The 55,615-nt window shown below is 70.2% G+C and carries 49 protein-coding genes, 2 tRNA genes and 1 pseudogene; 28 read left to right on the top strand and 24 right to left on the bottom strand.

Features of this window, described 5'->3' with window-relative positions; genetic code table 11:
• The first annotated feature begins 167 nt into the window (after nucleotides 1-167).
• Both cofG and ACLV7J_RS14380 read left to right on the top strand, forming a co-directional pair.
• Nucleotides 168-1,148: a 7,8-didemethyl-8-hydroxy-5-deazariboflavin synthase subunit CofG gene (cofG, locus tag ACLV7J_RS14385; protein ID WP_411869750.1), complete on the top strand. Its 981-nt coding sequence runs from the start codon at nucleotides 168-170 to the stop codon at nucleotides 1,146-1,148.
• Between the two features lie 57 nt (nucleotides 1,149-1,205).
• Nucleotides 1,206-2,792, top strand: a complete 1,587-nt coding sequence (locus tag ACLV7J_RS14380) for a photosystem II high light acclimation radical SAM protein (RefSeq protein WP_411869749.1) — start codon at nucleotides 1,206-1,208, stop codon at nucleotides 2,790-2,792.
• Between the two features lie 31 nt (nucleotides 2,793-2,823).
• Here ACLV7J_RS14380 and ACLV7J_RS14375 read toward each other — a convergent pair whose 3' ends face one another.
• Genes ACLV7J_RS14375 through ACLV7J_RS14365 form a run of 3 tightly spaced genes read right to left on the bottom strand, consistent with a single transcriptional unit; the run spans nucleotide 2,824 to nucleotide 5,260 of the window.
• Complete coding sequence (locus ACLV7J_RS14375) at nucleotides 2,824-3,636, bottom strand: type II CAAX prenyl endopeptidase Rce1 family protein (protein WP_411869748.1); 813 nt, start codon at nucleotides 3,634-3,636, stop codon at nucleotides 2,824-2,826.
• Nucleotides 3,636-3,983 carry an ATP-dependent Clp protease adapter ClpS gene (clpS, locus tag ACLV7J_RS14370; protein ID WP_411869747.1) on the bottom strand — a complete coding sequence of 116 codons (348 nt, stop codon included), beginning with the start codon at nucleotides 3,981-3,983 and terminating at the stop codon, nucleotides 3,636-3,638. The genes ACLV7J_RS14375 and clpS overlap by 1 nt, the downstream gene beginning before the upstream one ends.
• A gap of 26 nt (nucleotides 3,984-4,009) precedes the next feature.
• Nucleotides 4,010-5,260 carry an LL-diaminopimelate aminotransferase gene (locus ACLV7J_RS14365; protein WP_411869746.1) on the bottom strand — a complete coding sequence of 417 codons (1,251 nt, stop codon included), beginning with the start codon at nucleotides 5,258-5,260 and terminating at the stop codon, nucleotides 4,010-4,012.
• A gap of 50 nt (nucleotides 5,261-5,310) precedes the next feature.
• On the opposite strand from ACLV7J_RS14365, the gene ACLV7J_RS14360 reads away from it, so the two are divergent.
• From ACLV7J_RS14360 to ACLV7J_RS14350, 3 genes are all read left to right on the top strand, one after another.
• Nucleotides 5,311-8,046 carry a TIGR03960 family B12-binding radical SAM protein gene (locus tag ACLV7J_RS14360; RefSeq protein ID WP_411869745.1) on the top strand — a complete coding sequence of 912 codons (2,736 nt, stop codon included), beginning with the start codon at nucleotides 5,311-5,313 and terminating at the stop codon, nucleotides 8,044-8,046.
• A gap of 462 nt (nucleotides 8,047-8,508) precedes the next feature.
• Nucleotides 8,509-10,617 (top strand): Rne/Rng family ribonuclease, encoded by a 2,109-nt coding sequence (locus ACLV7J_RS14355; RefSeq protein ID WP_411869744.1) that lies wholly within the window; start codon nucleotides 8,509-8,511, stop codon nucleotides 10,615-10,617.
• 2 nt (nucleotides 10,618-10,619) lie between these two features.
• Nucleotides 10,620-11,192, top strand: a complete 573-nt coding sequence (locus tag ACLV7J_RS14350; protein WP_411869743.1) for a ribonuclease HII — start codon at nucleotides 10,620-10,622, stop codon at nucleotides 11,190-11,192.
• Nucleotides 11,193-11,221: 29 nt separating this feature from the next.
• Here the strand turns inward: ACLV7J_RS14350 and ACLV7J_RS14345 are convergent, their stop codons facing one another.
• Nucleotides 11,222-11,743, bottom strand: coding sequence for a DUF1997 domain-containing protein (locus tag ACLV7J_RS14345; RefSeq protein ID WP_411869742.1), 522 nt, complete (start codon nucleotides 11,741-11,743; stop codon nucleotides 11,222-11,224).
• A gap of 56 nt (nucleotides 11,744-11,799) precedes the next feature.
• Here ACLV7J_RS14345 and pheA point away from each other — a divergent pair, with 56 nt between their 5' ends.
• Nucleotides 11,800-12,654, top strand: a complete 855-nt coding sequence (pheA, locus tag ACLV7J_RS14340) for a prephenate dehydratase (protein WP_411869741.1) — start codon at nucleotides 11,800-11,802, stop codon at nucleotides 12,652-12,654.
• A 39-nt stretch (nucleotides 12,655-12,693) separates the two neighbouring features.
• On the opposite strand, the gene ACLV7J_RS14335 is transcribed toward pheA, so the two are convergent.
• The 9 genes from ACLV7J_RS14335 to ACLV7J_RS14295 all read right to left on the bottom strand — a co-directional run bounded on the left by ACLV7J_RS14335 (nucleotide 12,694) and on the right by ACLV7J_RS14295 (nucleotide 21,746).
• On the bottom strand, nucleotides 12,694-13,656 hold the full coding sequence (locus ACLV7J_RS14335) for a methyltransferase domain-containing protein (RefSeq protein WP_411869754.1): 963 nt from the start codon (nucleotides 13,654-13,656) through the stop codon (nucleotides 12,694-12,696).
• 27 nt (nucleotides 13,657-13,683) lie between these two features.
• Nucleotides 13,684-14,424, bottom strand: coding sequence for an LON peptidase substrate-binding domain-containing protein (locus ACLV7J_RS14330; protein WP_411869753.1), 741 nt, complete (start codon nucleotides 14,422-14,424; stop codon nucleotides 13,684-13,686).
• A 182-nt stretch (nucleotides 14,425-14,606) separates the two neighbouring features.
• Nucleotides 14,607-14,927, bottom strand: coding sequence for a 30S ribosomal protein S10 (rpsJ, locus tag ACLV7J_RS14325; protein WP_185466691.1), 321 nt, complete (start codon nucleotides 14,925-14,927; stop codon nucleotides 14,607-14,609).
• A gap of 131 nt (nucleotides 14,928-15,058) precedes the next feature.
• Nucleotides 15,059-16,288 carry an elongation factor Tu gene (gene tuf, locus ACLV7J_RS14320; RefSeq protein WP_411869740.1) on the bottom strand — a complete coding sequence of 410 codons (1,230 nt, stop codon included), beginning with the start codon at nucleotides 16,286-16,288 and terminating at the stop codon, nucleotides 15,059-15,061.
• Between the two features lie 39 nt (nucleotides 16,289-16,327).
• The gene (gene fusA, locus ACLV7J_RS14315) at nucleotides 16,328-18,403 is read right to left on the bottom strand and encodes an elongation factor G (RefSeq protein ID WP_411869739.1); all 2,076 of its coding nucleotides are present in this window, start codon (nucleotides 18,401-18,403) and stop codon (nucleotides 16,328-16,330) included.
• A gap of 111 nt (nucleotides 18,404-18,514) precedes the next feature.
• Nucleotides 18,515-18,985, bottom strand: a complete 471-nt coding sequence (gene rpsG, locus ACLV7J_RS14310) for a 30S ribosomal protein S7 (RefSeq protein ID WP_255126792.1) — start codon at nucleotides 18,983-18,985, stop codon at nucleotides 18,515-18,517.
• Nucleotides 18,986-19,027: 42 nt separating this feature from the next.
• Complete coding sequence (gene rpsL / locus ACLV7J_RS14305) at nucleotides 19,028-19,402, bottom strand: 30S ribosomal protein S12 (RefSeq protein ID WP_411869738.1); 375 nt, start codon at nucleotides 19,400-19,402, stop codon at nucleotides 19,028-19,030.
• 69 nt (nucleotides 19,403-19,471) lie between these two features.
• Complete coding sequence (locus ACLV7J_RS14300; RefSeq protein ID WP_411869737.1) at nucleotides 19,472-19,849, bottom strand: AIR synthase; 378 nt, start codon at nucleotides 19,847-19,849, stop codon at nucleotides 19,472-19,474.
• 37 nt (nucleotides 19,850-19,886) lie between these two features.
• Nucleotides 19,887-21,746, bottom strand: a complete 1,860-nt coding sequence (locus ACLV7J_RS14295; RefSeq protein ID WP_411869736.1) for a phosphodiester glycosidase family protein — start codon at nucleotides 21,744-21,746, stop codon at nucleotides 19,887-19,889.
• 199 nt (nucleotides 21,747-21,945) lie between these two features.
• Here ACLV7J_RS14295 and gltB point away from each other — a divergent pair, with 199 nt between their 5' ends.
• Nucleotides 21,946-26,553 (top strand): glutamate synthase large subunit, encoded by a 4,608-nt coding sequence (gene gltB, locus ACLV7J_RS14290; protein ID WP_411869735.1) that lies wholly within the window; start codon nucleotides 21,946-21,948, stop codon nucleotides 26,551-26,553.
• 12 nt (nucleotides 26,554-26,565) lie between these two features.
• Here gltB and lipA read toward each other — a convergent pair whose 3' ends face one another.
• Nucleotides 26,566-27,435, bottom strand: coding sequence for a lipoyl synthase (gene lipA / locus ACLV7J_RS14285; protein ID WP_411869734.1), 870 nt, complete (start codon nucleotides 27,433-27,435; stop codon nucleotides 26,566-26,568).
• A gap of 140 nt (nucleotides 27,436-27,575) precedes the next feature.
• Here lipA and ACLV7J_RS14280 point away from each other — a divergent pair.
• A tRNA-Pro gene (locus ACLV7J_RS14280) sits at nucleotides 27,576-27,649 on the top strand.
• A gap of 38 nt (nucleotides 27,650-27,687) precedes the next feature.
• On the opposite strand, the gene cobJ is transcribed toward ACLV7J_RS14280, so the two are convergent.
• Nucleotides 27,688-29,580 carry a precorrin-3B C(17)-methyltransferase gene (gene cobJ, locus ACLV7J_RS14275; protein ID WP_411869733.1) on the bottom strand — a complete coding sequence of 631 codons (1,893 nt, stop codon included), beginning with the start codon at nucleotides 29,578-29,580 and terminating at the stop codon, nucleotides 27,688-27,690.
• A complete protein-coding gene (locus ACLV7J_RS14270; RefSeq protein ID WP_411869732.1) occupies nucleotides 29,577-31,337 on the bottom strand; it encodes a hypothetical protein in 1,761 nt (586 codons plus the stop codon). Before ACLV7J_RS14270 ends, cobJ begins: the two co-directional genes overlap by 4 nt.
• A gap of 479 nt (nucleotides 31,338-31,816) precedes the next feature.
• Here ACLV7J_RS14270 and psaA point away from each other — a divergent pair, with 479 nt between their 5' ends.
• Together psaA and psaB are read left to right on the top strand one after the other, a co-directional pair.
• Nucleotides 31,817-34,120, top strand: a complete 2,304-nt coding sequence (gene psaA / locus ACLV7J_RS14265; protein WP_411869731.1) for a photosystem I core protein PsaA — start codon at nucleotides 31,817-31,819, stop codon at nucleotides 34,118-34,120.
• A 19-nt stretch (nucleotides 34,121-34,139) separates the two neighbouring features.
• Entirely contained in the window at nucleotides 34,140-36,353 is a 2,214-nt protein-coding gene (psaB, locus tag ACLV7J_RS14260) for a photosystem I core protein PsaB (RefSeq protein ID WP_411869730.1), read from the top strand.
• A 119-nt stretch (nucleotides 36,354-36,472) separates the two neighbouring features.
• Here psaB and ACLV7J_RS14255 read toward each other — a convergent pair whose 3' ends face one another.
• The 5 genes from ACLV7J_RS14255 to ACLV7J_RS14235 all read right to left on the bottom strand — a co-directional run bounded on the left by ACLV7J_RS14255 (nucleotide 36,473) and on the right by ACLV7J_RS14235 (nucleotide 40,061).
• Complete coding sequence (locus ACLV7J_RS14255; protein ID WP_411869729.1) at nucleotides 36,473-36,640, bottom strand: hypothetical protein; 168 nt, start codon at nucleotides 36,638-36,640, stop codon at nucleotides 36,473-36,475.
• 6 nt (nucleotides 36,641-36,646) lie between these two features.
• Complete coding sequence (locus ACLV7J_RS14250; protein ID WP_411869752.1) at nucleotides 36,647-37,219, bottom strand: L-threonylcarbamoyladenylate synthase; 573 nt, start codon at nucleotides 37,217-37,219, stop codon at nucleotides 36,647-36,649.
• 127 nt (nucleotides 37,220-37,346) lie between these two features.
• The gene (prmC, locus tag ACLV7J_RS14245; protein ID WP_411869728.1) at nucleotides 37,347-38,303 is read right to left on the bottom strand and encodes a peptide chain release factor N(5)-glutamine methyltransferase; all 957 of its coding nucleotides are present in this window, start codon (nucleotides 38,301-38,303) and stop codon (nucleotides 37,347-37,349) included.
• Nucleotides 38,304-38,334: 31 nt separating this feature from the next.
• The gene (locus ACLV7J_RS14240; RefSeq protein WP_411869727.1) at nucleotides 38,335-39,564 is read right to left on the bottom strand and encodes a DNA-processing protein DprA; all 1,230 of its coding nucleotides are present in this window, start codon (nucleotides 39,562-39,564) and stop codon (nucleotides 38,335-38,337) included.
• A gap of 29 nt (nucleotides 39,565-39,593) precedes the next feature.
• On the bottom strand, nucleotides 39,594-40,061 hold the full coding sequence (locus ACLV7J_RS14235) for an acyl-CoA thioesterase (protein ID WP_411869726.1): 468 nt from the start codon (nucleotides 40,059-40,061) through the stop codon (nucleotides 39,594-39,596).
• A gap of 70 nt (nucleotides 40,062-40,131) precedes the next feature.
• Between ACLV7J_RS14235 and ACLV7J_RS14230 the strand changes: the two genes are divergently transcribed.
• Entirely contained in the window at nucleotides 40,132-40,980 is an 849-nt protein-coding gene (locus ACLV7J_RS14230) for a universal stress protein (protein ID WP_411869725.1), read from the top strand.
• A 164-nt stretch (nucleotides 40,981-41,144) separates the two neighbouring features.
• On the opposite strand, the gene psbM is transcribed toward ACLV7J_RS14230, so the two are convergent.
• The gene (psbM, locus tag ACLV7J_RS14225; protein ID WP_094590918.1) at nucleotides 41,145-41,252 is read right to left on the bottom strand and encodes a photosystem II reaction center protein PsbM; all 108 of its coding nucleotides are present in this window, start codon (nucleotides 41,250-41,252) and stop codon (nucleotides 41,145-41,147) included.
• Nucleotides 41,253-41,301: 49 nt separating this feature from the next.
• On the bottom strand, nucleotides 41,302-41,790 hold the full coding sequence (locus tag ACLV7J_RS14220) for a 2Fe-2S iron-sulfur cluster-binding protein (protein ID WP_411869724.1): 489 nt from the start codon (nucleotides 41,788-41,790) through the stop codon (nucleotides 41,302-41,304).
• Between the two features lie 317 nt (nucleotides 41,791-42,107).
• On the opposite strand from ACLV7J_RS14220, the gene psbB reads away from it, so the two are divergent.
• The 13 genes from psbB to ACLV7J_RS14155 all read left to right on the top strand — a co-directional run bounded on the left by psbB (nucleotide 42,108) and on the right by ACLV7J_RS14155 (nucleotide 52,460).
• Nucleotides 42,108-43,667 carry a photosystem II chlorophyll-binding protein CP47 gene (psbB, locus tag ACLV7J_RS14215; RefSeq protein WP_411869723.1) on the top strand — a complete coding sequence of 520 codons (1,560 nt, stop codon included), beginning with the start codon at nucleotides 42,108-42,110 and terminating at the stop codon, nucleotides 43,665-43,667.
• A gap of 24 nt (nucleotides 43,668-43,691) precedes the next feature.
• Complete coding sequence (locus ACLV7J_RS14210; protein WP_006042122.1) at nucleotides 43,692-43,787, top strand: photosystem II reaction center protein T; 96 nt, start codon at nucleotides 43,692-43,694, stop codon at nucleotides 43,785-43,787.
• 192 nt (nucleotides 43,788-43,979) lie between these two features.
• Complete coding sequence (gene nrdR, locus ACLV7J_RS14205; protein WP_411869722.1) at nucleotides 43,980-44,477, top strand: transcriptional regulator NrdR; 498 nt, start codon at nucleotides 43,980-43,982, stop codon at nucleotides 44,475-44,477.
• Nucleotides 44,478-44,618: 141 nt separating this feature from the next.
• A complete protein-coding gene (locus ACLV7J_RS14200) occupies nucleotides 44,619-45,683 on the top strand; it encodes a 30S ribosomal protein S1 (protein WP_255126811.1) in 1,065 nt (354 codons plus the stop codon).
• A 14-nt stretch (nucleotides 45,684-45,697) separates the two neighbouring features.
• The gene (locus ACLV7J_RS14195; RefSeq protein ID WP_411869721.1) at nucleotides 45,698-46,489 is read left to right on the top strand and encodes an HAD family hydrolase; all 792 of its coding nucleotides are present in this window, start codon (nucleotides 45,698-45,700) and stop codon (nucleotides 46,487-46,489) included.
• Nucleotides 46,490-46,569: 80 nt separating this feature from the next.
• Complete coding sequence (gene metK / locus ACLV7J_RS14190) at nucleotides 46,570-47,832, top strand: methionine adenosyltransferase (protein ID WP_411869720.1); 1,263 nt, start codon at nucleotides 46,570-46,572, stop codon at nucleotides 47,830-47,832.
• An 11-nt stretch (nucleotides 47,833-47,843) separates the two neighbouring features.
• Nucleotides 47,844-49,175, top strand: coding sequence for an FGGY-family carbohydrate kinase (locus ACLV7J_RS14185; RefSeq protein ID WP_411869751.1), 1,332 nt, complete (start codon nucleotides 47,844-47,846; stop codon nucleotides 49,173-49,175).
• A 228-nt stretch (nucleotides 49,176-49,403) separates the two neighbouring features.
• A complete protein-coding gene (locus tag ACLV7J_RS14180) occupies nucleotides 49,404-49,685 on the top strand; it encodes a DUF2470 domain-containing protein (RefSeq protein ID WP_411869719.1) in 282 nt (93 codons plus the stop codon).
• 57 nt (nucleotides 49,686-49,742) lie between these two features.
• Nucleotides 49,743-50,525, top strand: a complete 783-nt coding sequence (locus ACLV7J_RS14175) for a ComF family protein (protein ID WP_411869718.1) — start codon at nucleotides 49,743-49,745, stop codon at nucleotides 50,523-50,525.
• Nucleotides 50,491-50,563: transfer RNA gene (locus tag ACLV7J_RS14170), tRNA-Phe, on the top strand. The genes ACLV7J_RS14175 and ACLV7J_RS14170 overlap by 35 nt, the downstream gene beginning before the upstream one ends.
• Nucleotides 50,564-50,712: 149 nt before the next feature.
• Entirely contained in the window at nucleotides 50,713-50,949 is a 237-nt protein-coding gene (locus ACLV7J_RS14165) for a hypothetical protein (RefSeq protein ID WP_411869717.1), read from the top strand.
• 36 nt (nucleotides 50,950-50,985) lie between these two features.
• Nucleotides 50,986-51,579: a chromophore lyase CpcT/CpeT gene (locus ACLV7J_RS14160; RefSeq protein ID WP_411869716.1), complete on the top strand. Its 594-nt coding sequence runs from the start codon at nucleotides 50,986-50,988 to the stop codon at nucleotides 51,577-51,579.
• A gap of 134 nt (nucleotides 51,580-51,713) precedes the next feature.
• Nucleotides 51,714-52,460: a phycobilisome rod-core linker polypeptide gene (locus ACLV7J_RS14155; protein WP_411869715.1), complete on the top strand. Its 747-nt coding sequence runs from the start codon at nucleotides 51,714-51,716 to the stop codon at nucleotides 52,458-52,460.
• An 18-nt stretch (nucleotides 52,461-52,478) separates the two neighbouring features.
• On the opposite strand, the gene ACLV7J_RS14150 is transcribed toward ACLV7J_RS14155, so the two are convergent.
• The gene (locus ACLV7J_RS14150) at nucleotides 52,479-52,877 is read right to left on the bottom strand and encodes a hypothetical protein (RefSeq protein WP_411869714.1); all 399 of its coding nucleotides are present in this window, start codon (nucleotides 52,875-52,877) and stop codon (nucleotides 52,479-52,481) included.
• Between the two features lie 353 nt (nucleotides 52,878-53,230).
• Between ACLV7J_RS14150 and ACLV7J_RS14145 the strand changes: the two genes are divergently transcribed.
• From ACLV7J_RS14145 to ACLV7J_RS14130, 4 genes and pseudogenes are all read left to right on the top strand, one after another.
• Complete coding sequence (locus ACLV7J_RS14145; RefSeq protein ID WP_411869713.1) at nucleotides 53,231-54,076, top strand: phycobilisome rod-core linker polypeptide; 846 nt, start codon at nucleotides 53,231-53,233, stop codon at nucleotides 54,074-54,076.
• Between the two features lie 36 nt (nucleotides 54,077-54,112).
• Nucleotides 54,113-54,358, top strand: a complete 246-nt coding sequence (locus ACLV7J_RS14140) for a phycobilisome linker polypeptide (RefSeq protein ID WP_411869712.1) — start codon at nucleotides 54,113-54,115, stop codon at nucleotides 54,356-54,358.
• A 533-nt stretch (nucleotides 54,359-54,891) separates the two neighbouring features.
• Complete coding sequence (locus ACLV7J_RS14135) at nucleotides 54,892-55,410, top strand: phycocyanin subunit beta (RefSeq protein WP_411869711.1); 519 nt, start codon at nucleotides 54,892-54,894, stop codon at nucleotides 55,408-55,410.
• Nucleotides 55,411-55,506: 96 nt separating this feature from the next.
• Nucleotides 55,507-55,615: pseudogene (locus tag ACLV7J_RS14130) on the top strand (phycocyanin subunit alpha); the annotation flags it as partial.

Below are 55,615 nucleotides of genomic sequence, written 5' to 3'. Positions count from 1 at the left end.
GCTGGAGAGTGGTGGTCATGAGAACGGGTGGGAATGCACCAGACCCGAAGGCCAGGGGCGGTAAGTAGGGCGGTGAACCGGCCCCGAGGGGCGTGGATCAACCACCTGCCGCACTGTAACGGAAGATTGCGCGTTCTGTGAAGGGGGATGTCCCTGGTCTGCGCTCCATGAGGCCAGCCGTCGCTGTGCCCCGGCCCTTCGGCCGCCGGGTCACCTGGAGTCCGAGCCTCACGCTGGTGCCCACCAACGGCTGCTTCAACGCCTGCGGCTACTGCAGTTTCCGGCGGATTCCCGGCCAGGAGCAGGTGCTCGATCCCGGGGGCGCCGAGGCCCGGATCGCCGCCCGGCCGCAGGCCCTGGAGGTGCTGCTGCTGAGTGGCGAGGCGCATCCGGCCTCTCAGGAACGGGCGGCCTGGTTCGCCCGCCTGCTGGCCCTGAGCCGCCTGGCGCTGGGCTGCGGCCGGCTGCCCCACACCAATGCGGGCCCGCTCTCGCTGCGGGAGATGGCGGCCCTGGGCCGGCTCAATCCCTCCCTGGGCCTGATGCTCGAGGGCTTCGGCCCCGCCTACGACGCCCTGCATGCCCACGCCCCCAGCAAGCGCCTGGCCGTGCGGCTCGGCCAGCTGGAGCAGGCGGGCCGCCTCGGCATCCCCTTCACCACCGGTCTGCTGCTGGGGGTGGGGGAGCGGCGCGCCGAGCGGCTGGAGGCCCTGGAGTGGCTGGCGGCCCTGCAGCGCCGTTGGGGCCACATTCAGGAGGTGATCCTGCAGCCCTGGCGGCCCGATGGCGCCCAGGCCACGCCGCTGAGCCCCCCGGAGCAGGCCGACCTGCTGGAGCTGATCCACGCTGCCCGCGCGATCCTGCCGCCGGAGGTGCACCTGCAGACGCCCCCCAACCTCTGGCCCCTGGCGGCCCTGCCCGCCGCCATCGCCGCCGGCATCGACGACCTGGGGGGCATCGACGTGGGCGATGTGATCAATCCGGCCTACCCCCAGCCCAGTCCGCAGGCGCTGGCGGCCGTGCTGGCCGAGGCCGGCTGGCAGCTCACGCCGCGGCTGTGTGTGCATCGGGGCTGGTGGCCCTGGCTGCCGCCCGCCCTGGCGCGGCGCCTCGCTCCGCTGGCGGCCCGGCTTTCCGCACCGGCCTGAGGGCGCCGCCGATCGGACCTGCTTGTTAGCGTCCCAGCCTGCGACAGGCGCTTCCGCGTGAGCCAACCCGCCCCGGCGGACCAGCGGGTGCTGCTGGTGCGTCTCCCCTGCAATCCCATCTTTCCGATCGGCCCCGTCTACCTGGCCGATCACATCCACAAGCAGTTCCCGGCGATTCCGCAGCGGATCCTCGATCTGGCGGCCCTGCCGGTGCTCGATGTGGAGCGGGTGCTGCTGCGCACCGTGGAGCAGTTCCGGCCCACGCTGCTGGTGTTCTCCTGGCGCGACATCCAGATCTACGCGCCGGTGGACGGGCGCGGCGGCAACCCGCTGCAGAACTCCTTTGAGGTGTTCTATGCAGCCAATCCGCTCAAGCGCCTGCGCGGCGCCCTCGGCGGCCTGGGGCTGATGGCGTCGTTCTACGGCGAGCTGTGGCGCAACCTGCGCCTGGTGCGGCGGGGTCTGCGGCGGGCGCGGCGCTTCCAGCCCCAGGCCACCGCGGTGCTGGGTGGCGGTGCGGTGAGCGTGTTCTACGAACAGCTCGGGCGCCAGCTGCCCAAGGGCACGGTGGTGTCGGTGGGGGAGGGGGAGCCGCTGCTGGAGAAGCTGATCCGCGGCGAGTCGTTGGCTGGCGAGCGCTGCTTTGTGGCGGGCGAGGAACCCCGGCCGGGGCTGATCCACGAGCAGCCGGCGGGCATGGAGAAGACCGCCTGCAACTACGCCTACATCGCCGAGATCTGGCCCCAGCTCGACTGGTATCTGGAGGGGGGCGACTTCTACGTGGGCGTGCAGACCAAGCGCGGCTGCCCCCACAACTGCTGCTACTGCGTTTACACCGTGGTGGAGGGCAAGGCGGTGCGGGTGAACCCGGTGGAGGAGGTGATCGCCGAGATGCGCCAGCTCTATGCCAAGGGCGTGCGCGGCTTCTGGTTCACCGATGCCCAGTTCATCCCCGCCCGCCGCTACATCGAGGACGCCAAGGAGCTGCTGCGGGCGATCCAGGCCGAGGGCTGGACCGACATCCGCTGGGCCGCCTACATCCGCGCCGACAACCTCGATGCCGAACTGGCCGAGCTGATGGTGGCCACCGGCATGGACTACTTCGAGATCGGCATCACCTCCGGCTCCCAGGAGCTCGTGCGCAAGATGCGCATGGGCTACAACCTGCGCACCGTGCTGGAGAACTGCCGCCTGCTGGCCCGGGCCGGCTTCCGCGAGCACGTGTCGGTGAACTACTCGTTCAATGTGATCGACGAGCGCCCCGAGACGATCCGTCAGACCATCGCCTACCACCGCGAGCTGGAGCGGATCTTCGGAGCCGACAAGGTGGAGCCGGCGATCTTCTTCATCGGCCTGCAGCCCCACACCCACCTGGAGCAGTACGGCTTCGACCAGGGCCTGATCCAGCCTGGCTACAACCCGATGAGCATGATGCCCTGGACCGCCCGGCAGCTGCTCTGGAACCCGGAGCCCATGGGCAGCACCTTCGGCCGGATCTGCCTGGAGGCGTTCGAGACCAACCCCGCCGACTTCGGCCGCACCGTGATGGACCTGCTGGAGCGCGACTACGGCATGGCGCCCCTGGAGCAGGCCCTGCATGCGCCGTTGGAGGGCCGCCGGGCCCTGGCCTCGGCGGTGCGCTGACACTGCGGTTCTGCCGCAAGCCGCGTCCGCGTCACCACCAGCGGCGCCGCACCCACAGCAGAGCTCCCAGTCCGAGCCAGCCCAGCAGACCGCCGATCGGGTTCGGGCTGGGGCTGCCGGCGCCCACCAGCCAGGCGGGTGCCCCCGACGCGATCTGCAGCGGCCCGGCCAGCAGGGCGAACCAGCCGCCCACCAGGCCGCCGTGCAGGCCCACGGCTCCCCACAGCGCACCGCCATCGGCGCGGCGCTGCAGCGCCAGAGCCAGCCCCAGCAGCACCAGGCCGCCGAGCAGCGCCAGGGCCTCCGGTGCCGGCAGCCGGCTCCAGGGGTGCACCAGCGCAAACACCGCGGCCTGCAGGCCGATGGCCCGCTGGCGTCCGGCCTGAAGGTCCAGTTCGCCCCAGAGCCAGCCGCGGAACAGCAGCTCTTCGGCGAAGCCCACCCCCAGCAGCAGCGCCAGGGCATTCAGGCCCTCGGCGGCGGTGAGGCTGCCCCCCCAGCGGGCCTGGCCGCTCAGCAGCAGCACGGCGCAGACGCCCGCCAGCAGCAGCACCGCCTTGAGCAGGCCCCGGACGAAGGCCCGCACACCGGCGATGGGCGTCACCGCCACGCCAAGGGTCTGCCAGGGGGCGGAGCTGCCCCAGGCCCGCCGCAGGCGCCAGGGCAGCGTGGCCAGCAGCAGCAGCAGCGCGATCACCGCCCCCGCCAGATCCAGCTGGTCGGGCCGCCAGGCGGGGAACAGCAGGCTGAGGGGGCGGGCGCTCAGCCAGCCCAGCCCGTACAGCACCGGCACGTAGAGGAGGGTGCCCCACCAGTGGAGCCTGGGGCCACCAGCTCCTTTCATCAGCTCTCAGGCTCGATCGTGCTGGTGAGGCCCTTGGCCTTGAGGCTCTCGCTGTAGAACTCCGCCGGTTCGATGTCGCACACGATCACCAGGCCCACGCCGGTGTTGTGGGTCTCGAGCATCACGGCGATGGCGTCCTGCTCGCTGAGGAGCGGCACCACCTGGCGCAGGGTCGCCACCACGTATTCCATGGTGTTGACCGGGTCGTTGTGCAGCAGCACCTTGTAGCGGGGCGAGTGCTTGCGCACCCGCTCCGGTGCCTTCTCCATCACGGCGGCGCCGCCGGGGGTGCCGGCGGGCGACTGGGAGGCGGCGGGCAGCGTGGTCATCATGGCCAGCTCAGACATGACGAGTGGAAACTGTAGGCAGCCGTTCAAGCGACAGCCGCAGGGGCGCTCAGGGCGCGTTGAATCCGCCCCATCGCCTCCAGCACGTTCTCGCGGCTGTTGAAGGCCGAGAGACGGAAGTAGCCCTCGCCGGCGGCACCGAAGCCGCTGCCGGGGGTGCCCACCACGTTCGCCTGGCTCAGCAGCAGGTCGAAGAAGCCCCAGGAATCCACGCCGGCGGGGGTCTTGATCCACACGTAGGGGGCCTGCTCGCCGCCATACACCGCCAGGCCGGCGGCGCTCAGCTCGCGGCGGATGATCGCGGCGTTCTCCATGTAGAAGGCGATCAGCGCCTTCACCTGGGCCTGGCCCTCGGGCGAATACACGGCCTCCGCACCGCGCTGCACGATGTAGCTCACGCCGTTGAACTTGGTGCACTGGCGGCGGTTCCACAGGCCCCACAGCTCCACCGCTTCCCCATTGGCGGCGGTGCCCTTCAGGCCCCGGGGCACCACGGTGAGGGCGCAGCGGGTGCCGGTGAAGCCGGCGTTCTTGGAGAAGGAGCGGAATTCGATCGCGCACTCCCGCGCCCCCTCGATCTCATAGATGGAGTGGGGCAGGCTCGGATCCTGGATGAAGGCCTCATAGGCGGCGTCGAACAGGATCAGGGCGCCGTTGGCGCGGGCGTAATCCACCCAGGCCTTGAGCTGCTCCTTGGTGGCGACGGCGCCGGTGGGGTTGTTGGGGAAGCACAGGTAGATCAGATCCACCTTTTCGGTCGGGATCTGGGCGGTGAAGCCGTTCTCGGCGTTGATCGGCAGGTAGGTGAGGCCGCCGTACTGGCCGGCGTCATCGGCGTCGCCGGTGCGGCCCGCCATCACGTTGCTGTCCACATACACCGGATACACCGGGTCGGTCACGGCGATGCGGTTGCCCTCGCCGAGGATGTCGAGGATGTTGGCGCTGTCGCACTTCGAGCCGTCGGACACGAAGATCTCCTCGGCGGAGATGTCGCAGCCGCGGGCCTGGAAGTCGTGCTGGGCGATCGCCTCCCGCAGCCACAGGTAGCCCTGCTCGGGGCCGTAGCCGTGGAAGCCCTCGCGGGTGCCCATCTCATCAATGGCGGCCTTCATGGCGGTGCGGCAGGCCTCCGGCAGCGGCTCGGTCACATCGCCGATGCCCAGGCGGATGATCGGAGCCGAGGGGTTGGCCTCGCTGAAGGCCTTCACGCGCCGGGCGATCTCGGGAAACAGGTAGCCCGCCTTGAGCTTGAGGTAGTTGCCGTTGACCTGGGCCATGGAAGACGGGCGCCGCGCGCGGGATGGGGTTGCGATCGCCGGATTGTCCTATGGCGCCGGCCGGGCCTGCATACGATCAAGCCAACGCCCGCCTGCGTGCCGCCGTGCCCGTTGCCCCCGCCGCTTTTGCACCGGCCGATGCCCCGGTGGACTTCGCGGCCCTGGTGGACCGCAGCATCGCCAAGCCGGGCCGCTACCTGGGCAATGAGCTGGGGGTGCAGCCGCGTGACTGGGATCAGGCCTGGGGTGCCGCCGGCGTGCGCTGGGCCCTCACCTACCCCGAGATCTACGAGGTGGGCTCCAGCAACACCGGCCACATCATTCTCTATTCAATCCTCAATGCCGTGCCGGGGCAGCTGTGCGACCGCAGCTACCTGCCCGGGCCCGATCTGGCGGCGCGGCTGCGGGAGCGCGGTGAGTCCCTGTTCGCCGTGGAGAGCCGCCGGCCCCTGCCGGCGTTCGACATCCTCGGCTTCTCCCTCAGCTACGAGCTCGGGGCCACCAACATCCTCTCGATGCTGGAGCTGGCCCAGATCCCCATCCGCGCGGCGGATCGGGGCGATCTCCCCCTGGCCCACCCGGCGGCCCCGCCCCTGATCTTTGCCGGCGGCCCCACCGCCACCAGCAACCCCGAGCCCTTCGCGGCCTTCTTCGACTTCGTGGTGCTGGGCGATGGTGAGGAGGTGCTGCCCGAGATCGGCCTGGTGGTGGCCGAGGCCAAGGCGGCGGGGCTCACCCGGCGCCAGCTGCTGATCGACCTGGCCCAGGTGCCGGGGGTGTACGTGCCGGCGCTCTATGGCCCCGGGGCCGATGGCGTCACCCAGGTGCCCCTTGTTCCCGGCATCCCGGAGCGGGTGCTGCGGCGCACCGCCACGCCCATGCCCCACTACGCCATGGGCCTGGTGCCCCACATCGAGACGGTGCACGACCGGCTCACCGTGGAGATCCGCCGCGGCTGCACCCGCGGCTGCCGCTTCTGCCAGCCGGGCATGCTCACCCGCCCGGCCCGCGACGTGGAGCCGGAGGCGGTGATCGAGGCGATCGAAACTGGCATGGAGCGCACCGGCTACTCCGATTTCTCGCTGCTCTCGCTGAGCTGCTCCGACTACCTGGCCCTGCCGGCGGTGGGGGTGGAGCTGCGCAACCGTCTGGCTGAGAAGAACGTGACCCTCACCCTGCCCAGCCAGCGGGTGGATCGCTTCGACGAGAACATCGCCCACATCCTCGGGGGCACCCGTAAGGCGGGCCTCACCTTCGCGCCGGAGGCCGGCACCCAGCGCCTGCGCGACATCGTCAACAAGGGCCTCACCGACGCCGAGCTGCTGCGGGGCATCCGCACGGCGATGCAGAGCGGTTACCGCAAGATCAAGCTCTATTTCATGATCGGCCTGCCGGGGGAAACCGATGCCGATGTGCTGGGCATCGCCGAAACCTGCCGCCAGCTCCAGCGCAACTGCACCGACCTGGGCCGCCTGGAGCTGAACCTCACCATCAGCAACTTCACGCCCAAGCCCCACACGCCCTTCCAGTGGCACAGCGTGAGCACGGCGGAATTCCAGCGGCGCCAGCAGTTGTTGCGCGACGCCCTGCGCCCCCTGCGCGGCCTCAAGACCAACTACACCGACGTGCGCCTCTCGGCCATGGAGGACTTCGTGGGCCGCGGCGATCGGCGCCTGGCGCCGGTGATCGAGGCGGCCTGGAGGGCCGGTGCCGGCCTCGATGCCTGGTTCGAGGCGGCCGACCGCACCTACAGCGCCTGGACCGAGGCCATTGAGGCCGCCGGCCTGGGCGGCCGCTACCGCGCCCTGGAGCTGGGGGCGTGGAGCGCCGCCGAGGGCATGGAGGCCGGCGATCTGGCGGCCTTCTGCGCCCAGCCCCTGCCCTGGGATCACATCGATTCCGGCATCGACAAGGGCTGGCTGGCCGACGACCTGCAGCGGGCCCTGGCCGCCGCGGTGGTGCCCGACTGCTCCTTCGAGGGCTGCAGCAGCTGCGGCGTGTGCGGCCCCGAGCTGGGCCACAACGTGGTGATCCCGCCGCCGCCGATCCCCGTGCAGCAGCCCCAGCGGGCACCGGCCAGCGAGCGGGTGCAGCGGCTGCGCTTCCGCTTCGCCAAGACCGGCTCCCTGGCGCTGCTCAGCCACCTGGATCTGGTGCGGCTGCTGGAGCGGGCCCTGCGCCGCAGCGGCGTGCCGGTGAGCTTCACCGGCGGCTTCCACCCCCTGCCACGGGTGCAGTTCGCCCTGGCCCTGCCCCTCGGGGCCGAGGCCGATGGCGAGTGGATGGATGTGGAGATGGCGGAATGGCAGGACCCCGCCTGGGTGCAGCAGCGGCTGCAGGCCCAGATGCCGGCGGAGTTCGCCCTGCTGGAGGTGAACGAGGTGCCGGTGGCCGGGCCGAGCCTGTCGCAGGAGCTGGCGGCGGCCCGCTGGAGCCTGGTGCTGCGCCCCCTGCCGGCCGCCGCACCGGTGAGCCCCGAGCGCTGGCAGGCCGCCGCCGCGGCCCTGCTGGCGGCCGAGAACTGGATCTGGGAGGACACCGACAAGAAGGGCCGCCCCCGCCAGCGGGACTGCCGGCCCTTCCTGCAGAGCCTGGAGCTGGAGCCCGCGCCGGCCCTGGGCGCCGGGGCGGTGACCCTGCGCTATGGCGCCGTGATCGATCCGGCGGGCCGCAGTCTGCGGCCGGAGCAGCTGCAGCACTGGTTCGCCCAACAGCTGGGGCTGGAGCTGGAGCTCGTGGGCCTGCGCCGCGAATCCCTACAGCTGCTGAGTGCCGCCCAGCCCTGACAGTGGCACGTGCTACGGTTTCACCACGACGGTAGATCCATCAGCCAGTTCACAGCTGATTGGGACATCGCCGCGGCAGCTTTCACGAACCACTCTTCCTGAAAGCCGCTGCCTGCGGCGCCGTTCAGACGGGTTCCATCCAATACCGGAACTTGCAACCTTTCGCCGACTAGGCCCGTTCGAACGGCCGCGGCTGCGAGGAGCCCACACCCCGTGTGGCCCTCCCGCCCCATCCTTTGATCCGGCGCCGCGGCGGTCCCTGTCCGACCCCCCTGGCACCGCCGTTGTGCGGCTGTCACCCCCGTGGTTGTCGCCCTGAGCCTTCCCGACCTCCCGTCCCCCAGTGCCCTTGCCGCAGCCGCCGATGGCGGTGGTAAGGCGTGGCGGCCGCTGAGGGGTCTTGGGCTGGGGTGCCTCCTTCCGTTCCAGGTCCGGCTCACCTGAGCCATCCCCCCGATATCCATGCCCCAGCAGATCGTCATCGCCGAGCAGCTGCGCATCGCCGCGGTTCTCCACGACGACCGTGTTGATGAACTGGTGGTGGCCCAGGGGCGTTACCAGATCGGTGACGTCTACCTCGGCACCGTTGAGAATGTGCTTCCCGGTATTGATGCCGCGTTTGTCAATATCGGCGAAGGGGAGAAGAACGGCTTCATCCACGTCACCGACCTGGGCCCCCTGCGCCTGAAGAAGGGCACCGTCGGCATCACCGAGCTGCTGGAGCCGCGCCAGAAGGTGCTGGTGCAGGTGATGAAGGAGCCCACCGGCACCAAGGGCCCCCGCCTCACCGGCAACCTCACCCTGCCCGGCCGCTTCCTGGTGCTCCAGCCCCACGGCCAGGGCGTCAACATCTCGCGCCGCATCGCCGCCGAGGGCGAGCGCAACCGGCTGCGGGCCCTGGGCGTGCTGATCAAGCCCCCCGGCGCCGGCCTGCTGATCCGCACCGAGGCCGACGGCGTCAGCGAGGAGCTGCTGATCGACGATCTCGAGGCCCTGCTGCGCCAGTGGGAGGCGATCCAGACCGCCGCCGAGAGCGCCAGCCCGCCGGTGCTGCTCAACCGCGACGAGGACTTCATCCATCGCGTGCTGCGCGACCTCTACAGCCCCGATGTCGTGCGGGTCGTCGTCGACACCCCCGAGGCGGTGGCCCGGGCCAATGCCTTCCTCGGCGCCGACCACGCCAACGTGCTGGTGGAGGCCCACGGCGAGCCCGCCGAGATCCTCGAGCACTTCAAGGTGAACGCGGCGATCCGCGATGCCCTCAAGCCCCGGGTGGATCTGCCCTCCGGCGGCTACGTGATCATCGAGCCCACCGAGGCGCTCACGGTGATCGACGTGAACTCGGGCTCCTTCACCCGCTCCGCCAACGCCCGCGAGACGGTGCTGTGGACCAACTGCGAGGCGGCCATCGAGATCGCCCGCCAGCTCAAGCTGCGCAACATCGGCGGCGTGGTGGTGATCGACTTCATCGATATGGAGTCGCGCCGTGACCAGCTGCAGCTGCTGGAGCACTTCACCGAGGCCGTGCGCCACGATTCCGCCCGGCCCCAGATCGCCCAGCTCACCGAACTGGGCCTGGTGGAGCTGACCCGCAAGCGCCAGGGCCAGAACATCTACGAACTGTTCGGCCGCGCCTGCCCCAGCTGCGGTGGCCTCGGCCACGTGGCCGTGCTTCCCGGCAAGGACTCGCTGCAGCCCCTCGCCAACCTCGGCGGTCTGGTGCGCTCCGCCGCCTCGGCCCGGGCCGAGGTGCTCAGCCCCTCCGGCGCCGAGGCCTCCGGCGGCCGTCGCCGCCGCGGCGGGCGCGGTGGCCGCAGCGGCGGCGAGCTGGTGGAAACGGCTCTGCCCCAGGAGTTCGTCACCGTGCCGGTGCTCACCACCACCTCCCTCGAAGCCGCCACGGTGCCCGCTCCCGGTGAGCCCGCCAGCCGCCGGCCTGAGCCCGAGCTGGTGGCGGTGCCCATGGATGCCGACCAGGAACTGGTCTACGGCTGGCTCGGCCTCAACCCCGCCCTGCTGCTTGAACCCCAGCCCAGCAGCGACAACCTTGTGGTGCGGGTGGTGCGCCCCGGCGATGACGCCGAGGCCGTGCTCGAGGAGGCGCGCCAGCAGCTGGCCGCCGTCGGTCCCCGCCGTCGCCGTCGCGGCCGCGGGGGCAGCGGCGAGGCCCCCGGCAACGGGCGCTCCGGCCATGGCGACGGCGCCGATGCGGAGGAGGGCGGCAGCAGCGCCAGCCAGGTCGCCGCGCCCGTGGCGGCGCCCACCCCGCTGCCCGTCACCGTGGAGATCACGCCCCTCGAGGAGTTCACCCCGATCCCGGTGCTCTCCGACGCCAGCATCGAAGTGCGCAGCACCCGCTCCCTCGATGCCCCGGCGCCGGCACCAACCCGGGGCGGCCGCAGCCGCAGCCGTTCGAGCGCGGCCGCTCCCGTGGCCGTGGCCAGCACCACGGCGGTGCTCCCCGTGATCCCCGTCATCGCCGTTCAGGCGGAGCCCGTGGCCGAAGCCGCCGCCGAGCCCGATTCCGGTGAGCCCCGCCGCCGCCGCCGCCGCTCCTCCGCCAGCGACTGAGGGTGGCCCAGGCCGGCGTCGATGAGGTGGGCCGGGGCTGCTGGTTCGGCCCCGTCTTCGCCGCGGCTGTGATCCTGCCGGCGGCGGCCCACGCCCCCCTCGCCAGCGCCGGCCTCACCGACAGCAAGGCCCTGACGGCCCGGCGCCGCGCCCAGCTGGTGCCGCGGATCACGGAGGCCGCCGAGCGCTGGGCCCTGGGCCAGGCCTCGGCGGCGGAGATCGATCGCTTCGGCATCCGCCAGGCCACCGAGTGGGCGATGATCCGCGCCCTGCAGCGGCTCGGGCCAGCGCCGGAGCTGGTGCTGGTGGACGGTGTGCTGCCCCTGCGGGCCTGGCCTGGCCCCCAGCGCACCGTTGTGCGCGGCGACAGCCTGCATCTGGAGATCGCCGCCGCCAGCGTGCTGGCCAAGCAGTGCCGCGACGCCCTGATCCAGCGGCTGGCGGAGCGCCATCCCGGCTATGGCCTGGAGCGCCACGCGGGCTACGGCACCGCCGTGCACCGCCAGGCCCTGCTGCAGCTGGGGCCCACGCCGCTGCACCGGCGCACCTTCCTGCGCAAGCTGCTGGGGCCGTAGCCCAGGCGGCTGGACCGGGCCCTGGGCCCTCAGGCCGCGGCCTGCGGCTCGCACCAGCGCTCGAAATCCCCCAGCAGCTGCTGTCCCACGCGGGTCTTGATGCCCAGCAGGATCCCCGCCAGCAGCGAGCGGCCCGTGGCCTCCAGCACGCCGGTGGGGATCAGCTTCAGCAGGCTGGGCTGGCTCACGCTCACCGCCAGGGCCGCCTCGCCCGCCAGGCCCGCGTCGCTGGCCTCCAGCCAGGAGTGGAGGGTGAGGCGGAAGTCGTCCACCAGGCCCAGGCCCTCCAGTTCGCAGTCCACCGCCTCCAGCTCGATGCGGTTGGGATGGGAGCGGGCCACCAGCTCCACCACCGGCTGGATCTGCAGCTGGAACACCTGCAGCTTCGTGACCGTGTAGCGGTAGCGCCCCGGGCTGAGGGGTTCCAGCTGACGGGCATCCAGCAGGGCCGCCATCACCCGCTCCTCGTCCGCCAGGTAGGCGGCGAGGCGCTCCTGCTCCTGCTCCACCGGCAGGTGCAGGGCTTGGCTGGCACTGAAGGCCAGGGGCATTCCAGGGCGGCCGGCGCGGCATGATCCTATCCAGCCACGCCCAGAGCCCAGCTCCCATGCGCATTGCCTTCCTTGGCCCCGCCGGCACCTATGGGGAGCAGGCGGCTGGGCGGCTGGCTGCCCTGGAGGGTCAGCCCGAGGCGGAGCTCGTGCCCCAGGTGGGGATCCGCGCCGTGGTGCAGGCCCTGGCCGAGGGCCGCTGCGAGGCGGCCGTGGTGCCGGTGGAAAACTCGGTGGAGGGCGGCGTGACCGCCTGCCTCGATGCCCTGTGGGAGCACCCGGAGCTGCGGGTGGCCCGGGCCCTGGTGCTGCCGATCCGCCACGCCCTGCTGGGCAGTGGCCCCATCAGCGGCATCAGCGAGGTGCTCTCCCACCCCCAGGCCCTGGCCCAGTGCAGCCAGTGGCTGGGGGAGCAGCTGCCCAACGCCCTGCAGCTGCCCACCAGCTCCACCGCCGAGGCGGCGCGGATGGTCGCCGGCAGCCGCTTCCGCGGCGCCATCGCCTCCCTGCAGGCCGCCCGGGAGCACGGCCTGGAGGTGCTGGCCTATCCCGTCAACGACGTGCCGGGCAACTGCACCCGCTTCCTGCTGCTGCGCCGCGGCGAGCGGCAGCTGCAGGGGCCGCTGGCCAGCCTCGCCTTCTCGCTCCACGCCAACAGCCCCGGCACCCTGCTGGAGGCCCTGGGCTGTTTCGCCCGCCTGGGGCTGAACATGAGCCGCATCGAATCGCGCCCCTCCAAGCGGGAGATGGGCGAGTACATCTTCTTCGTGGATCTGGAGCTGCCTGCGGGCAACGCCCCGCTGGAGCAGGCCCTGGCCGAGCTGCAGCCCCTGTGTGAGCACCTGGCCGTGTTCGGTGCCTATCCCCTCGATCAGGTGCGCGAGGAGGAGGAGGCCGGCGCAGCGGCGTGATGGGTGCGATGGGTCCGGCCCAGGGGCCCGTGGCGGCGCTCAGCCGGGCTTGACGGCCCGGAACACGCCGAACTGCATCATTCCGGTGGCGAAGCCCCAGTGCATCAGCAGCAGGGTGGGGGTTTCGCGCAGACCCTGCAGCACCGCCCTCGGCCCCAGGCCCAGCACCGCCCCGGGGCGCCGCACCCCCTCCAGGATCGACTCGATCCAGGAGGGCAGGGTCTCGCGGCTCCAGTCGCCGGTGTCAACCTGCAGGCCAACGGCTGCGCCGTAGCGGCTGGCCTCCAGGTTGCGGCGGAAGCCCGGGATGCTGGCGAATTCCGGGTGGGCCCACTGCACCAGCAGCTGGTGCATCACCCAGCGCTCCAGCCGGTTCAGGGGGCGCACGGCGGGGTCACGCCGGTTCCAGTCCGCCACCGCCAGGCGGCCGCCGGGCCGCAGCACCCGCAGCAGCTCATCCGCGTAGCGCTGCTTGTCGGGCATGTGGGGTCCCGCCTCGACGCTCCAGACCGCATCGAAGCTGCCGTCGGCCAGCTGCAGGTCCAGGGCATCCATCACGGCGAAGCGGCAGCTCAGGCCCTCGGAGGTGAGCGCCGTGGCCCGGGCGATCTGGCCGGGGCTGATGCTGATGCCCAGCACGTCGAAGCCGTAGTCGCGGGCGAGGATGCGGGCGCTGCCGCCGATGCCGCAGCCCACATCCAGCACCCGGCTGCCAGGGGGCAGCTGGTCGAGGCCGCTCCAGCGCACCAGCTCGTGCACGAAGTCGGCCTTGGCGCGGCGGAAATCCACAGAGCGCGGCGGGCTGCCGTAGTGCCCCAGGTGCACGTGCTCGCCCCAGAGGCGCTCCAGCAGCTGGTCGTCGGTCCAGCGGTCGTAGGCCTCGGCCACCGAGGCGGTGCTGTGGAAGGCGCGGTCGCGGCGCTGCCACACCAGCAGCCCGATCACCGCCAGGGCCAGTCCAGCGAGCAGCAGCAGGGCCACGGTCCCTGCCGGGGCGGGCAGGACCGCCAACAGTCCAGGGGTCACGGTTCAGCGGCTCCGGCCCAGGTCGTCGTCGCCTTCGCCGTCGAAGTCCGCGGCGTCGCCGCGCTGGCCCAGGCCGCTGAGGTCGCCGTCGTCGTCCTCGAGGTCGCGGAAGGTGTCCTTCAGCACGGTGCGGGCCGCCAGCTGGCGGCGGGTCTGGTCCAGCAGCTCATACTCCTGGCGCAGGCGTTCGCCGGTGTCGGTGATCTCCAGCAGGGCCTGCTGATGGTCGGCCACCGGACCGCCCAGGTGGGCGCCGATCCAGAAGGAGAGCTCCCGCGGCAGATCCGGCAGGTCGTTGGGCAGGCTGGCGGGCTTGCCGATCAGCTTGCCCGTCAGGTCCACCACGTCGTGCAGGGCCTGGCGCACCTCCAGGGAGAGGTCGCTGAGGGCCTGGTGGCTGTCGGCGTGCTCATCCTCGATCCAGCTCACCAGCCCCACGCGGAACGGTGCCTCCCGCACCACATCCAGCACGCGGAAGCGCTGCTGCCCGAGGGTCACGATGTTGCTGCGGTCGTCCTCCTGGGTCTGGCACTGCAGGATCTCGGCGCAGCAGCCCACCTCGGCCATCTTCCCGGCCTGGGGATCCCATCGCACCACTCCGAAGCGGCGATCCGTCTCCATCACGGTGCGCAGCATCATGCGATAGCGCGGCTCGAAGATGTGCAGCGGCAGCACTTCCTGGGGGAACAGCACCACATCCGGCAGGGGGAAGAGGGGCAGTTCCCTCACGGCCAGATTCGTCACAATGGCAACCAGCAGGGCGGCGGGGAGGGAGGGCCAGGCGCCGCCGGGGGGCAGAACCATCAGCAGGCCCGATCCTAGGGAGCCGGCCTCTCCCGTCGGGAGTGGCTGGGCTCCCGTGGGCCAGGTGCCCACAAAAAAGCCCGCCGGAGGGCGGGCACAGAGCACAGGTGAAGCGCAGAGCTTCAGAGCTTCACTTCGATGTCGACGCCGCTGGGCAGGTCCAGCTTCATCAGGGCGTCGATCGTCTTGGCCGAGGGGCTGTAGATGTCGATGATCCGACGGTGGGTGCGGGTCTCGAAGTGCTCGCGGGAATCCTTGTCCACGTGGGGCGAGCGCAGCACGCAATAGATCTTGCGCTTGGTGGGCAGGGGGATCGGGCCGATCGCGGTCGCAGCGGTGTGATCGGCGGTCTCGATGATTTTTTCGCAGGACAGATCCAGCATGCGGCGGTCGAACGCCTTCAGGCGGATGCGGATCTTCTGCTGGGCAATGGCGGCGGACATGGGCAGTCAGGGAGGAAGCGAACAGGACGCGGATCCGGGCGGAACCCGAATGCCATCCCGGAAGAGCTGGATTGTCGAGGTGCGGGGAAAGGGGTGAGCCCGAAGGCCCACCCCAGGAGGCTACCTCAGCCTCACTCGATGATCTTGGACACCACGCCGGCACCGATGGTGCGGCCGCCTTCGCGAATGGCGAAGCGCATGCCCTGCTCGATGGCCACCGGGCAGATCAGCTCGCCGGTCATCTTGATGCGGTCGCCGGGCATCACCATCTCCACGTTGGAGCCGTCGTCGGCGGTGAAGGCGGTGATCTGGCCGGTCACATCCGTCGTACGGATGTAGAACTGCGGGCGGTAGCCAGCGAAGAAGGGGGTGTGGCGGCCACCCTCTTCCTTCTTCAGCACATACACCTCACCCTCGAACTTGGTGTGGGGCTTGATGGAGTTGGGCTTCACCAGCACCATGCCGCGCTCGATGTCCTCCTTCTGGACGCCGCGCAGCAGCAGACCCACGTTGTCGCCGGCCATGCCCTCGTCGAGCAGCTTGCGGAACATTTCCACACCGGTGACGGTGGTCTCGCGGGTGTCCTTGATGCCCACGATCTGGACGGTTTCGCCCACCTTCACCTTTCCGCGCTCGATACGGCCGGTGGCCACGGTGCCGCGACCGGTGATGGAGAACACGTCTTCGACGGCCATCAGGAAGGGCTTGTCGATTTCGCGCTCGGGCTCGGGGATGGACTCATCCACGGCGTCCATCAGGTCGAGGATCTTGTCGACCCACTCGTTTTCGCCACGGACGGCCTTGTTGCCGGCCTGGATGTGCTCGAGAGCCTTGAGGGCAGAGCCAGCCACCACGGGGATGTCATCGCCGGGGAAGTCGTAGCTGCTCAGCAGCTCACGCATTTCCAGTTCGACCAGCTCGAGGATCTCCTCGTCGTCGACCATGTCCTTCTTGTTGAGGAACACGACCAGCGCGGGCACGCCCACCTGCTTGGCCAGCAGGATGTGCTCCTTGGTCTGGGCCATGGGGCCGTCGGTGGCGGCCACCACCAGGATGGCGCCGTCCATTTGGGCGGCACCCGTGATCATGTTCTTCACGTAGTCCGCGTGGCCGGGGCAGTCCACGTGGGCGTAGTGACGCTTGTCGGTTTCGTACTCGACGTGGGCGGTGTTGATGGTGATACCGCGCTCCTTCTCTTCGGGAGCACCGTCGATATCGTCATAGGCCTGGGCCTTGGCCATGCCCTGGGACGCCAGCACGTTGGTGATGGCGGCGGTGAGGGTGGTCTTGCCGTGGTCAACGTGGCCGATGGTGCCGATGTTGACGTGGGGCTTGTTCCTTTCGAACTTCTCGCGTGCCATGATGAAAAAGAATCGGGGGTGGGTAAGGTTAGGGGAAGATCAGGAATTACCCTGATTCTTAGAGATGATGGCCTCGGCCACGTTGCGAGGAACTTCCTCGTAGTGGCTGAATTCCATCGAGAAGATACCCCGACCCTGGGTCATGGATCGGAGCTGGGTGGCGTAGCCGAACATCTCGGCCAGGGGCACCTTGGCCTGGACCTTGGACTGTCCATTGTCGATGGACTGCCCTTCGACCTGGCCGCGGCGGGAGGAGAGATCGCCGATCACGGAACCCAGGTAGTCCTCGGGAACCTCGACCTCGACCTTCATCATCGGCTCAAGCAGCACAGGATTGCACTTCTTGACGCCGTCCTTGAAGGCCATGGAGCCGGCGATCTTGAACGCCATCTCCGACGAGTCCACATCATGGTAGGACCCGTCGACCATGGTGACCTTGATGTCGATCATTGGGAAGCCTGCAATCACGCCGGAATTGCAGGTCTCCTTCATGCCGGCTTCGGCCGGACCGACATACTCCTTGGGCACGATGCCGCCAACGATCTTGTTGACGAACTCGAACCCGGAACCCGGTTCGCCGGGCTCCATTTCGATCACCACGTGGCCGTACTGGCCCTTACCACCGGTCTGGCGGGCAAACTTGCCCTCACCCTTGGCGCTGCCGCGAATGGTTTCGCGATAGGACACCTGGGGTGCGCCGATGTTGGCCTCCACCTTGAACTCGCGCAGCATGCGGTCCACCAGGATTTCCAGGTGGAGTTCGCCCATGCCGGCGATCACGGTCTGGTTGGTTTCCGGATCGGTGCGGACCCGGAAGGTGGGATCTTCCTCGGACAGGGACTGCAGGGCCTTGGAGAGCTTCTCCATGTCGCCCTTGGTCTTGGGCTCCACGGCCACCGAGATCACGGGCTCGGGGATGTAGAGCGATTCGAGGATGATCGGATCGGAGTCCACGCAGAGGGTGTCGCCGGTGGTGGTGTCCTTGAGGCCCAGGACGGCGCCCAGGTCACCGGCGCGCAGTTCGTCCACTTCCTCACGGTCGTCGGCCTTGAGGATGATCAGGCGCGAGATGCGCTCCTTCTTGTCCTTGGTGGAGTTGAGCACGTAGCTGCCCTTCTGCAGCACACCCGAGTAGATGCGCACGAAGGTGAGCTTGCCGAAGGGATCGGCCATCACCTTGAACGCCAGGGCGCTGAAGGGGGCGCTGTCGTCGGCGGGACGGATGGCCTCGGTTCCATCGGGCAGCAGGCCCTGGATCGGGGGCACATCCACCGGTGCGGGCAGGTAGTCCACCACCGCATCCAGCAGCAGCTGCACGCCCTTGTTCTTGAAGGCGGAGCCGCACAGCATCGGCACGAGGCCGTGCTTCAGCACGCCTTCGCGGATGCCCTTGCGCAGCTGCTCCTCGCTCAGCTCACCCGTTTCGAGGAACACTTCCACCAGTTCCTCGTCGGTCTCGGCGACGCTCTCCATCAGGGCCGCGCGCCACTTCGCCGCCTCGTCCACCATGTCGGCGGGGATGTCGGCTTCCTCGATGTCCTTGCCGAGTTCATCCTTGTAGATGAAGGCCCGGTTCTTGACGAGGTCGACGATGCCGCTCAGCTCACCTTCGGCACCGATCGGCAGCTGGATCGGCGCGGCGTTGGCCTTGAGGCGATCCTTGATCTGGGCATACACCTTCAGGAAGTCGGCGCCCGTGCGGTCCATCTTGTTGACGAACACCATGCGGGGAACGCTGTAGCGATCCGCCTGGCGCCACACGGTTTCCGACTGGGGCTGCACGCCACCCACGGCGCAGAACACCGCGATCACGCCATCGAGCACCCTCATGGAACGCTCCACCTCAATGGTGAAGTCCACGTGGCCGGGGGTATCGATGATGTTGATGCGGTGATCCTTCCAGCTGGTGGAGATCGCAGCCGCGGTGATGGTGATGCCCCGCTCCCGCTCCTGGGCCATCCAGTCGGTTACGGCGGCGCCATCGTGCACTTCGCCGATCTTGTGAACCACACCCGAATAGAACAGGATGCGTTCGGTTGTGGTGGTCTTGCCCGCGTCAATGTGGGCGGCAATACCGATATTTCTGACGCGTTCCAGGGGAAAGGCGCGGGCCACGGGGCAGGTCTCCGGAGGGTAGGTCTACAAAAATTGGGCGTCACTCTACAGGTCGACCATCGGCCGACGGCCCAGGCAGGGGCCGGGTCATGGTGATCCGGCCGACCTGACTCAGTAGCGGTAGTGGGCGAAGGCCTTGTTGGCCTCGGCCATCTTGTGGGTCTCTTCGCGCTTGCGGACGGCGCTGCCGGCCTCGTTGGCGGCATCCATCAGCTCACCGGCCAGTTTCTGGGCCATGCTGCGGCCGTTGCGGGCGCGCGAGAAATTCACCAGCCAGCGCAGGGCCATGGCCGTGCCGCGTTCCTGACGCACTTCCATGGGCACCTGGTAGGTGGCACCACCGACGCGACGGGCGCGCACTTCCACCAGGGGAGTGGCGTTCTTGACGGCCGTCTCGAACAGCTCGAGGGGATCAGCGCCGGTGCGCTCGTTGATCAGCCCGAAGGCATCGGAGAGAATCCGCTGGGCGGTGGACTTCTTGCCGTGCTTCATCAGCCGGGCCACGATCATCGTGGCCAGACGGCTGTTGAACTGCGGATCGGGCAGAACCGGGCGCTTCTCGGCGGCGTTGCGGCGGGACATAGACCTGGGTAGTGGGAGTCAGGAACGGGAAACGGGGACGGATCAGCCCTTCGGGGTCTTGGCGCCGTACTTCGAGCGCGACTGACGACGGTCCTTCACGCCGGCGGTGTCGAGGGTGCCGCGGATGATGTGGTAGCGCACACCGGGCAGGTCCTTCACACGGCCGCCGCGGATCATCACCACGGAGTGCTCCTGCAGGGTGTGGCCGATGCCGGGGATGTAGGCGGTGACCTCGAAACCGGAGGTGAGACGCACACGGGCCACCTTGCGCAGAGCCGAGTTCGGCTTCTTGGGGGTGGAGGTGTACACGCGGGTGCACACGCCGCGGCGCTCGGGGCAGGCGCGCAGGGCAGGGGACTTGGTCTTGCGGGTGAGGCGCTGCCGCTCGGTACGGATCAGCTGCTGAATCGTGGGCATCGAGGGCCGGAGCGTTCGGGGGGCCGGAGAGCAGGTCGGAAGACCGACCGTTTTCGACAATCCGCCACCTTACTTTGTCGCCGGACCGGCCGCCCCCGCTGGCTCCACCGGGCTGCCGGCCGGGCTGAAGGCGGCGCCGCAGGCGCAGGTGCGCACCTCGGCACTGGGCCGCACCAGGAAGCCACCGCCGCTGAGGTCGCCGCGGTAGTCGAGCTGCAGGCCGGCCAGGCGCTCGCCCTGGTCCGCGGGGGCAAACAGGGTGATGCCGTCGGCCCGGGCGATCGGCTGGCCGGCCAGGTGGCCCGGGCGGATGCGGATCACCCAGCGCTCGCAGCTGCCCTCCACCAGGTCGAGGTGCATGACGCCGGGGGTGCCGGCCACCGCCGCCTGGCGGCCCAGCTCGGCGGCGGCGGCCGCGCTCAGGCGCAGGCTGTGGCCCTTGGGCATGGCGGCGGCAGCTCCTTGGATCGGGCTCTCCAGTTTGTCAGGGACCCCAGGCCGCCACGGCGCGGCGGCCCGGCTCGCCGCTGGCGGCGGGGCCGGCCCCGCGCGGCACCAGGCCGAGGCCGTTGTGCACCGAGGCCACGACGCCGCGGCCCCGCACCGTGTGGGTGTCGCCCACCACCAGGCCGGTGGAGCTGCCGCCATCGAGGTTGAGGGCGTCCCGTAGCCCCAGCTGCTGCAGCAGGCGGGCGGTCTCCACCAGGGTGGGGCCGGCGCTGCCGGCGCCCTGGAGGGTGACCAGCCAGAGCTGGCTGCCGTCGCTGCCGATCACCGTGCGCGGAGCCCCCTGCTCCAGAAACGTGGGGCTGAAGCCCTCGGCGCCGCCATTGAGCACCAGCTGACCGTCCTGGAGCAGCAGCGGTCCACCGCCGACCACGAAGGGTTGCTGGCCCAGGCCGTTGCTGGGTTGGCTGGCCAGGCTGAGGCGTTCGCCGGGGTTCCAGGGCAGGGGGCTGCCGCCCCGGGCCACCAGCAGCTGATCGGCGCCGCCGAGCGGAATCCCCGCCGCCAGTTCGGGACCCTCGAAGCGCTGCAGCACCAGGCCGTCGCGCACGAGCACCGCGCTCTCGTTGCCGCTCAGGGCCTGGTAGCTGCGGCCCCAGTCGGCCGTGTAGCGGCTCAGGCCCCGCTGCACGTAGCCGCTGTTGAGGCTGGCGAGGGGCCAGCGCTGCCCCTGGCCATCGCTCACCCACTCCTGCAGGCTGAGCCGCCCGAAGCTGGGCAGGCTGCCGTCGCGCCAGCCGATGGCGCCGCGGTTGAGGATCGGCCCGGAGAGCCAGCGGCCGTTGCTGCGCAGGGCGCCGAGGGGCAGGCGCCGCACCCGGTTGAAGAAGCCGCCGTTGATGACGATCAGGGCCTGCTCGCTGCGGGCCAGCTGGCCCAGGCTGCTGAGGCCCTGCATGCCGTCGGGCCGGGTCAGGGGCCGCAGGTCCAGGGGGATGGTGCGCGGGTCGAGCCGCACGCTGCTCAGCACCACGGCGCCGCTGGCGCCCGGCAACACGCGGCGATCGATGCGCAGGCCCTGGCTGAGCAGCGGCTGCAGCCGTGGATCGAGGGCCGCCGGCCGCTCCGGCGCGGCGGTGGCGGCGGCGCCATCGCCGAACTCCAGCACCAGCCGGTCGGGCCCGCCCAGGGTGAGCAGCTTGGCGGCCGAGCCGCTGGCGGGCTGGATCCTCAGCCCCAGGGCCTCCCGCTGCACCCGCAGGCCCTGGGCCTGCAGCTCCCGCTCCTGGTCCGGGGTGCCGCGCAGGCCCAGCAGCAGGCCGGCCTCGCCCCGCTGCACCACGGCGGGGCCGGCCAGGTCGAGGACGATGCGCCTGGCGCTGCCCAGGTCCCGGGAGCGGATGCGGGCCAGGCCGGCGGCCGGCAGCTCCAGCTCCAGGCGATCCCCCAGGGGCTGCACCCGCACCCCCGCCGCCGTCAGCAGGGCCAGGGCGGGCACGGCCACCTCATCCTCCAGGCTGCGCTGGGCCTGGGCTGGAACGCTGGCCCGGCGGCCGTACCACTCCAGGTTCAGCTCGCCGCCGGGGGTGGCGCTGCTGGCCACGCCCAGCTGGTCCTGCAGCACCTCCAGGGGCAGCCAGAGTTCAGCGGGGGCGGCGGCGCTGGCGGGGCTCCACAGCCAGCGGGCCTGCTGGATCCGGCCGTTGATGGCGATCTGGCCCCCCTGCTGGCTGGCCTGGCCCGCGCGGGTCGCGACCAGGGCGGACGGCGCGGTGGCACGGGGTGCGGCCTCGGCGCCGGGAGCCAGGGCGAGCAGCAGCGGCAGCGTGCCGAATCCAGCGCTCAGGCCCACAGACAGCCCAGCGGCCAGGGGGAGATGGGCCAGCAGCGCCGCCATGGATCCTCGGATCTGCTTGTCGATCAACGCTAGCCCCCCTTTTCCGGCCTGGCCGCTCCCGATGGCCTGCGCCGGCGTGCCTGGGGGCGTAGATCCCTAGGATCAGAGGTTCTCAGCGCGAGGTGTGTGCGACAGGCGAGAGCCTGCGTCCGCTCCTCGTGGTCCGCCAGGTTGTCGCCGGGTCATGCCGCAGTCGTCGATGTCGCAGTCCTCCCCCTCCGTCTGGCCGCACTGCGACAGCCCGGCCCCGGCGGCCGTGGCCGGCGAGAAGGACGCCTGCGGCGTGGGCTTCCTGGCCAGCCTGAAGGGTGAGGCCAGCCACTGGGTGCTGCAGCAGGCCCTGCGCGGCCTGGACTGCATGGAGCACCGCGGCGGCTGCGGCGGCGACGGCGATTCCGGCGATGGCGCCGGCGTGCTCTGCGGCATCCCCTGGAGCTACCTGGAGGCCGTGTGGCCCGAGGCGGCCGGCTCCAGCGGCGCTTCCCGCGGCCTGGGCATGGTGTTCCTGCCCGCCGACGCCGCCAGGCGCGAGCAGGCCAAGACCTTCTGCGATGAGGAGGCCGCCAGGCTGGGGCTGCGCAGCCTGGGCTGGCGTGCGGTGCCGTTGAACCCTGCGGTGCTGGGCCCCCTGGCCCTGGGCACCGCCCCGGCCATCGAGCAGTGGCTGCTGGCCGGCGACCAGGACGGCGATGCCCTGGAGGCCCTGCTGTTCCGCCTGCGCCGCCGCTGCGGCGACCGGGCCCGCGAGGCCTGGGGCCCCGGCCCGGGCGACCTCTACTTCGCGTCGCTGAGCGGCCGCACCGTGGTTTACAAGGGCATGGTGCGCTCGGAGGTGCTCGCCGCCTTCTATGGCGACCTGCGCGATGAGCGCTTCGCCGTGAGCTTTGCGGTGTATCACCGCCGCTTCAGCACCAACACCCTGCCCCGCTGGCCCCTGGCCCAGCCCATGCGGCTGCTGGGCCACAACGGCGAGATCAACACCCTGCTGGGCAACCTCAACTGGGCCCGGGCCTCGGAGGCCAACCTGGATGCGGTGTGGGGCGAGGCGGCCGCCGAGCTCAAGCCGGTGGTGAACGCCGCCTTCAGCGACTCCGCCAACCTCGACGCCACCCTGGAGCTGCTGGTGCGCAGCGGCCGGCCGATCACGGAGAGCCTGCTCACCCTGGTGCCCGAGGCCTTCCGCGACCAGCCCGAGCTGGCGGATAAACCCGAGATCCAGGCCTTCTACGAGTATTCCGCCTGCACCCAGGAGCCCTGGGACGGCCCGGCCCTGCTGGTGTTCGCCGATGGCCGCAGCGTCGGCGCCACCCTCGACCGCAACGGCCTGCGCCCGGCCCGCTACTGCATCACCAGCGACGGCTTCGTGGTGATGGGCTCGGAAACCGGCGTTGTGGAGCTCGACGAGAGCCGCATCCTGGAGAAGGGTCGCCTCGGCCCCGGCCAGATGCTGGCGGTGGATCTGGAACAGGGCCGCCTGCTGCGCAACTGGGAGGTGAAGGCCGAGGTGGCCGCCCGCCATCCCTATGGCGCCTGGCTGGCGGAGCACCGCCGCAACCTGGCCGTCCAGCCCTGGACCCAGCAGCGTCAGCTGGGGGATCTGGAGCTGCTGCAGCAGCAGACGGCCTTCGGCTTCACCGCCGAGGACTTCGATCTGGTGATCGAGGACATGGCCGGCGCCGGCAAGGAGCCCACCTACTGCATGGGCGACGACATTCCCCTGGCGGTGCTCTCGGACAAGCCGCACCTTCTCTACGACTACTTCAAGCAGCGCTTCGCCCAGGTCACCAACCCGCCGATCGACCCCCTGCGGGAAAAGCTGGTGATGAGCCTGGAGATGCACCTGGGCAAGCGGGGCTCCCCCCTCCGGCCCGAGGCCGCCTCGGCGGCGGTGCTGCACCTGGCCAGCCCGATCCTCAATGAGACGGAGCTGGCGGCGGTGAGCCAGCAGGGCCTGCCCACCACCACCCTCTCCACGCTGATGGCCGTCACCGATGGCCCCGGCGGCCTCGAGGCGGCGGTGCAGCGGCTCAAGGCCGAGGCCGAGGCGGCCGTGCGGGGCGGCAGCCAGATCCTGGTGCTCTCCGATCGGCGCGGCCTCGATGGCCAGCCCGGTGGTCTGACCGCCACCACCACCTATGTGCCGCCCCTGCTGGCGGTGGGGGCGGTGCACCACCACCTGCTCAACCTGGGCCTGCGCCTGGAGACCTCCCTGGTGGTGGACACGGCCCAGTGCTGGAGCACCCATCACCTGGCCTGTCTGATCGGCTACGGCGCCAGCGCCGTGTGCCCCTGGCTCACCTGGGAGACCAGCCGCCACTGGCTGGCCCAGGCCAAGGTGCAGAAGCTGATCGAAACCGGCAAGCTGCCGGCCCTCACGCCCGATCAGGCCCAGGCCAACGTGCGCAAGGCCCTGGAGGACGGCCTGCGCAAGATCCTCTCCAAGATCGGCATCTCGCTGCTGGCCAGCTACCACGGCGCCCAGATCTTCGAGGCGATCGGCCTCGGCGCCGACGTGATCCAGCTGGCCTTCACCGGCACCACCAGCCGCGTGGCGGGCCTGAGCCTCGGTGAACTGGCCAGCGAAACCCTGAGCTTCCACGCCAAGGCCTTCCCCGAGCTCAACCGCACCAAGCTCGAGTTCATGGGCTTCGTGCAGTACCGCACCGGCGGCGAGTACCACCTCAACAGCCCGGAGATGGCCAAGGCCCTGCATGCGGCCGTGAAGGCGGGCCCGGGCTACGATCACTTCTCCACCTACAAGACCCTGCTGGAGAACCGGCCGGTCACGGCCCTGCGGGACCTGCTGGAGCTCAAGCCCGCCGCCACGCCCCTGCCCATCGAGCAGGTGGAGAGCGTGGAGAGCCTCTGCAGCCGCTTCTGCACCGGTGGCATGAGCCTCGGGGCCCTCTCGCGCGAGGCCCACGAGGTGCTGGCCATCGCCATGAACCGCATCGGCGGCAAGAGCAACAGCGGCGAGGGCGGTGAGGATCCGGCCCGCTTCCACACCCTCCACGATGTGGATGGCGAGGGCCACTCGCCGACCCTGCCCACCCTCAACGGCCTGCGCAACGGCGACACCGCCTGCTCCGCGATCAAGCAGATCGCCTCGGGCCGTTTCGGTGTGACCCCCGAATACCTGCGCAGCGGCCGGCAGCTGGAGATCAAGGTGGCCCAGGGGGCCAAGCCGGGCGAGGGCGGTCAGCTGCCGGGTCCCAAGGTGGATCCCTACATCGCCTGGCTGCGCAACAGCAAGCCCGGCGTGGCGCTGATCTCACCGCCGCCCCACCACGACATCTATTCGATCGAGGATCTGGCCCAGCTGATCCACGACCTCCACCAGGTGCACCCCGCCGCCAAGGTGAGCGTGAAGCTGGTGGCCGAGATCGGCATCGGCACCATCGCTGCCGGTGTGGCCAAGGCCAACGCCGATGTGATCCAGATCTCCGGCCACGACGGCGGCACCGGCGCCTCGCCGCTGAGCTCGATCAAGCACGCCGGCAGCCCCTGGGAGCTGGGCCTCACCGAGGTGCACCGCGCCCTGCTGGAGAACGGCCTGCGCGATCGGGTGCTGCTGCGGGCCGACGGCGGTCTCAAGACCGGCTGGGACGTGATCATCGCCGCCCTGCTCGGCGCCGAGGAATACGGCTTCGGCTCGGTGGCGATGATCGCCGAGGGCTGCATCATGGCCCGCGTCTGCCACACCAACAACTGCCCGGTGGGGGTGGCCACCCAGAAGGAGAACCTGCGCAAGCGCTTCCCCGGCGTGCCTGAGCACGTGGTGAATTTCTTCCTGTTCGTGGCCGAGGAGGTGCGCCAGCTGCTGAGCGTGCTCGGCGTGGCCCGCCTGGAAGATCTGATCGGCCGCACCGAGCTGCTGCAGGCCCGCTCCGTGCAGCTGGCGAAGACCAAGGCCCTCGACCTCTCCTGCCTGATCGATCCGATCCCGGCCGCCGCCGATCGCACCTGGCTGCAGCACGAGGCCGAGGCCCACGGCAACGGTGTGATCCTGGAAGACCAGCTCCTGGCCGACGCCGAGGTGATGGCCGCCATCGAGGGCCACGGCCGCCTGGCCCGCACCCTGGCGATCGTGAACACCGACCGCAGCGTGGGTGCCCGGCTCTCCGGCGAGATCGCCGCACGCCACGGCAACACAGGCTTCCAGGGCCAGCTCGACCTCACCTACGAGGGCGCCGCCGGCCAGAGCTTCGGGGCCTTCGTGCTCCAGGGCATGAACGTGCGCCTAGTGGGCGAAGCCAACGACTACGTGGGCAAGGGCCTTAACGGCGGCCGCCTCACCGTGGTGCCCCCCGCCGGTGTTCAGGAGCCCGGCAGCCAGGTGATCCTGGGCAACACCTGCCTCTACGGCGCCACCGGCGGCGAGCTGTTCGCCCTGGGCCGCGCCGGTGAGCGCTTCGCCGTGCGCAACAGCGGGGCCCGCACCGTGGTGGAGGGCGCCGGCGACCACTGCTGCGAGTACATGACCGGCGGCGTGGTGGTGGTGCTGGGCTCCACGGGCCGCAACGTGGCCGCCGGCATGACCGGCGGCGTGGCCTTCATCCTCGATGAGAGCGGCGGCCTGACGGAGCGGGTGAACCCCGAGATCGTGGCCATCGCCGAGCTCACCACCCCGGAGCAGGAGGCCCTGCTCAAGCCCCTGCTGGAGGCCCACCTGGAGGCCACCGGCAGCGCCAAGGCCGCGGCGATCCTGGCCGACTGGAGCCGCTGCAAGGCCCAGTTCAAGCTGCTGGTGCCCCCCAGCGAGAAGGCCACGGTGGGCCTGGCGGAGCGGGAGGCCGTGGCGGCCTGACGGCCTCCCTCCTCAGCGGGGGAACTGCCGCATCAGCCGCTGCACCTCGCCGGCGTGGTAGCTGCTGCGGGTGAGGGGCGTGCTCACCACCTGCAGGAAGCCCAGGGCTTCTTCGCCGTGGCGGCGGAAGGCCTCGAACTGCTCCGGCGTCACGAAGCGATCCACGGGCAGGTGCTTGGGGCCAGGGGAGAGGTACTGGCCGATGGTCACGATGTCCACCCGGTGGCGGCGCAGGTCGGCCATCACCTCCAGCACCTCGGCGTCGGTCTCGCCCAGGCCGGTCATCAGGCCGGATTTGGTGTAGGTGCGCGGCCAGCCCTCGCGCACCCGCTGCAGCAGCTCCAGGGAGCGTTCGTAGACCCCCTGGGGCCGCGCCTTCCTGTAGAGCCGTGGCACGGTTTCGATGTTGTGGTTCAGCACCTCCGGGGCGCCCTCCATCACGGCGGCCAGGGCGCCCCAGTTGCCGCAGAGATCGGGGATCAGCAGTTCGATCGTGGTGAGCGGCGAGCGCTGGCGCACCTGTTCAATGCAGGCCACAAACTGGCTGGCACCGCCATCGTCCAGGTCGTCGCGGTTCACCGAGGTGATCACCACGTGCTTGAGCCCCAGCCGCGCCACCGCCTCCCCCAGGCGCTCGGGCTCGCTGGGATCCAGCGCCCGCACGCTCTTGTCGAAGTCGATGTCGCAGTAGGGGCAGGCGCGGGTGCAGCCCGGCCCCATGATCAGGAAGGTGGCGGTGCCGCCGGCGAAGCACTCGCCGATGTTGGGGCAGCTCGCCTCCTGGCAGACGGTGTTGAGCTTGAGATCCAGCAGCAGGTCGGCCACCTCGCCGATCCGTTCCCGCTGGGGAGCCTTCACACGCAGCCAGTCGGGTTTGAGCAAGGCGGTGGACCTCCCGGAGGCGTGGCGGCCACCGACTCTAGAAAGCGGCCCTGATCCCCTGGCCCGCTGGTTCCATGGGGCCCCGTGACCGGTGGGCCGCGCCGGGGGCCTGGGAGGGCCATCTCCTACACTCCCCCCATCGGGATGTAGCGCAGCTTGGTAGCGCACTTCGTTCGGGACGAAGGGGCCGCAGGTTCGAATCCTGTCATCCCGACTCTTCTCCTCCCCTGAGCCGGTTCGGCGCGTCGGCCTTCAGGCCAGCTCCGCGCCGGGATAGCCCCGTGGGGTCACAATCCGCCCGCCTTCCACGCGACTGCTGGCGTTGCCGATCAGCACCAGGGTGAGCATGTCCACCTGGTCCAGGGGCAGCCCCCCGAGCGTGTGCAGGCTCACCTGCTCCTCCGGCCGGCCCAGCTGGCGGGCCAGCACCACGGGCGTCTGGGCTGGCCGGCCACCCTCCAGCAGCAGCTCCCGGGCCCGGCCCAGCTGCCAGTCGCGCCCGCGCGAGCGGGGGTTGTAGAGCGCCACCACGAAGTCGCCGGCGGCGGCGGCCCGCAGCCGGCGCTCGATCACGGCCCAGGGGGTGAGCCGGTCGCTGAGGCTCACGGTGCAGAAGTCGTGCATCAGCGGGGCACCGGCCCGGGCCGCCGCCAGCTGCAGCGCCGAGATGCCGGGGTGCACCGTGAAGCCGGGGCGATCGCCGGCCTCCAGGGCCATCCACTGCTCCAGGGCCAGGCCGGCCATGCCGTAGATGCCGCTGTCGCCGGAGGAGATCAGCGCCACCGTGAGCCCCTGGCAGGCCAGCTCCAGGGCTTCGCGGCAGCGCTCCCGCTCCTGGGTGAGCTGGCCGTCGCTGCGCAGCTGATCGGGCCGCCGCAGCGGCTCCAGCAGATCCAGATAGAGGCCGTAGCCCACCCACACGCTGCTCTCCGCCAGGGCCCGGCGGGCATCGGGAGTGAGCAGCTCCAGGCTGCCGGGGCCGCTGCCGATCAGGTGCAGCTGGCCCCGCTGCGGCGCCCACTGGCTGGCGGCCGCGGCGATGGCCAGGGTGGCGGCGCCCTGCTCGCCGGCCTGGGCCCGCTCGATCCGCTTCTCCAGCCGCAGCTGGGCACCCGGGCCGGCCGCCAGCAGGGCGGCGGCCTCGGCCACGCTGGCGGTGCCCAGCTCGGCGGCCACGGCGGCCGAGGGATTCGGCACCGCCACGGCGTTCAGCGCGTCGGCGGCAAAGCAGCGCAGGGGCCATCCCCGCCGTTCGGCCAGCTGCAGCAGGGCGGGCTCATCGGCCTTGCGCTCGGCGCTGGCCAGGCCGGCCACCGCTTCGGCCGCGAGGCCCTGGTCCGCCAGGGCCCCGTCTACCAACCGCTCCAGCAGGCTCAGGCTGGTGTGGCGCTCGCAGCCCATCCCCAGCCAGAGGCCGGGGGGATGCCAGCGGCAGCCGTCACCCTGCTCGACGGCCACCACCAGCTGGGCCCCCGCTGCCTCCTGGGGATGGGCCTGCCCAGGGGATTCCGGCCCGGACGCCAGGGCCTGGGCGGCCTCGAGCTGCCGCCAGCGGCCGTTGCCCGCCTGCTGCGCCACGGCGATCGGCTCGCCGCGGGCGAAGCCCTTCATCAGCGCGTCCCAGTCGCCGCTGCCCCGTCGCCAGCCCCAGCCGCGGCCGAAGCTGTCGAGGGCCAGGCGGCCGCCGCCACTGCTGGCGCCGGTCAGCACGGCCTCTCCCCCCAGCGCCGCGGCAATCCGCTGACTCAGCGCCTCCGCCCCGGCCCCGTGGCCCCCGAGCAGGGGGATGGCGTAACGGCCGGCGGGATCGAGCACCACCACCGCCGGATCGCTGGTCTTGTCGCCCAGCAGCGGGGCGATCAGGCGGGTGATGGCGCCGCAGGCCCCCACCGCCACAAAGGCCTGGCTGCGGGGCCATTCACTGGCCAGCAGCTCCCCCAGGCTGCGGGCCGTCCAGTCGGACGCGCCGGACGCGGACGGGTGGTCATCAAGTCGGGGGGACAGGCCCTCGCCCGGCTGGGGCGGCAGGGCGATCCGATCGATCAGGTCCGCCGCCAGCAGGCGCCGCAGCAGCGGCAGGCTGGCGCCGCCGAGGCCAAAGCCCCAGCGCAGGGTGGGGCTCTGGCCGGTTTCAGGGATGCTCATCGCTGCAGCCTCTCGCGCAGGCGGGCCAGGGGACCAGAGCCCTGGGGTTTCACGAGGGAGCCATCCGGGTTCACCAGCTGCCGTGCCGAGCCGGCCAGGCCGGTGCTCGGGGCAATGCGCTCCTCGCTGGGGCTGGACGCCGCTGGTGGGGTGGGGGGCGATGCTGGCGGCGCAGCTCCTGACGCCTGGGGGCCAGAGGGCACGGGCTCGACCGCCGTTGGGGGGGCTTGGGTCACGGCTGCCGTCTGTGGAGCTTGGGGCTGAGGTGCTTCTTGGGGGTCTGGCGCGCGTGGTTCCGCCGCTGGCTCTGTCCCGCTCGGTTCGCCTGCGGCAGCTTGTGAGCTGCTGGCAGCTTCCCGGGCCGGGCTGGTCTCCGCCGCCGGGAGTTCTGTCGTCTGGGCTGTGGCGTCGGGTTCCTGAACGTTGGTGGTGGCGGTGGGGGGAGCGGCCTCCGGCGTGGCGCTGGCCTCGGGAACTGCTGGAGCAGGGGCGGTCTGGGCTGTGGCCCGCGTCGCCGGGGGTGGAGCCCCAGGGCTCGCCGCCTGGGCCCCGGCGGGCTCGGTGGCGGCGGAGTCGGCGGTTTCGGGCTGACTGGCGGCGCCTGGCGCTGCGCGGGTTGCGGGCGGTTGGTCGGCGGGCTCTGGAGCCTGCACTGGGGCCTGAGCGGCAGGAGCCCCAGCCCCTTGGGCCTCGGTGTCGGTGTCGGTCTCGGCCCCGCGCCCGGCGCGGCTCTCGGGGGCGGCGCGGCTCTCGGGGGCGGCCGGCCGCGGCAGGGCTGTGCCGGGCTGGGGCGGCTGGCTGACGACCCCGGGACTCACCGCGCCGCCCTGCTCCGTCGCGTCTTGGCGCGTCCTGCCATTGCCCTGACCGCCTTCGTCCACGGGAGCCAGGCCGCTGAGCTGATCCAGCTCCAACGGCGTCAGGCTGCCCCGCAGCCAGCCGGGCCGGGGCCCCGGTTGGATCTGAACCTCCCGCACCAGGCTGTTGAAGGGGCCGTTCAGGGGCTCACCGCGCCCGTCCAGCAGCTCCAGCTGCAGGGCGTTGCTGCCGTTCACCAGGCCCCGCAGCCACAGCGGCGCGTGGCGGTCCACCAGGAAGCTGTCGCCGTTCACGGTCACCCGCAGGCGCCAGCGCCCATCGCCCTCCCGCAGGTTCTGCAGGGGGGCATCGAACAGCAGCCAGTCGATCAGCACCGGCTCGGCCTGCGCCAGGCCATCGGGGCTGGCCAGCACCAGCTGGGCGCTGCCGGGGGCCGGCAGCTGCTGGGGGTTAGCCGCCACCCGGTGCAGCCGGATCTGACGGCTGGCGCCAGGGGCCTTCACGGCCTCGCCCCAGGGCCTGGCCGCATAGACGGTGACGAGGTGGCTGCCGGGGTCCAGCTCGGGCAGGCTCAGGTCCCTGAGTTCGTCAGGGTGGCTCAGGCGCCGCACGGTCGTCCCGTCCACCTGCACCACCAGATGGGGCCCGAGGCCCAGGGGGCCCGCATCGGCGAGGGGCCAGTCACGCAGCCGCAGCTTCAGGCTCCAGGGGCCGGCCGGCAGCAGGGCTCCATCGGCGGGGGCCAGGATCTCCAGCTGTGGATCCCGCTCCTCCAGCCGTTCGGCGAGCTGGCGCACCAGCGGCGGCGGCGCGACCTCCTGCAGGCGGCCGGTCGGCGCCGTTACGGCGATCGGCGCCTCCGCGGCTGGCGACTGGGTCTGGCCCAGCCGGCTGCAGCCGCTGCCCACCAGGGTCAACCCCACAAGCACGATGGCCATCAGGGCCCGAAGCGGCGCAGCCACCATGCCGGCTTCTCCTCCTATGTATGGGGTGCTTCTGGGCGCATTCTGCAGCGCGGCCCGGGCCCGACCAGAACACCGAAGCGAATCCTGCGCAGATCTTCGCGGGCGAGATAAAACAAGGGCCGCAATCAGCCTGTTTTCAGTGATTCTCTCCCTGGCCGAGAGCGCAGTCCCTGACTGGCGGGAGCCGGGATTGAACCTTTGTAACTCCCCGCCCAGACGGCTTGGATATCGCCTTTATACTCACGCCAGCGGTCCCCTCTTTGGGGCCCCAAGCTCCAGTCATGGCAAGCGGTTTCGGCTCCCGCCGCAGCCCTCGCCCCGGCTGGCGCCCATGGCCCCGGTTGGCTCGTCCGCCCGGTCCATGTGGCTCCACCGGTCCCGGCTCCCGGCTTTCCGGGCCGGCCCGGAGGGGTGGACCTCCACCTCGATCCCGTCCCTCGAGGAACGTCTCGATGACCATCAGCCCACCAGAGCGTGGGAAAACGGCGAAGGCCCAGGTCGACCGGGTGAACAACCCGGCCACCTTCGAACTGTTCGGCAAGCCCGGCCACTTCGATCGCAGCCTCGCCAAGGGTCCCAAAACCACCACCTGGGTTTGGAACCTCCACGCCAACGCTCACGATTTCGACAGCCACACCAGTGATCTCGAAGAGGTCAGCCGGAAGATCTTTTCGGCCCACTTCGGTCACCTGGCCGTCATCTTCATTTGGTTGAGCGGTGCCTTCTTCCACGGCGCCCGCTTCTCCAACTACTCCGGCTGGCTCGCCGACCCCACGCACGTCAAACCCAGTGCGCAGGTGGTCTGGCCGATCTTCGGCCAGGAGATTCTCAATGGCGATGTGGGTGCCGGCTTCCACGGCATTCAGATCACCTCCGGTCTTTTCCATGTGTGGAGGGCCTGGGGCATCACCAACGAAACCCAGCTGCTGGCCCTGGCCATCGGCGCTCTGGTGATGGCCGGCCTGATGCTCAATGCGGGCGTCTTCCACTACCACAAGGCAGCCCCCAAGCTCGAGTGGTTCCAGAACGTTGAGTCGATGCTCAACCACCATCTGGCCGGTCTGCTGGGTCTGGGCTCCCTGTCCTGGACGGGTCACCTGATCCACGTGTCCCTGCCCACCACCGCGCTGATGGATGCCATCGACGCCGGCAAGCCGCTGGTGCTCAATGGCAAGACCATCGCCACCTACGCGGACATCCCCCTGCCCCATGAGTTCCTCAACCAGGACCTCATTGCGCAGCTGTTCCCCGGTTTCGGTGCCGGCATCAATGCCTTCTTCACCGGCAACTGGGCGGCCTACAGCGATTTCCTCACCTTCAAGGGTGGTCTGAATCCTGTGACCGGCAGCCTGTGGATGACCGACATCGCCCATCACCACCTGGCGATCGCGGTGCTGTTCATCGTCGCCGGCCACCAGTACCGCACCAACTGGGGCATCGGCCACAGCATCAAGGAGATCCTCGAGGGTCAGAAGGGCGATCCCCTGCTGTTCCCGGCCTCCAAGGGTCATGACGGCCTCTACGAGTTCATGACCACCAGCTGGCACGCCCAACTGGCTGTGAACCTGGCCCTGCTGGGCTCGCTGAGCATCATCGTGGCTCAGCACATGTATGCGATGCCCCCGTATCCCTACATCGGCATCGACTACCCGACCCAGCTGTCGATCTTCACCCACCACACCTGGATCGGTGGCTTCCTGATCGTCGGTGCCGGCGCCCACGCCGCCATCGCGATGATCCGCGACTACGACCCCGCCAAGCATGTGGACAACGTGCTGGATCGGGTGCTCAAGGCGCGTGATGCCCTGATCAGCCACCTCAACTGGGTGTGCATCTGGCTCGGCTTCCACAGCTTCGGCCTGTACATCCACAACGACACCATGCGTGCCCTGGGCCGTCCCCAGGACATGTTCAGCGACTCCGCCATTGCCCTGAAGCCAGTCTTCGCGCAGTGGATCCAGGGTCTGCACGCCGCTGCCGCAGGCAGCACCGCTCCCAACGCCCTGGCTGGCGTGAGCGAGGTGTTCAACGGTTCCGTCGTGGCCGTTGCCGGCAAGGTGGCCGCCGGTCCGATCCCCCTGGGAACGGCCGACTTCATGGTCCACCACATCCACGCCTTCACGATCCACGTCACCGTGCTGATCCTGCTGAAGGGTGTGCTCTACGCGCGCAGCTCCCGCCTCGTCCCCGACAAGGCGAACCTGGGCTTCCGCTTCCCCTGCGACGGCCCCGGCCGTGGCGGTACCTGCCAGGTGTCGGCTTGGGACCACGTGTTCCTGGGCCTGTTCTGGATGTACAACTCCCTCTCGATCGTCATCTTCCACTTCTCCTGGAAGATGCAGAGCGATGTGTGGGGCACCGTCAACGCTGACGGTTCCGTGTCCCACATCACCAACGGCAACTTTGCCCAGAGCGCCATCACGATCAACGGCTGGCTGCGTGACTTCCTGTGGGCCCAGGCCGCACAGGTGATCAACAGCTATGGCTCCGCCAGCAGCGCCTACGGTCTGATGTTCCTGGGTGCCCACTTCGTCTGGGCGTTCAGCCTGATGTTCCTGTTCAGCGGCCGCGGCTACTGGCAGGAGCTGATTGAGTCCATCGTCTGGGCTCACAACAAGCTGAAGGTTGCTCCCGCCATTCAGCCGCGGGCGCTCTCGATCACCCAGGGCCGTGCCGTCGGTGTCGCCCACTATCTGCTGGGCGGTATCGCGACCACCTGGTCCTTCTTCCTGGCCCGCATCATTGCGGTCGGCTGACCTCACCTGACCTTTCCCAATGGCAACGAAATTTCCTTCGTTCAGCCAGGGTCTGGCACAGGACCCGACAACCCGTCGTATTTGGTACGGGATCGCCACGGCTCACGACTTCGAGAGCCATGACGGAATGACGGAGGAGAAGCTTTACCAAAAGCTCTTCTCCACCCACTTCGGTCACCTCGCGATCATCGGCCTCTGGGTTTCGGGCAACCTGTTCCACGTCGCCTGGCAGGGCAACTTTGAGCAGTGGGTCGCCGATCCTCTGCATGTCCGTCCCATCGCCCACGCGATCTGGGATCCCCACTTCGGCCAGGGTGCCATCACCGCCTTCACCCAGGCTGGTGCCACCTCCCCGGTGAACATTGCGTACTCCGGCGTGTACCACTGGTGGTACACGATCGGCATGCGCACCAACGCCGAGCTCTACCAGGGTTCGATCTTCCTGCTGATCCTCTCGGCCTGGGCCCTGTTCGCTGGCTGGCTGCACCTGCAGCCCAAGTTCCGGCCTTCCCTGGCCTGGTTCAAGAACGCTGAATCCCGTCTGAACCACCACCTGGCGGTGCTGTTCGGCTTCAGCTCCATCGCCTGGACCGGTCACCTGGTCCACGTGGCCATCCCCGAGTCCCGCGGTCAGCACGTCGGTTGGGACAACTTCCTCAACGTGCTGCCCCACCCCGCCGGTCTGGCTCCGTTCTTCACCGGCAACTGGGGTGTGTATGCCCAGAACCCTGATTCCCTGAACCAGGTCTTCGGCACCAGCACCGGCTCCGGCACCGCGATCCTCACCTTCCTCGGTGGTTTCCACCCCCAAAGCGAAGCCCTGTGGCTCACGGACATTGCCCACCACCACCTGGCCATCGGTTGCATCTTTGTGATCGCCGGCCACATGTACCGGACCAACTTCGGTATCGGTCACTCGATCCGCGAGATCCTCGAAGCCCACAACCCCCCCAAGGGCACCCCTGGTGACCTGGGCGCTGGCCACAAGGGTCTCTACGACACCATCAACAACTCGCTGCACTTCCAGCTGGGTCTGGCCCTGGCCAGCCTCGGCGTGGTGACCAGCCTGGTGGCCCAGCACATGTATGCGATGCCGTCCTACGCGTTCATCGCGAAGGACTACACAACGCAAGCTGCGCTGTATACGCACCACCAGTACATCGCCATCTTCCTGATGTGCGGTGCCTTCGCCCACGGTGCGATCTTCTTCATCCGCGACTACGACCCGGAAGCCAACAAGAACAACGTGTTGGCTCGGATTCTTGAGCACAAGGAAGCCATCATCAGCCACCTGAGCTGGGTCTCCCTGTTCCTCGGTTTCCACACCCTGGGTCTCTACGTCCACAACGACGTGGTCGTTGCCTTCGGTACCCCCGAGAAGCAGATCCTGGTGGAGCCCGTCTTCGCCCAGTTCGTCCAGGCCGCTTCCGGCAAGGCGATCTACGGCTTCGACGTGCTGCTCTCCAACCCCAACAGTGCCGCCAGCCTGGCTTCGGCCAACATCGCCGGCGACCACTACTGGCTGGATGCCATCAACGGCAACACCGATCTGTTCCTGCCGATCGGCCCTGGTGACTTCCTCGTGCACCACGCCATTGCGCTGGGTCTGCACACCACCACCCTGATCCTGGTGAAGGGCGCCCTGGATGCCCGGGGTTCCAAGCTGATGCCCGACAAGAAGGACTTCGGCTACTCCTTCCCCTGCGACGGCCCCGGCCGTGGCGGCACCTGCGACATCTCGGCCTGGGACGCCTTCTACCTGGCGGTCTTCTGGGCCCTGAACACCGTGGGCTGGGTCACCTTCTACTGGCACTGGAAGCACCTCGCCATCTGGCAGGGCAACGTGGCGCAGTTCAACGAATCCAGCACCTATCTGATGGGCTGGTTCCGCGACTACCTGTGGCTCAACTCCTCTCAGCTGATCAACGGCTACAACCCGTTTGGCACGAACAACCTCGCCGTCTGGGCCTGGATGTTCCTGTTCGGTCACCTGATCTGGGCCACCGGCTTCATGTTCCTGATCTCCTGGCGTGGCTACTGGCAGGAGCTGATCGAGACCATCGTCTGGGCGCATCAGCGCACCCCGCTCGCCAACCTGGTGGGCTGGCGCGATAAGCCCGTCGCCCTCTCGATCGTTCAGGCCCGTGTGGTGGGTCTCGCCCACTTCACCGTCGGTTACTTCGTGACCTACGCCGCCTTCCTGATCGCCTCAACTTCCGGCAAGTTCGGCTGATGGCCTTGGCCGACCCAACGGTCGGCCTTCCCACCTGCCTCTTGCTCTCCCTTGAGGGACGCTTGCAACCCCTGGCCCCGGCCAGGGGTTTTTTGTTGGCGTTTGGGGGTGACTGCTGGTCAGCGCTTCGGGGCGACCGCCCCCGCGGTGATCCAGAGCAGCAGCAGGAGAAGCAGCCAGCCGACGGCCTGGCCTTCAAACAGGCCGGTGCCCAGCTGCAGCAGCGGTTCCATCAGCCAGTGGTTCAGGCTCATCAGGGCCACCACCAGCAGCACCATCCAGGCCATGGCGGCTCAGCTCCCAGGGGTGGTCATCGCTCCCGGCAGCGTCACGACTCCCTGGCGGAGCAGCTGCCAGTGGCCGGTGTCGGTCCAGGTCACCACGGTGCTGGCCTGTCCCGATCCCGCAGGCCAGGGTGTCGGGGCCAGCAGCGGCACCTCCGGGAAGCGTTCCTGGGCCTCGCTGGCCGTGAGGCAGGGGGGCTCTCCGGAGCGGTTTGCGCTGGTGGTGGCCAGGGGGCCGGTGAGTCGCAGCAGCTCCAGGGCCATCGGGCAGGCGGGCACCCGCAGCCCCAGGCTGGTGCCTCCAGGGTTGAGTTGCTCCAGCAGCGCACCCCGGGCTGGCAGCACCAGGGTGAGGCCCCCAGGCCAGTGGGCTTCCGCCAGGGCGCGCCAGGCCGGCAGCACCGGAACGCCCAGCTGGTCCAGCAGCTCCCTGAGCTCAGCCCCCATCAGGATCACGGGCTTGTGGCTGGGCCGGCCCTTCAGCTCCCAGAGCTGGGCGGCGGCCTCGGGCCTGGCCGCCAGGGCCGGCAGGGTGTCGGTGGGGAAAAGGGCCGGCGCGCCCTCGCGCAGACGACCACTCAGGCTGGCGGCTTCGAGCGCCGGGGGGCTGGCTGCCGTCGTCTCGGCGGTGTGGGCGGTTCCGGCTGCGGAAAGCGAGGACACGGCGGGGTCGGCAGGGGGACGGAAGCTGGCGCTGGTTGGTGCCTCTCTAGGTGGGCGGTTCGGCGGCCTGGGGGCGCCGTCCACGGGCAAACCGCCACTGGCCTTCCAGGTCGCGGTGGGCCTCCACATCCACGAGCCCACCCCGTTTGAGCAGGTTCAGCACGGCTTCACTCTGGTCGTGGTGGTGCTCCAGTAGCAGCCAGCCGCCGGGTGCGAGGGCCTGCGCGGCTCCGGCCGCCAGCTCGCGGATGGCGCCCAGGCCGTCGTCGCCGCCATCGAGGGCCAGGGCGGGCTCGTGCCGCCGCACCACCGGTTCGAGCCGCTCCCACACGGCTGTGGGGATGTAGGGCGGGTTGCTCACCACCAGCTCGAAGTGGCCCCAGCTGTCCCGCAGCGGCTCCCACCAGCTGCCCTGGCGCAGTTGCACCCGATCGTCCACCTGGGCCCGCGCCAGGTTCGCTGTCGCCTGGAGCAGCGCATCGGGGCTGAGGTCCACCGCCAGGCCCCGGCTCCGGGGCAGGCTGCGGGCCAGGGCCACGGCGAGGCAACCGGAGCCGGTGCCGAGGTCGGCCCAGCGCAGGGAGGCCCGGGGATCGACAGCCGCGAGGGCGAGTTCCACGAGCAGCTCCGTTTCCTGGCGCGGGATCAGCACCCCCGGAGCCACCTGTAGCTCCAGGTCCCGCCACGGGCAGATCCCCACCAGGTATTGCAGGGGCGCCGCGCTGCGCAGATGTTCGCGCCACAGCTGTTCCAGCTGCGCCAGGTCCTGCTGCAGCTGCACCGGCCGTTGGGGATGCAGGCGCAGGGCCTGGAGGGGCTGCCAGCCCACGCCGCCGCCCAGATCCAGCAGCCAGTCCAGGTCGCCGGCGTGGCCGCCCAGGCTCAGCTGGCGGCGGCGCCAGGCCAGCAGCTCCTCCCCGGAGACCACGGGGCCGCCTGTGGCTTCCGGTGCGGCCTCGCCGGGCCCCTGCGCGGTTCCGCTGTGGCGGGGGAGCTGCACCATCCACGCACCCTAGGCAGAGGGGTGTGGCGCTTCAGCATGGCCGCCACCACAGCCCGGGTTCGGCCCGGATCTGCCCGCTGAGCTCCAGGCCCAGCAGCTCCCGGGTGACCTGGCTGGGGCCCTGGCCCAGCCGGCTGCAGAGCTGCTCGAGCGACGCGCCTGCCCCCAGCGCCTCCAGCAGGCCGTGGGTTCCAGGCCCCGCGGCGGGCTTCCCATCGGGGCGAGGGGCGTCCCTCCGCTGTGCCAGGGGACCGGGGCCCAGGGAGCGGATCAGATCGGCGGGGTCCAGCAGCACGCTGGCGCCGCCGGCCAGCAGCCGGTTGCTGCCCAGGGCCGACGGCTTGCCGGCATCGCCGGGCACCACCCAGAGGGGCAGGCTCTGGCGCCAGGCCAGCTCGGCCGAGTGCAGGGCGCCACTGTTCACCGGGCACTCCACCACCACCAGGGCCTGGGCCAGGGCCACCTGCAGGCGGTTGCGCTGGGCGAAGTGGCCGGGCCGTACCGGGGTGCCCGGCTCCTGCTCACTGACCAACAGCCCGGACCTGGCGACCTCCTCCTGCAGGGCGCCGTGGTGCCGGGGATAGACCCGCCCGAGGTGGGTGCCGAGCACGGCCACCGGCCGTCCCCCGCGGCCCAGGCAGCCCTGGTGCACGGCAGCATCGATCCCCTCCGCCAGGCCGCTCACCACCGGCCAGCCGGCCTCGGCCAGGGCGGCCCCCAGGGCCCGGGCGATCGACAGCCCGTGGGGCGAGGGTCGCCGGGTGCCCACCACGGCGATGGCCTGGCGCCGCCGCAACGGCCGCCACAGGCTGCCGTTGCCCTGCCAGTGCAGCCGCAGCGGCGGACGCTCCAGGGCTCGGGCCGCCTCCGGAAAGCCCGCATCCGGCGGCACCAGGGTGCGGCTGACGGCGAGGCGCCGGCGGGTGGGGCCATCGATGGGCGACGGGATCGGCGCGTCGCCCCAGTGCTGCCGGTAGGCCTCGACCTGCGCGCTGGCAGCGCTCCCCAGCCCCAGCTGGGCCTGCAGCTCCGCGGGTGGTGCCGCCCAGGCCCGCTCCAGGCTGCCGTGGCTGGCCTGAAGGGCCTGGAGGCGCTGCCAGCCGATGCCGGGGCAGCCGCTCCAGAGCAGCCACCACAGCCGGAGGGCCTCGGCCTCCCGCGCATCCGCTTCCCGCGGATTCGCCTCCGGCTCCGGCCCAACCCCTGGCCCTTCGGACCGGCGGCCTCCGGCGCCGAAGGCCGCCACCAGCAGATCCCCCATACGACCCCCACGGCAAGTACAAATGTACTTTAGGCGTGCCGCGGCTCCGGGGTTTCCGGGCCCCGCTGCAGGCGTTCGATGGCGGCGGTCAGGTCATCCGGCAGGCGGCGCAGCAGGCGTCGCCGATCGGGCCCCCCCGAGAGGTCCACCAGCACCAGCTCCACCCGGGCCTCGGCCGCCACCACGCCGCCAGGCGCGATGAAGCGGCTCCGCCAGGGCAGCTTCACCCCCTGGCGCGGCAGCACCGCGCTGTGGAGCTGCACCCGATCGCCGTGCAGCAGGGCCTGCCGGTAGTCGATCGCCAGCGACACCACCGGCAGCTCCAGCCCCCGCGCCGACAGGTCGCTGTAGGCCAGCCCAGCGGCGGCCAGGGCTTCGACCCGGGCCTCCTCCAGCCAGGCCAGGTAGGCCCCGTGCCACATCACGCCGGCGTGGTCGGTGTGCTGCGGCAGCACCCGCCGCTCCAGGGTCCAGCCCTTGGCCAAGTGTGGCTCCATCACGGTGTGCGCTCCGGGCTGCTCAGCCCTGCAGATCGGCCATAGGCTGCCGGAGCGCGTTGCAACAGCTGTGTTCCGCAACCTTCTGATCGCCGATTCCGGCAAGGGTCACGTCGAGGAGATGGTGCGCATGCTGCGCGACATCCCCACCGTGCGGCAGGCCCGCCTCAACCTGCTGCACGTGGTGCCCGAGCAGGCCGGCGAGAACTACGCCGAGCATTCCCAGAAGGCGGCTGGGATCGTGGCCGATGCCGTGCAGCGCCTCGGCCTCGACCCCAGCGAGGTCAACACGATCATCCGCCAGGGCGACACCAAGCAGACCGTGCTGAAGGTGGCCGATGAGCTCGACAGCGACCTGATCGTGATGGGCTCCCGCGGCCTGGGCCGGCTCCAGTCGATCCTGAGCAACAGCGCCAGCCAGTACGTCTTTCAGCTCTCGACCCGGCCGATGCTGCTGGTGCGCGACGACCTCTACGTGCGCCACATCAACCGCGTGGTGGTGGCGATCGACGGCACCGGTGTCGGCGACGATGCCCTGCGCCTGGCCGCTGAGCTGGTGCGGGGCATCCCCGGCGGCAGCCTGATCGGTGTGCACATCAGCCGCCAGGACATCACCCCGTCGCGGGGGGGCAAGTCGCCGGCCGACGAGCTGCTGGAGAAGGCGGTGCAGCGGGCCCGGGGCTTGGGGGTGGAGTTGCAGCCGGTCCATGCCACCGGCGACATCGGCCGCGGGGTCTGCGCCGCCGCCGCCGAGCACAAGGCCGACCTGGTGGTGATCGCCTCCCAGGACCGGCGCCCCCTCGTGGCCAAGGCCCTGGTGGATCTGGACCGCCTGCTTGGCTCCTCCGTGAGCGACTACATCCGGGTGCATGCCCCGGCGCCGGTGCTGCTGGTGCGCGAGCCGGAGGGGCGCCGCTGAGGAGGCGGGCCCGGCCCCACGGAGCCGAGCCTGCATGAGCAAACCCCCGGTCAGGGCTCCAAGCCTCGACCGGGGGTTTGGCCTTGCGGCGCTGTCAGACCGGGCCTCGCCGATCGCGCTGTCGCGACGCCCTGGGCCTTTGGCCGATCAGGGGGAGCGGCGAATCAGCCTCCCTGGCGGCTGCTGGTCTGGATGTAGAGCACGATCAGAAACACCGCTGGAACCAGCACGAACAACAGGCTGGCGACGAAGCCGAGGTCGTTGGTTTCCATGGCATTGGGATTGAGCCCTGCGACCGTATCACCGCTGCTCGACTCCCCCTCAGGCCTCTTCATCCGCCGTTGTGCTTTCGCCACCGCCGGGCTGCTGGCCCTGCTGGGACTCCTCGGCTGCGCCCTCGATCTCGCCCTCGGCCTCGCTCTCCACGACGGGCCAGGCGGTGGGGCCAGCGGGCAGGGGCTCGGCCTTGGCGGCGGCGATCCGTGCCTCGGCATCGCCCAGGCCTGCCTGGGGCCGGGTCAGCACCAGCACGGAGTGCTGCACCAGGCTCTGGCAGGCCAGGCGCCACTGCTGGGGCCGGCGCAGCAGCTTGCGCTCCTCCACGGGGGTGCGGGCGCTGAGGCTGCCGGGCACGCTCTCCCCCACCACCTCCACGAAGCAGGTGATGCACTGGCCGCAGCCGCCGCAGTTGCCGAGCTTGCCCTTGAGTCCGTAGAGCTCGACCCCCTCCCGCAGGGCCACGTCGCGGAGGTTCTCGCCGGGGTAGCACTCCACGTCGCGCCCCTCGCGCACGAATCGGATCACGGGCATGGCGAAGGCAGCGAAACCCCTTCATTGTGAGTGGTGGCGTTGCGTTTTGTAACCACCGCGCCGCCGCCGCTGGCCCCGCCCTGGCCCCCGGAGCGGTCTGGCCCACGTCAGGCCGGCCCTGCGCCCCCATCACGGCTCGTTTCAGCTCCAGGCGGGGCCATCCGTTGGGCCTGGGGAACCCCTTACCATCGCCAGCACGGATCGAGCCTTGACTGGCCCCGCTCTGCGGCCCCGCTCAGCTCATCTCGATCGTGCTGCTGTCCGCCCCCGGGTCCACCGGTTCGGACGGCTGGTTGTTACCCCGGACCTAAACCCCCATGGGATTGCCCTGGTATCGGGTGCACACGGTCGTCATCAACGACCCGGGCCGTCTGTTGGCCGTGCACCTCATGCACACCGCTCTGGTCGCCGGCTGGGCCGGCTCCATGGCTCTCTACGAGCTGGCCATCTTCGATCCCTCCGACCCGGTGCTCAACCCCATGTGGCGCCAGGGCATGTTCGTGATGCCCTTCATGGCGCGTCTGGGCGTGACCGGCAGCTGGAGTGGCTGGAGCATCACCGGTGAAACCGGTGTTGACCCCGGCTTCTGGAGCTTCGAAGGTGTGGCAGCAGCCCACATCGTTTTCAGCGGCCTGCTCTTCCTGGCCGCCATCTGGCACTGGACCTACTGGGATCTCGAGATCTGGCAGGACCCCCGCACCGGTGAGCCGGCGCTGGACCTGCCCAAGATCTTCGGCATCCACCTGCTGCTGGCGGGCCTCGGCTGCTTCGGCTTCGGCGCCTTCCACCTCACCGGCGTGTTCGGTCCAGGCATGTGGGTCTCCGACGCCTACGGCCTGACCGGACACCTCGAGCCGGTGCAGCCCTCCTGGGGGCCTGAGGGCTTCAACCCCTTCAACCCGGGCGGGATCGTGGCCCACCACATTGCCGCCGGCATTGTGGGGATCATCGCCGGCATCTTCCACATCACCACCCGCCCGCCCGAGCGCCTCTACAAGGCCCTGCGGATGGGCAACATCGAGACGGTGCTCTCCAGCGCCATCGCCGCCGTGTTCTTCGCCGCCTTCGTGGTGGCGGGCACCATGTGGTACGGCGCTGCGGCCACCCCGGTCGAGCTGTTCGGCCCCACCCGCTACCAGTGGGACCAGGGCTACTTCCGAACGGAGATCAACCGCCGCGTGCAGACCGCCCTCGATGGCGGTGCCAGCAAGGCGGAGGCCTACGCCGCCATCCCCGAGAAGCTCGCCTTCTACGACTACGTCGGCAACAGCCCGGCCAAGGGCGGTCTGTTCCGCGTCGGTCCGATGGTCAACGGCGACGGCCTGCCCACCGGCTGGCTGGGTCACATCAGCTTCACCGACAAGGAAGGCCGTGACCTGCAGGTGCGCCGCCTGCCCAACTTCTTCGAGAACTTCCCCGTGGTTCTGGAAGACAGCCAGGGCATCGTCCGCGCCGACATCCCCTTCCGCCGCGCTGAGGCGAAGTACTCCTTCGAGCAGACCGGCGTGACGGCCACCGTCTACGGCGGTGCCCTGAACGGCCAGAGCTTCACCGATCCCGCCGACGTGAAGCGTCTCGCCCGCAAGGCCCAGCTGGGTGAAGCGTTCGAATTCGACCGCGAGACCTACCACTCCGACGGCACCTTCCGCAGCTCACCCCGCGGCTGGTTCACCTTCGGCCACGCCACCTTCGCCCTGCTGTTCTTCTTCGGCCACATCTGGCACGGTGCCCGCACCCTGTATCGCGATGTGTTCGCCGGTATCGATCCGGATCTGGGCGAACAGGTGGAATTCGGTCTCTTCGCCAAGCTTGGTGACCGTTCCACCCGCCGTCTGCCGGAGGGCTACGTGCCCCCCGCAGGCAGCACCCTCAGCTGACCGCCAGTTCCATCGAGGTAACCCATGGAAAGCTTCGCTTACATCCTGATCCTCACGCTGGCGATCGCCACCCTGTTCTTCGCCATCGCCTTCCGCGATCCCCCGAAGATCGGCAAGTGAATCCGGACTGAGCCCCTTTGGGCTCCGCTGCCCCCGCCCTGGCGGGGGCTTTTTTGTGGCTGTGGCCGCTGAGACTCAGCCTCCGCTGGGGGCTGGTGGCGGCAGTGCTCCCAGATCCATTGCGCCAGAACCCTTCTCATCGGGGGCTTTGGTGTCTACACTTGCGGCACGCCCAATGCGGTATCCCCAGGGATGCAATGTCCCTCCTGCCAGCACACCGAGAGCCGCGTGCTCGAGTCGCGTTCCGCCGACTCGGGCCGCAGTGTGCGCCGCCGGCGTGAATGCCTGCACTGCGACTTTCGCTTCACCACCTACGAGCGCGTTGAGACCGTGCCGATCACGGTGGTGAAGCGCAACGGCAGTCGCGAGACCTTCAGCCGCGGCAAGCTGCTGCACGGCCTGCTGCGGGCCTGTGAGAAGACGGGCCTCGAGCCGGCCCGGCTGGAGACGGTGGTCGATGACCTGGAGCTGCAGCTGCTGGGCCGCAGCGGCCGCGAGGTGAGCAGCAGCGAGATCGGCGAACTGGTGCTGGCCCAGCTCAGCGAGATGAGCGAGGTGGCCTACGTGCGCTTTGCCTCTGTGTACCGCCAGTTCCAGGGCATCAGTGACTTCGTCGCCACCCTGGAGGGCCTCAGCCGGCGGCCGGGCCAGAAGGGCCGCGCCGCCGCCAAGCTGGCGGTCGTCGGCTGAGGCGCGCCGGCGTCGCCTTACCGACGGCTCGTCTGCTCCTCCCTGGCGAGGTCGGTTGGTACGATCGTGGATTCCCCACGTGCCGTCGGCGGACGGCGTGAGGGACTCCATCGCCCTGCCCCAGGCAGTCCGCCACTCTCCATGACCGTGACCCCTTCCGACCTCAACGCCAGCGAGGCCGATCTCGCCGCTGCCGACCTCGAGTTCGCCCTCGACGCCGCCGCCGACCTCGACATCCCGGAAGAGGTGCCCACCGCCGATGACCCCAGCAGCCGCGCTGCTGCCCGGGACATGGACGGCGTGGGCTTCACGCTCGAGGAGTTTGCGTCGCTGCTCAGCAAGTACGACTACAACTTCAAGCCCGGCGACGTGGTGAAGGGCACCGTGTTCGCCATGGAGCCCAAGGGCGCCATGATCGACATCGGCGCCAAGACCGCCGCCTTCATGCCCATGCAGGAGGTGTCGATCAACCGGGTGGAGAGCATCTCCGACGTGCTCGAGCCCGGTGAGGTGCGTGAGTTCTTCATCCTCAGCGAGGAGAACGAGGACGGTCAGCTCACCCTCTCGATCCGCCGCATCGAGTACCAGCGCGCCTGGGAGCGCGTGCGTCAGCTGCAGAAGGAAGACGCCACCATCTACTCCGAGGTGTTCGCCACCAACCGCGGTGGTGCCCTGGTGCGGGTGGAAGGTCTGCGCGGCTTCATCCCCGGCAGCCACATCAGCACCCGCAAGCCCAAGGAAGACCTCGTCGCCGACTTCCTGCCCCTCAAGTTCCTGGAGGTGGACGAGGAGCGCAACCGCCTGGTGCTCAGCCATCGCCGCGCCCTGGTGGAGCGCAAGATGAACCGCCTCGAGGTGGGCGAAGTGGTGATCGGCACCGTCCGCGGCATCAAGCCCTACGGCGCCTTCATCGACATCGGCGGTGTCAGCGGCCTGCTGCACATCTCCGAGATCAGCCACGAGCACATCGAGACGCCCCACACGGTGCTCAATGTGAACGACCAGATGAAGGTCATGATCATCGACCTCGACGCCGAGCGCGGCCGCATCTCGCTGTCCACCAAGGCCCTCGAGCCCGAGCCCGGCGACATGCTCACCGACCCCCAGAAGGTGTTCGAGAAGGCCGAGGAGATGGCGGCCCGCTACAAGCAGATGCTGCTGGAGCAGGCCGAGGAGAACGAGCCCATGGGCGTCACCCTCGACTGATCCCAGGTTTCCCCATGCCTCAGCTGCTGCTGCGCGGCACGGGGCTCGGTGAGGCGCGGGCGGTGCTGTTCGACAAGGACGGCACCCTCAGCGTCAGCGAGCCCCAGCTCATCACCCTGGCTGCGGCCAGGGTTTTGTTTTGCCTGGAGCGGGTGGCGGCCCCGCTGCGCCCCTCCCTCCAGGACCTGCTGGAGCGGGCCTATGGCCTGCGCCAGGGCGGGGGCGCCCTCTGCCCCGCCGGCACCACGGCGGTGGCGAGCCGCGACCACAACCTGATCTCCACTGCCACGGCCCTGGTGCAGGTGGGCCTGGGCTGGCCTGAGGCCCTGGCCCTCAGTGAGGAGGTGTTCGCCGACGCGGATCGCGCCGATGCCCGCCGCGCCGCGGCGGGGGCGGCCGGGGGCGGGGCCACCAGCGCCACCACCGAGGGCCTGGTGCCGCTGCTGGAGCGTCTGCAGGCCGCCGGCGTGATCTGCGCGGTGATCAGCAACGACGACGTGGCCGGCATCGAGCACTTTCTGGCCAGCCATGGCCTGGGGCGCTTCTTCGCCGGGTTCTGGAGTGCCGAGCACCGCCCGCGCAAACCCGATCCCGCTGCGGTTCACGGCCTGTGCGCCCAGCTGGGCCTGGAGGCCCGCCACTGCGCCCTGATCGGCGATGCCAACAGCGACCTGCGCATGGCGGTGGCGGCCGGCATCCCCCACCAGCGGGCCCTGGGCTACACCGCCGCCTGGAGCAGCCCGCCGCCGCTGGCGGAGCCCCACCCCCTGATCCACCACTGGAGCGAGCTGGACGTGCGGGGCTGAGGGCGGGCTGCATGGCCGGCTACACCGAAACCGCCGAGCTGAGGGATAGGCTGAATCCTCCTTTTTGGTGCACGGAAGGCATGGGCAGCCGCTACGTCTTCACCTCCGAGTCGGTGACCGAGGGGCATCCCGACAAGATCTGTGACCAGGTGAGTGATGCGGTACTCGACGCCCTGCTCGCCCAGGATCCCGCCTCCCGTGTGGCCTGCGAGACCGTGGTCAACACGGGCCTGTGCCTGATCACCGGCGAGGTGACCACCACCGCCCGGGTGGACTTCAACACCCTGGTGCGGGGCGTGATCGAGCGGATCGGCTACAGCGGTGCCCGCGCCGGCGGCTTCGATGCCCGCAGCGCCGCTGTGCTGATCGCCCTGGACCAGCAGTCCCCCGACATCGCCCAGGGGGTCAATGAGGCCGACGACCACGACGGCGATCCCCTCGATCTGATCGGCGCCGGCGACCAGGGGATCATGTTCGGCTTCGCGGTGGATGAAACCCCCGAGCTGATGCCGTTGCCCATCAGCCTGGCCCACCGCCTGGCCCGGCGCCTGGCGGAAGTGCGCCACAACGGCACCCTTGGCTATCTGCTGCCCGACGGCAAGACCCAGGTGAGCGTCGTCTACGAGGACGACGTGCCGGTGGCCATCGACACGATCCTGATCTCCACCCAGCACACCGCTGAGATCGACGGCATCTCGGAGGAGAAGGCCCTGCGCGAGCGCATCGCCGCCGACCTCTGGGTGCACGTGGTGGAGCCGGCCACCGCCGATCTGGCCCTCAAGCCCGCCAAGGACACCACCCGTTTCCTGGTGAATCCCACCGGCAAGTTCGTGGTGGGCGGTCCCCAGGGCGATGCCGGCCTCACCGGCCGCAAGATCATCGTGGACACCTACGGCGGCTACGCCCGCCATGGCGGTGGCGCCTTCTCCGGTAAGGACCCCACCAAGGTGGACCGCTCCGCCGCCTACGCCGCCCGCTACGTGGCCAAGGCCCTGGTGGCCGCCGGCCTGGCCAGGAAGGCGGAAGTGCAGCTGAGCTATGCCATCGGCGTGGCCCGGCCCGTGAGCATCCTGGTGGAGAGCTTCGGCACCGGCGTCCTCAGCAACGCCGACCTCACCGCCCTGGTGCAGGAGCACTTCGACCTGCGCCCCGGCGCGATCATCGAGGCCTTCGGCCTGCGCCAGCTGCCCCAGCAGCGCGGCGGCCGCTTCTACCAGGACGTGGCGGCCTACGGCCACTTCGGCCGCAGTGACCTCAACCTGCCCTGGGAGAACGTGGACGCCATCGCCGAAACCCTCAAGCAGGCCACGGCGGGCCGCGTCGCCGCCGCCAGCGCCAGCTGATCCCGGCGGCCCTGGCCCCGTCTTCGGCACTGCGGGCTGATCCCAGCCCGCTCGCCCTTGGCATCGATCTGGGCAGCAGTGGTCTGCGGCTGGCCCTGGTCGATGCCGGGGGTGGTGCGGTGGCGGAGCTGGCGGCGGCCTATCCGCTCCCCTTTGAGGATCCTGAGGGCTGGCGGCAGGGGCTGATCGCGCTCTGCGCCCAGCTCCCGGCCGACCTGCTCGGCCGTGTCGGAGCCCTGGCTCTCGATGGCACCTCCGGCACGCTGCTGCTCTGCCGGCCGGATGGCTCCCGGCCCGCTGGCCGTCTCGGGCTGGCCCTGCCTTACCACCAGGCCTGCCCGGAGCAGGCGGCGGCCGCGCTGGCCCTCAGCGGCGGCAGCGGACCGGCCGCCAGCGCCAGCGGCAGCCTGGCCCGCGCCCTGCGCCTGTTGGCCCAGGCCGAAGCGGAGGGGCTGGCGGGTCACTGGCGGCTGCGCCACCAGGCCGACTGGCTGATGGGCTGGTTGCTGGCGGACTGGCGCTGGGGCGAGGAGGGCAACAACCTGCGCCTGGGCTGGGATCTGCAGCACCAGGCCTGGAGCGGCACCATCGCCCAGCAGCCCTGGCGGGAGGCCCTGCCCCAGCTGGTGCCCAGTGGCCAGGTGGTGGGCACCCTGGCTCCCGAGGTGGCCCGCCAGCTGGGGCTGCCGCGGGCCTGCCGGCTGGTGGCGGGCAGCACCGATGCCAACGCCGGCGTGCTGGCGGCCGATCCCCGCCCCGGCGATGGCATCGCCGTGCTCGGCACCACCCTGGTGCTCAAGCAGTTCTGCGGGCGGCCGATCCAGGGGCCGGGCCTCAGCTGCCATCGGGTGGCGGGCCGCTGGCTGGTGGGCGGGGCGTCCAACGCCGGTGGCGGCGTGCTGCGCCGGTTCTTCAGCGATGACCAGCTCGCCGAACTCAGCCGCCAGATCGACCCGCGCCGACCCAGTGGGCTGGCCCTGCGCCCCCTGCCGCGACCGGGTGAGCGCTTTCCGGTGGACGATCCCGCCCTGGAGCCGGTGCTGGAGCCGCGGCCGGTGAGCGATGCCCTCTACCTGCAGGCCCTGCTGGAGGGCCTGGCCGCCATCGAGGCCGAGGGCTGGCGTCGCCTGGCCCAGCTGGGGGCGCCGCCGCTGCGGCGGGTGATCAGCATCGGCGGCGGCGCCCGCAATCCCCAGTGGCGGGCCCTGCGCCAGCGCTTGCTGGGGGTGCCGGTGCTGAATCGCCCCCACTGCAGCGCCGCCCTGGGCATGGCGCGCCTGGCGGCTGCCGCCCTGGCGCTTCCGGGCCGTCAGGATGGGGCCACGCCGTCGCCCCCGCCATGAACGATCGCCTGCGCACCTGGATCTCGATGACGCTCTTCGTGGTGCTGGCGGGTTATGTGGGCTTCAGCGCCGTCCGGCTGGCGCTGCTGCTCTGGCAGCGCTTCGGGGCGGCCTGAGGCCGCCGTGCCGGCTCCAGGCCAGGCTTCTTGGCGTTGGCCAGTTCGCCCTGCCCCGCACGACGGCCCGGCCCCGGTTCCAGAATCGCCGCACGTTCGTCCCCACCAGCCCATGGCCGCCGACCCCCTCACCCCCGCCGTGAGCGAGCGGATCTGCAAGCACATGAACGACGACCACGCCGAGGCGGTGCTCACCTACGCCCGCCACTACGGCGGGGTGACCGCGGCCAGTGCCGCCCGCATGGTGGCGGTGGAGCCCGAGGCGATGCAGCTGGAGGTGGATGGCCAGCCGGTGCGGGTGGCCTTCGACCACACCCTCAGCGACAGCGAGGACGCCCACCGCACCCTGGTGGCGATGCTGCGGGCCCTGCCCCGGCCCGACGCCCCGGCCTGAGGGAGCACCGATCCCGCGGGGCGGGGAATCCTGGGGGCAGTTCCGGCGGGCCGCGCCATGCTCCTGCAGCTGCTCCAGGGCGCCCTGGCCCTGATCAGCGACTCCCGCTGCCCGCTCTGTGGCGGTGTTCTGGAGGCGTCGTCCCCGCTCGGGCCCAGAGCCACACCGGCCTTCTGCGCCGGGTGCCGCACTGAGTTGGCCCTCCCGGCTGGGGGCCTCAGCGCCGAGGGGGAGGAGCTGCCCGGCCTGCCCTTGTCCTGGTGGGCCCTTGCGGCCTACGACGGCGCCTTCCGCCGGCTGCTGTTGCGCCAGCGCCAGGCTCCTGCCCCGGCGGTGCTGGCGGCGCTGGCGGCCGCCCTGGTCGGGCTGCTGCTGGGTGAGGGGCCCCGCCGCCCCGGGCCGCTGCTGCTGGTGCCGATTCCCAGCTGGAAGCGCCGCGCCAATCCCCTCGCTGCCCAGCTGGGCCAGGCGATGGCGCGGCACCCCGCCGTGACGCTGCTGCCCCTGCTGGAGCGCAGTCGCCCCACCGTGGGCCAGCACCACCTGGGCCGGGCCCTGCGCCTGCGCAACCAGTGCGGCTCCTTCCGGCTGGCCCCGGCCCAGCGGGCCGCCCTGTCCCGCTGGCGGCGCCAGCCGCTGTGGCTGCTCGACGACATCCTCACCACGGGCGCCACGGCCCAGGCAGCGGCCCAGGTGCTGGAGGGCGAGGGCCTGGCGGTGGGGGGCCTGGCCTGCCTGGCCCGCACGCCGGGGCGCCGGCCTGGGAGCGTCGTGCCCTACTATCCCGAAGTCGCGCAGGCGACGGGCCGGGATAGCTCAGTTGGTAGAGCAGGCGATTGAAAATCGCCGTGTCCCCAGTTCAAATCTGGGTCCTGGCATTTCCCGAATCCCTACCCTCCCTGGAGGGGATTCCAGCCCCGGGCGATCCCCTGGCCCCTGGGCCGCTGGGTCTTTCACCCTCTCCTGTGATACGGCCTGGCCTCCACAGCCCGGCCCCCAGCCGTCTGTCTTCCCTCCCCGAGCGCCGATGCCTCTGCCCTTTCTGGACAAGGACGGCCAGCTGTTCAACAACGCCGACAGCTTCGCCATGGCCTTCGATCAGGCCTGGAAGCGCCACGACGAGCAGCAGCCCGGCCACGGCCTCAGCGTCGACGAGAAGCTGGAGCTGATCCTCACGGCCTGTGCCGACCACCCCTTCATGCAGAGCGACCCGGCCATGGCCCGCCAGGTGGCCGCCTTCCGCGTGCGACTGCTGGGCTTCTGAGCGTCCTGGGGGCGGGATGCCCATAGGATCCCCGCCATGACCAGTCCCCTCGCCCGCCTGCTGCGCCAGTTGAGCGCCGGCTTCAGCAACCAGGCCCAGGCCTTCGAGAACCCGCCGCTCTACGCCCACATCCTGGTCAAGTTCAGGCCCCTGCCGCAGCTGGCCCCCGGCTCGCTGCTGGTCGAGCAGTCGTATGCGATCAACCCCGCGGCCCCCTACCGGATCCGGGTGCTGCGGGCCGAGCAGGGGGAGGCAGGTCTGATCATCCACAACCAGGCCCTCCACGACGACGAGCGCTTCTGGGGCGCTGTCGATGACGGGGCCAAGCGGGAGCAGATCACCGCTGCAGACCTCAAGCCGCTGGAGGGCTGTGCCTACCTGGTGCGGGAGACCGCCGGCGGCTTCCACGGGGAGGTGGAGCCAGGCTGTCGTTGCCTGGTGGAGCGCAAGGGGGCCACGTCCTATCTCGTGAGCAGCTTTGAACTCGATGGCCGCGGCATGCGCACCATCGACCGGGGTCATCACCCTGAGACCCACGAACAGCTCTGGGGCTCCCTGGCCGGGCCGTTCGAATTCGAGCGCACCCACGACTACAGCGACGAACTGCCGCCGCAGTGGCTGGCGGGCTGAATCGGGGCGGGCGAGTCATCCCTTCGCAGAGCGTTACCGAAGCAGTGAAGCTCTGTGAGGTCTTGGCGGACTAGGACTAATTGCTTATCGGATCTTTCTAGGTTCGCCGCTGGTTCGTCCTTTCCCCTGCCGTCATGGCTCTGCCCCTGCTGGCGACCCGTCCGATCACCCAGAACGCCCGGGTCAACAACTTCTCCATCGGCAACGATGAGGCCCCCCGCATCCAGGTGGATGTGGATGAGGTGATCGAGCGTGCCTATCGCCAGATCTTCTTTCACGCCTTCAAGGCGGATCGTGAGCCGATCCTGGAAATGCAGCTGCGCCATGGCGCCATCACCACCCGCGACTTCATCCGCGGCCTGCTGCTCTCCCGCAAGTTTCGCGAGGGTTTCTACCGCTGCAACAGCAACTACCGGGTGGTGGAGCAGCTGGTCGGCCGGGTGCTGGGCCGCGACGTGTACGGCGACCAGGAGCGCATCGCCTGGTCGATCGTGATCGCCAACCAGGGCCTCGAGGGGCTGGTGGATGCCCTGCTGAATTCGCCGGAGTATCTCGAGGCGTTCGGCACCGATGTGGTGCCGTACCAGCGCTCGCGGGTGCTGGCGGGTCGGGGCCAGGGCCAGCTGCCGTTCAACCAGAAGGCCCCCCGCTACGACGCCTACTGGCGCGACATCAGCGCCCGCCGGGCTCCGGCCGATCCCACGGGCCGCTCCGGCGTTCAGTTCAGCGGCGAGCAGATCTCTCCGGCCTGGGTTGGCGGCAAGCCCCCCAAGTTCGCGCAGACCCTCTGGCTGGCCCTGGCCGCCATCGGCGGCCTGGAGCTGGTGCGGATCCTGATCACCACCGCGGCGGCCATGCTCAGCACCGCTTCGGCCGGCTGAGCGGGCCGCCGGCTGGCCTCAGGCGCTCAGCTCATCCATGAAGGGCTGCTCTTCGTCTTCGGGGAACGGGTCCAGCTCCGGCTCCTCCACCGCGGTGGAGGAGCTTTTCGCGTAGGTGGGCACGCTGCTCAGATGCAGGTGGGCATGGCCACCGCCGGCGTGCTCAAGCCTCTGGCCCGTCAGCAGATCTTCCAGCCGGGCGATGCGCTCCTCGGTGAGGGCCAGAATCTCGCCGGTGTGCTCCAGGCCGGTATCCGCCTCGGATCGGCTGGCCTGATCGCTGAGATGCTCCTCGATCAGCTTCAGGCGTTCCTCGAGATCGAGCAGGCGCAGGGTCAGGCTCTCCCCCACCTGGCTGAGGGCCTGGAGCTGCTCGCTGATCCGGTGCTGGAGCGTGGCGGAGACAGGGGCAGACATGGCGGGCCCGTTGGTGTTGGGCCGGATGGTATCGGGCCTGTCCGCAGCTGCCAGGGGCTGGGGACAGGCGGGAGTTTGTAACGTTTATGAAGGCCTCGGCTTGCGGCCAAACAGGGCCCATAGGATCCGGCTGCAGCCCTCTGGCTGGCCCCCTTTGGCCTGCCGAGTGAGCCTGATGCTGCAGCGCTTCCCCGGCGACAGCACCAGTCCACTCCCCAGGCCACCGGACGTGCCTGGCCAGCGCCACCCCCAGCGCCCCACGGCCCCAGCGCCCCACGGCGCCAGCGCAGGTTGCCCATCCGCGCGGCACCGCTTCCGGTGCTGCCCCCGCCACCCCCTCGGCCCGCACGCCCATGACTCTCGCCAACGCTGCCTACCTGGGCATCGAGCGTTACGCCAACGACCGGATCAACCAACACTGGCCGTCTGGCTCGGAGGCCGACAAGGCCGCCGTGATCCGCGCCGTCTATGAGCAGGTGCTCGGCCGCCAGTACGTGATGGCCAGCGAGCGGCTTGAGGGCCCTGAGTCGCTGTTCAAGCGTGGCTACCTGAGCGTGCGGGAGTTCGTGCGTCAGGTGGCCAAGAGCGGCCTCTACCGCCAGCGCTTCTTCGAGAGCAGCAACGCCTACCGCTTCATCGAGCTCAACTTCAAGCACCTGCTGGGCCGCGCGCCCCAGAACAAGGCGGAGCTGCTGCACCACTTCACGATCCTGCAGGAGCAGGGCTTCGACGCCGAGATCGACTCCTACATCGACAGCGCCGAGTACCAGGACCGCTTCGGTGAGGACGGCGTTCCCTACCTGCATGGCTGGAGCTACTCCACCGGTCAGCAGGGCCTGCAGTTCTCCAACCTGCTGCAGCTGGCCCGCGGTGCCGCCGCCTCGATCAAGGGCGACATCGCCAAGAACCAGTCGCGCCTCAACCCCGCCATCCATGCCGAGCGCCCCATTCCCGTGGTGGCTCCGGGCTCCAGGGCGGGCGTCTTCCGCAGCGTCACTACCGATGGCGTCACCCGCCAGGGCGTGGGTGCCGGCGAGGAGGGTCGCACCTTCCGCGTGGAGATCACCGGCTTCAACAACTACCGCCTGCACAAGCGCAGCAACCGCGTGCGCTTCATCCCCTTCAACAAGCTGCTCGAGTATCAGCAGCAGATTCACCGTGAAGGTGGCCGCGTCGCCAGCATCACCCCGGTCAACTGATCGGCTCCCCTTCCTGTCGTCTCTCCCCAACGTCCGATGAAGGTTTCCGCAGGTAACCGAGGCACCAGCTTCAGCAACGATCGTCAGGTCAGCATCAGCGCCACCGGCATCGCCCACAACGACTACTCGCGCACTGCCGATGTGGTCCTCAACGTGCCCTACACCCGCATGAACGAGACCATGCGTCTGGTTCAGCGCATGGGCGGCAAGATCACCGACGTCAGCGTCAGTGGTGGCGTGTCCCAGCCCGCCGTGGCCGCCAAGGCCAAGAAGAAGGACTGAGGCGGCGGCCTCCTGATCCCGGTGGTCGCCCCAGGCGGCAACCCAAGCTGCAGCCCCCTCTGGCGAGGGGGCTTTTTTGTTGGCTCCACCCCGGCCATCGAGGTGGCCATGGGGGCAGCCACGGAGGGGGCCATGGAGGGGGCTGATGGTGGGGGCTGATGGTGGGGCGGGACAGCCTGGTGTGGGATCGGTCCAGGGGCGGCTGGCGTTGGTGGAGGGGTTTGGCGCTGGGCAGTCGTCTCCGCGGCTACAGGAAGCCCCATGGAGGGCCGTTCGCGCCGGGCGCGGCACTGGATTCGCCCCCTGAACCCACTGCGCCGCAGCCGTTTTCAGGGGGCGGTGACCGTTTGTTAAGCAGTGCTCATGGGACTGATAGCCCCGTCCAACAATGTGGGGGCCAAAACGGACCAGCGGCTCTGAGCCGCGTTCCCCGCGGCCCCTGTGAAAAACCACCTCCCGGCCTTCCCGGTGGTGGGGTTCACACCTCCCCCTCATCACCCTCCCGACTCCGAGTCGAGACCAGGAGCACATCAATGTTCGACGCCTTCACCAAGGTTGTTGCCCAGGCTGATGCCCGCGGCGAATTCCTGAACGCTGGTCAAATCGATGCCCTCGCTGCCATGGTGGCTGAGAGCAACAAGCGTATGGATGCCGTGAACCGGATCACCTCCAACGCTTCCAAGATCGTCACCAGCGCTGCTCGCGACCTGTTCGACCAGCAGCCTGCGCTGATCGCCCCCGGTGGCAACGCCTACACCCACCGTCGCATGGCGGCCTGCCTGCGCGACATGGAGATCGTGCTGCGCTACACCACCTATGCCGTGTTCACCGGCGACGCTTCCGTGCTGGAAGACCGCTGCCTGAACGGCCTGCGTGAGACCTACCTGGCCCTGGGCGTGCCCGGCGCTTCCGTGGCCGAAGGCGTCCGCAAGATGAAGGATGCCGCCATCGCGATCGTGAACGACCGCAACGGCATCACCCCCGGTGACTGCTCGGCGCTGGTGTCCGAAATCGGCACCTACTTCGATCGCGCTGCCGCTGCCGTCGCCTGAGGCGACCAGCACACGCTGATCCCGGGCTGCTGTTGATCTCTGCGAGTGGTAGCAGCCCACTGACTTTCGGACCCCCCTTCTTCACCCCGTCCTTCCATGAAGACCCCCCTCACCGAAGCCGTCGCCGCCGCTGATTCCCAGGGCCGCTTCCTGAGCAACACCGAGCTGAACGCCGCTTTCGGTCGTTTCGAGCGCGCTGCCAACG

The sequence above is a fragment of the Vulcanococcus limneticus LL genome (assembly GCF_943369875.1).
In the GTDB taxonomy this organism is placed as follows: Bacteria; Cyanobacteriota; Cyanobacteriia; order PCC-6307; family Cyanobiaceae; genus Vulcanococcus; species Vulcanococcus limneticus_A.
Note: the sequence above shows the minus strand (reverse complement) of the source record. Positions and strands in the feature narration are given on the sequence as shown.

Bases quoted from the DNA above. Each gene is read 5' to 3' on its own strand.
- cofG (WP_411869750.1), top strand. From the start codon at position 168: ATGAGGCCAGCCGTCGCTGTGCCCCGGCCCTTCGGCCGCCGGGTCACC.
- ACLV7J_RS14375 (WP_411869748.1), bottom strand. From the start codon at position 3,636: ATGAAAGGAGCTGGTGGCCCCAGGCTCCACTGGTGGGGCACCCTCCTC.
- clpS (WP_411869747.1), bottom strand. From the start codon at position 3,983: ATGTCTGAGCTGGCCATGATGACCACGCTGCCCGCCGCCTCCCAGTCG.
- ACLV7J_RS14365 (WP_411869746.1), bottom strand. From the start codon at position 5,260: ATGGCCCAGGTCAACGGCAACTACCTCAAGCTCAAGGCGGGCTACCTG.
- ACLV7J_RS14360 (WP_411869745.1), top strand. From the start codon at position 5,311: ATGGCGCCGGCCGGGCCTGCATACGATCAAGCCAACGCCCGCCTGCGT.
- ACLV7J_RS14355 (WP_411869744.1), top strand. From the start codon at position 8,509: ATGCCCCAGCAGATCGTCATCGCCGAGCAGCTGCGCATCGCCGCGGTT.
- ACLV7J_RS14345 (WP_411869742.1), bottom strand. From the start codon at position 11,743: ATGCCCCTGGCCTTCAGTGCCAGCCAAGCCCTGCACCTGCCGGTGGAG.
- pheA (WP_411869741.1), top strand. From the start codon at position 11,800: ATGCGCATTGCCTTCCTTGGCCCCGCCGGCACCTATGGGGAGCAGGCG.
- rpsJ (WP_185466691.1), bottom strand. From the start codon at position 14,927: ATGTCCGCCGCCATTGCCCAGCAGAAGATCCGCATCCGCCTGAAGGCG.
- tuf (WP_411869740.1), bottom strand. From the start codon at position 16,288: ATGGCACGCGAGAAGTTCGAAAGGAACAAGCCCCACGTCAACATCGGC.
- rpsG (WP_255126792.1), bottom strand. From the start codon at position 18,985: ATGTCCCGCCGCAACGCCGCCGAGAAGCGCCCGGTTCTGCCCGATCCG.
- rpsL (WP_411869738.1), bottom strand. From the start codon at position 19,402: ATGCCCACGATTCAGCAGCTGATCCGTACCGAGCGGCAGCGCCTCACC.
- ACLV7J_RS14300 (WP_411869737.1), bottom strand. From the start codon at position 19,849: ATGCCCAAGGGCCACAGCCTGCGCCTGAGCGCGGCCGCCGCCGCCGAG.
- ACLV7J_RS14295 (WP_411869736.1), bottom strand. From the start codon at position 21,746: ATGGCGGCGCTGCTGGCCCATCTCCCCCTGGCCGCTGGGCTGTCTGTG.
- gltB (WP_411869735.1), top strand. From the start codon at position 21,946: ATGTCGCAGTCCTCCCCCTCCGTCTGGCCGCACTGCGACAGCCCGGCC.
- cobJ (WP_411869733.1), bottom strand. From the start codon at position 29,580: ATGAGCATCCCTGAAACCGGCCAGAGCCCCACCCTGCGCTGGGGCTTT.
- ACLV7J_RS14270 (WP_411869732.1), bottom strand. From the start codon at position 31,337: ATGGCCATCGTGCTTGTGGGGTTGACCCTGGTGGGCAGCGGCTGCAGC.
- psaA (WP_411869731.1), top strand. From the start codon at position 31,817: ATGACCATCAGCCCACCAGAGCGTGGGAAAACGGCGAAGGCCCAGGTC.
- psaB (WP_411869730.1), top strand. From the start codon at position 34,140: ATGGCAACGAAATTTCCTTCGTTCAGCCAGGGTCTGGCACAGGACCCG.
- ACLV7J_RS14255 (WP_411869729.1), bottom strand. From the start codon at position 36,640: ATGGCCTGGATGGTGCTGCTGGTGGTGGCCCTGATGAGCCTGAACCAC.
- prmC (WP_411869728.1), bottom strand. From the start codon at position 38,303: ATGGTGCAGCTCCCCCGCCACAGCGGAACCGCGCAGGGGCCCGGCGAG.
- ACLV7J_RS14240 (WP_411869727.1), bottom strand. From the start codon at position 39,564: ATGGGGGATCTGCTGGTGGCGGCCTTCGGCGCCGGAGGCCGCCGGTCC.
- ACLV7J_RS14235 (WP_411869726.1), bottom strand. From the start codon at position 40,061: ATGGAGCCACACTTGGCCAAGGGCTGGACCCTGGAGCGGCGGGTGCTG.
- psbM (WP_094590918.1), bottom strand. From the start codon at position 41,252: ATGGAAACCAACGACCTCGGCTTCGTCGCCAGCCTGTTGTTCGTGCTG.
- ACLV7J_RS14220 (WP_411869724.1), bottom strand. From the start codon at position 41,790: ATGCCCGTGATCCGATTCGTGCGCGAGGGGCGCGACGTGGAGTGCTAC.
- psbB (WP_411869723.1), top strand. From the start codon at position 42,108: ATGGGATTGCCCTGGTATCGGGTGCACACGGTCGTCATCAACGACCCG.
- ACLV7J_RS14210 (WP_006042122.1), top strand. From the start codon at position 43,692: ATGGAAAGCTTCGCTTACATCCTGATCCTCACGCTGGCGATCGCCACC.
- nrdR (WP_411869722.1), top strand. From the start codon at position 43,980: ATGCAATGTCCCTCCTGCCAGCACACCGAGAGCCGCGTGCTCGAGTCG.
- ACLV7J_RS14200 (WP_255126811.1), top strand. From the start codon at position 44,619: ATGACCGTGACCCCTTCCGACCTCAACGCCAGCGAGGCCGATCTCGCC.
- ACLV7J_RS14195 (WP_411869721.1), top strand. From the start codon at position 45,698: ATGCCTCAGCTGCTGCTGCGCGGCACGGGGCTCGGTGAGGCGCGGGCG.
- metK (WP_411869720.1), top strand. From the start codon at position 46,570: ATGGGCAGCCGCTACGTCTTCACCTCCGAGTCGGTGACCGAGGGGCAT.
- ACLV7J_RS14180 (WP_411869719.1), top strand. From the start codon at position 49,404: ATGGCCGCCGACCCCCTCACCCCCGCCGTGAGCGAGCGGATCTGCAAG.
- ACLV7J_RS14175 (WP_411869718.1), top strand. From the start codon at position 49,743: ATGCTCCTGCAGCTGCTCCAGGGCGCCCTGGCCCTGATCAGCGACTCC.
- ACLV7J_RS14165 (WP_411869717.1), top strand. From the start codon at position 50,713: ATGCCTCTGCCCTTTCTGGACAAGGACGGCCAGCTGTTCAACAACGCC.
- ACLV7J_RS14160 (WP_411869716.1), top strand. From the start codon at position 50,986: ATGACCAGTCCCCTCGCCCGCCTGCTGCGCCAGTTGAGCGCCGGCTTC.
- ACLV7J_RS14155 (WP_411869715.1), top strand. From the start codon at position 51,714: ATGGCTCTGCCCCTGCTGGCGACCCGTCCGATCACCCAGAACGCCCGG.
- ACLV7J_RS14150 (WP_411869714.1), bottom strand. From the start codon at position 52,877: ATGTCTGCCCCTGTCTCCGCCACGCTCCAGCACCGGATCAGCGAGCAG.
- ACLV7J_RS14145 (WP_411869713.1), top strand. From the start codon at position 53,231: ATGACTCTCGCCAACGCTGCCTACCTGGGCATCGAGCGTTACGCCAAC.
- ACLV7J_RS14140 (WP_411869712.1), top strand. From the start codon at position 54,113: ATGAAGGTTTCCGCAGGTAACCGAGGCACCAGCTTCAGCAACGATCGT.
- ACLV7J_RS14135 (WP_411869711.1), top strand. From the start codon at position 54,892: ATGTTCGACGCCTTCACCAAGGTTGTTGCCCAGGCTGATGCCCGCGGC.